Source organism: Streptomyces sp. NPDC002773 (assembly GCF_040295605.1).
GTDB lineage: Bacteria > Actinomycetota > Actinomycetes > Streptomycetales > Streptomycetaceae > Streptomyces.
This window is the reverse complement of record NZ_JBEOVO010000006.1, coordinates 220,835-275,673: the sequence shown is the minus strand read 5'-3', so window position 1 is coordinate 275,673 and position 54,839 is coordinate 220,835. Positions and strand designations below refer to the sequence as shown.

At 72.0% G+C, this 54,839-nt stretch carries 57 protein-coding genes and 1 riboswitch (2 of these 58 running past the window's edge); of the genes, 25 read left to right on the top strand and 32 right to left on the bottom strand.

The genetic code is table 11. The annotated features are described in order from the left end of the window. Nucleotides 1–469: the 3' portion of an alpha/beta hydrolase gene (locus tag ABT034_RS11380; protein ID WP_351213695.1), read on the top strand. It extends 308 nt beyond the left edge of the window; the window shows 469 of its 777 coding nt (coding positions 309–777); its start codon lies off the left edge, out of view; the stop codon is at nt 467–469. On the opposite strand, the gene ABT034_RS11375 is transcribed toward ABT034_RS11380, so the two are convergent. Next, nucleotides 455–1,426 (bottom strand): LysR family transcriptional regulator, encoded by a 972-nt coding sequence (locus tag ABT034_RS11375; RefSeq protein WP_351213693.1) that lies wholly within the window; start codon nt 1,424–1,426, stop codon nt 455–457. The two genes, ABT034_RS11380 and ABT034_RS11375, sit on opposite strands and share 15 nt — an antisense overlap. A 62-nt stretch (nt 1,427–1,488) precedes the next feature. On the opposite strand from ABT034_RS11375, the gene ABT034_RS11370 reads away from it, so the two are divergent. The 3 genes from ABT034_RS11370 to ABT034_RS11360 all read left to right on the top strand — a co-directional run bounded on the left by ABT034_RS11370 (nt 1,489) and on the right by ABT034_RS11360 (nt 4,591). After that, nucleotides 1,489–2,751, top strand: coding sequence for an MFS transporter (locus ABT034_RS11370; protein ID WP_351213691.1), 1,263 nt, complete (start codon nt 1,489–1,491; stop codon nt 2,749–2,751). A gap of 77 nt (nt 2,752–2,828) precedes the next feature. After that, nucleotides 2,829–3,536, top strand: a complete 708-nt coding sequence (locus ABT034_RS11365; RefSeq protein WP_351213689.1) for a L,D-transpeptidase — start codon at nt 2,829–2,831, stop codon at nt 3,534–3,536. An 83-nt stretch (nt 3,537–3,619) separates the two neighbouring features. Further along, complete coding sequence (locus tag ABT034_RS11360; protein WP_351213687.1) at nt 3,620–4,591, top strand: sigma-70 family RNA polymerase sigma factor; 972 nt, start codon at nt 3,620–3,622, stop codon at nt 4,589–4,591. Here ABT034_RS11360 and ABT034_RS11355 read toward each other — a convergent pair. Further along, nucleotides 4,588–4,863: an STAS domain-containing protein gene (locus ABT034_RS11355; protein ID WP_351213685.1), complete on the bottom strand. Its 276-nt coding sequence runs from the start codon at nt 4,861–4,863 to the stop codon at nt 4,588–4,590. The genes ABT034_RS11360 and ABT034_RS11355 overlap by 4 nt on opposite strands. A 62-nt stretch (nt 4,864–4,925) precedes the next feature. Between ABT034_RS11355 and ABT034_RS11350 the strand changes: the two genes are divergently transcribed. Continuing rightward, complete coding sequence (locus ABT034_RS11350) at nt 4,926–5,585, top strand: HAD family hydrolase (RefSeq protein WP_351213683.1); 660 nt, start codon at nt 4,926–4,928, stop codon at nt 5,583–5,585. Here ABT034_RS11350 and ABT034_RS11345 read toward each other — a convergent pair. From ABT034_RS11345 to ABT034_RS11290, 12 genes are all read right to left on the bottom strand, one after another. Next, complete coding sequence (locus tag ABT034_RS11345; protein WP_502972872.1) at nt 5,578–5,760, bottom strand: hypothetical protein; 183 nt, start codon at nt 5,758–5,760, stop codon at nt 5,578–5,580. The genes ABT034_RS11350 and ABT034_RS11345 overlap by 8 nt on opposite strands. 123 nt (nt 5,761–5,883) lie before the next feature. Next, complete coding sequence (locus ABT034_RS11340; RefSeq protein ID WP_351213681.1) at nt 5,884–7,161, bottom strand: thymidine phosphorylase; 1,278 nt, start codon at nt 7,159–7,161, stop codon at nt 5,884–5,886. 83 nt (nt 7,162–7,244) lie between these two features. After that, complete coding sequence (locus tag ABT034_RS11335; protein ID WP_351213679.1) at nt 7,245–7,640, bottom strand: cytidine deaminase; 396 nt, start codon at nt 7,638–7,640, stop codon at nt 7,245–7,247. Beyond that, complete coding sequence (locus tag ABT034_RS11330; RefSeq protein ID WP_351213677.1) at nt 7,637–8,899, bottom strand: ABC transporter permease; 1,263 nt, start codon at nt 8,897–8,899, stop codon at nt 7,637–7,639. The genes ABT034_RS11335 and ABT034_RS11330 overlap by 4 nt, the downstream gene beginning before the upstream one ends. Further along, nucleotides 8,896–10,014, bottom strand: coding sequence for an ABC transporter permease (locus tag ABT034_RS11325; protein ID WP_351213675.1), 1,119 nt, complete (start codon nt 10,012–10,014; stop codon nt 8,896–8,898). The genes ABT034_RS11330 and ABT034_RS11325 overlap by 4 nt, the downstream gene beginning before the upstream one ends. Continuing rightward, the gene (locus ABT034_RS11320) at nt 10,011–11,708 is read right to left on the bottom strand and encodes an ABC transporter ATP-binding protein (protein ID WP_502972878.1); all 1,698 of its coding nucleotides are present in this window, start codon (nt 11,706–11,708) and stop codon (nt 10,011–10,013) included. The genes ABT034_RS11325 and ABT034_RS11320 overlap by 4 nt, the downstream gene beginning before the upstream one ends. 122 nt (nt 11,709–11,830) lie before the next feature. Continuing rightward, entirely contained in the window at nt 11,831–12,883 is a 1,053-nt protein-coding gene (locus tag ABT034_RS11315; protein ID WP_351213673.1) for a BMP family lipoprotein, read from the bottom strand. A gap of 359 nt (nt 12,884–13,242) precedes the next feature. Further along, a complete protein-coding gene (locus ABT034_RS11310) occupies nt 13,243–14,463 on the bottom strand; it encodes an amidohydrolase (protein WP_351213671.1) in 1,221 nt (406 codons plus the stop codon). A 116-nt stretch (nt 14,464–14,579) separates the two neighbouring features. Then, on the bottom strand, nt 14,580–15,803 hold the full coding sequence (locus tag ABT034_RS11305) for a hypothetical protein (RefSeq protein WP_351213669.1): 1,224 nt from the start codon (nt 15,801–15,803) through the stop codon (nt 14,580–14,582). After that, a complete protein-coding gene (locus tag ABT034_RS11300; RefSeq protein ID WP_351213667.1) occupies nt 15,800–16,693 on the bottom strand; it encodes an N-acetylneuraminate synthase family protein in 894 nt (297 codons plus the stop codon). Before ABT034_RS11300 ends, ABT034_RS11305 begins: the two co-directional genes overlap by 4 nt. 12 nt (nt 16,694–16,705) lie before the next feature. Continuing rightward, complete coding sequence (locus tag ABT034_RS11295; RefSeq protein ID WP_351213665.1) at nt 16,706–17,899, bottom strand: cytidylyltransferase domain-containing protein; 1,194 nt, start codon at nt 17,897–17,899, stop codon at nt 16,706–16,708. Further along, nucleotides 17,899–19,188, bottom strand: coding sequence for a DUF6716 putative glycosyltransferase (locus ABT034_RS11290; RefSeq protein WP_351213663.1), 1,290 nt, complete (start codon nt 19,186–19,188; stop codon nt 17,899–17,901). Before ABT034_RS11290 ends, ABT034_RS11295 begins: the two co-directional genes overlap by 1 nt. 219 nt (nt 19,189–19,407) lie before the next feature. Between ABT034_RS11290 and ABT034_RS11285 the strand changes: the two genes are divergently transcribed. Together ABT034_RS11285 and ABT034_RS11280 are read left to right on the top strand one after the other, a co-directional pair. After that, nucleotides 19,408–20,448, top strand: coding sequence for a glycosyltransferase family 2 protein (locus ABT034_RS11285; RefSeq protein ID WP_351213661.1), 1,041 nt, complete (start codon nt 19,408–19,410; stop codon nt 20,446–20,448). Then, nucleotides 20,445–21,779 (top strand): polysialyltransferase family glycosyltransferase, encoded by a 1,335-nt coding sequence (locus tag ABT034_RS11280; RefSeq protein ID WP_351213659.1) that lies wholly within the window; start codon nt 20,445–20,447, stop codon nt 21,777–21,779. Before ABT034_RS11285 ends, ABT034_RS11280 begins: the two co-directional genes overlap by 4 nt. A gap of 66 nt (nt 21,780–21,845) precedes the next feature. Here ABT034_RS11280 and ABT034_RS11275 read toward each other — a convergent pair whose 3' ends face one another. From ABT034_RS11275 to ABT034_RS11265, 3 genes are read right to left on the bottom strand one after another with little or no spacing between them, the layout of a single operon-like run. Continuing rightward, nucleotides 21,846–22,667: a MerR family transcriptional regulator gene (locus ABT034_RS11275; protein WP_351213658.1), complete on the bottom strand. Its 822-nt coding sequence runs from the start codon at nt 22,665–22,667 to the stop codon at nt 21,846–21,848. A gap of 37 nt (nt 22,668–22,704) precedes the next feature. Further along, nucleotides 22,705–23,361, bottom strand: coding sequence for a leucine efflux protein LeuE (gene leuE / locus ABT034_RS11270; RefSeq protein ID WP_351213656.1), 657 nt, complete (start codon nt 23,359–23,361; stop codon nt 22,705–22,707). 59 nt (nt 23,362–23,420) lie between these two features. Then, the gene (locus ABT034_RS11265; protein ID WP_351213654.1) at nt 23,421–25,001 is read right to left on the bottom strand and encodes an acyl-CoA mutase large subunit family protein; all 1,581 of its coding nucleotides are present in this window, start codon (nt 24,999–25,001) and stop codon (nt 23,421–23,423) included. Nucleotides 25,002–25,127: 126 nt separating this feature from the next. Between ABT034_RS11265 and ABT034_RS11260 the strand changes: the two genes are divergently transcribed. Next, complete coding sequence (locus ABT034_RS11260) at nt 25,128–25,982, top strand: L,D-transpeptidase family protein (protein WP_351213653.1); 855 nt, start codon at nt 25,128–25,130, stop codon at nt 25,980–25,982. 156 nt (nt 25,983–26,138) lie between these two features. On the opposite strand, the gene ABT034_RS11255 is transcribed toward ABT034_RS11260, so the two are convergent. Further along, the gene (locus ABT034_RS11255; protein WP_351213651.1) at nt 26,139–27,269 is read right to left on the bottom strand and encodes a hypothetical protein; all 1,131 of its coding nucleotides are present in this window, start codon (nt 27,267–27,269) and stop codon (nt 26,139–26,141) included. Continuing rightward, nucleotides 27,269–27,958, bottom strand: coding sequence for an RNA polymerase sigma factor (locus ABT034_RS11250; protein WP_351213649.1), 690 nt, complete (start codon nt 27,956–27,958; stop codon nt 27,269–27,271). Before ABT034_RS11250 ends, ABT034_RS11255 begins: the two co-directional genes overlap by 1 nt. 434 nt (nt 27,959–28,392) lie before the next feature. Between ABT034_RS11250 and ABT034_RS11245 the strand changes: the two genes are divergently transcribed. Further along, a complete protein-coding gene (locus ABT034_RS11245; protein WP_351213647.1) occupies nt 28,393–29,130 on the top strand; it encodes a Clp protease N-terminal domain-containing protein in 738 nt (245 codons plus the stop codon). A 6-nt stretch (nt 29,131–29,136) separates the two neighbouring features. On the opposite strand, the gene ABT034_RS11240 is transcribed toward ABT034_RS11245, so the two are convergent. The 3 genes from ABT034_RS11240 to ABT034_RS11230 all read right to left on the bottom strand — a co-directional run bounded on the left by ABT034_RS11240 (nt 29,137) and on the right by ABT034_RS11230 (nt 32,137). Then, nucleotides 29,137–29,706: a hypothetical protein gene (locus tag ABT034_RS11240; protein ID WP_351213645.1), complete on the bottom strand. Its 570-nt coding sequence runs from the start codon at nt 29,704–29,706 to the stop codon at nt 29,137–29,139. 66 nt (nt 29,707–29,772) lie between these two features. Next, nucleotides 29,773–30,411 carry a DUF4328 domain-containing protein gene (locus ABT034_RS11235; protein WP_351213643.1) on the bottom strand — a complete coding sequence of 213 codons (639 nt, stop codon included), beginning with the start codon at nt 30,409–30,411 and terminating at the stop codon, nt 29,773–29,775. 94 nt (nt 30,412–30,505) lie between these two features. Beyond that, nucleotides 30,506–32,137: a beta-N-acetylhexosaminidase gene (locus tag ABT034_RS11230; protein WP_351213641.1), complete on the bottom strand. Its 1,632-nt coding sequence runs from the start codon at nt 32,135–32,137 to the stop codon at nt 30,506–30,508. Nucleotides 32,138–32,274: 137 nt separating this feature from the next. Between ABT034_RS11230 and ABT034_RS11225 the strand changes: the two genes are divergently transcribed. From ABT034_RS11225 to ABT034_RS11200, 6 genes are all read left to right on the top strand, one after another. Further along, the gene (locus tag ABT034_RS11225; protein ID WP_351213639.1) at nt 32,275–32,943 is read left to right on the top strand and encodes a 2-oxo-4-hydroxy-4-carboxy-5-ureidoimidazoline decarboxylase; all 669 of its coding nucleotides are present in this window, start codon (nt 32,275–32,277) and stop codon (nt 32,941–32,943) included. A 192-nt stretch (nt 32,944–33,135) separates the two neighbouring features. Further along, entirely contained in the window at nt 33,136–33,516 is a 381-nt protein-coding gene (sdhC, locus tag ABT034_RS11220) for a succinate dehydrogenase, cytochrome b556 subunit (protein WP_078623754.1), read from the top strand. A 5-nt stretch (nt 33,517–33,521) separates the two neighbouring features. Then, nucleotides 33,522–34,001 carry a succinate dehydrogenase hydrophobic membrane anchor subunit gene (locus ABT034_RS11215; protein WP_351213637.1) on the top strand — a complete coding sequence of 160 codons (480 nt, stop codon included), beginning with the start codon at nt 33,522–33,524 and terminating at the stop codon, nt 33,999–34,001. A 25-nt stretch (nt 34,002–34,026) separates the two neighbouring features. Continuing rightward, a complete protein-coding gene (gene sdhA, locus ABT034_RS11210; RefSeq protein WP_351213635.1) occupies nt 34,027–35,781 on the top strand; it encodes a succinate dehydrogenase flavoprotein subunit in 1,755 nt (584 codons plus the stop codon). Beyond that, nucleotides 35,781–36,539: a succinate dehydrogenase iron-sulfur subunit gene (locus ABT034_RS11205; protein WP_351213633.1), complete on the top strand. Its 759-nt coding sequence runs from the start codon at nt 35,781–35,783 to the stop codon at nt 36,537–36,539. The genes sdhA and ABT034_RS11205 overlap by 1 nt, the downstream gene beginning before the upstream one ends. Nucleotides 36,540–36,621: 82 nt before the next feature. Then, nucleotides 36,622–37,128 (top strand): hypothetical protein, encoded by a 507-nt coding sequence (locus tag ABT034_RS11200; RefSeq protein ID WP_351213631.1) that lies wholly within the window; start codon nt 36,622–36,624, stop codon nt 37,126–37,128. A gap of 7 nt (nt 37,129–37,135) precedes the next feature. Here the strand turns inward: ABT034_RS11200 and ABT034_RS11195 are convergent, their stop codons facing one another. Further along, the gene (locus ABT034_RS11195; RefSeq protein ID WP_351213629.1) at nt 37,136–37,732 is read right to left on the bottom strand and encodes a MarR family winged helix-turn-helix transcriptional regulator; all 597 of its coding nucleotides are present in this window, start codon (nt 37,730–37,732) and stop codon (nt 37,136–37,138) included. A gap of 165 nt (nt 37,733–37,897) precedes the next feature. On the opposite strand from ABT034_RS11195, the gene ABT034_RS11190 reads away from it, so the two are divergent. From ABT034_RS11190 to ABT034_RS11180, 3 genes are read left to right on the top strand one after another with little or no spacing between them, the layout of a single operon-like run. Next, entirely contained in the window at nt 37,898–38,332 is a 435-nt protein-coding gene (locus ABT034_RS11190) for a hypothetical protein (RefSeq protein ID WP_351213627.1), read from the top strand. Between the two features lie 6 nt (nt 38,333–38,338). Further along, nucleotides 38,339–38,809 carry a thiol-disulfide oxidoreductase DCC family protein gene (locus ABT034_RS11185; RefSeq protein WP_502972871.1) on the top strand — a complete coding sequence of 157 codons (471 nt, stop codon included), beginning with the start codon at nt 38,339–38,341 and terminating at the stop codon, nt 38,807–38,809. Between the two features lie 10 nt (nt 38,810–38,819). Further along, nucleotides 38,820–39,605: a TetR/AcrR family transcriptional regulator gene (locus ABT034_RS11180; protein ID WP_351213625.1), complete on the top strand. Its 786-nt coding sequence runs from the start codon at nt 38,820–38,822 to the stop codon at nt 39,603–39,605. A gap of 47 nt (nt 39,606–39,652) precedes the next feature. Here ABT034_RS11180 and ABT034_RS11175 read toward each other — a convergent pair whose 3' ends face one another. Together ABT034_RS11175 and ABT034_RS11170 are read right to left on the bottom strand one after the other, a co-directional pair. Further along, complete coding sequence (locus ABT034_RS11175) at nt 39,653–40,957, bottom strand: metallophosphoesterase (RefSeq protein WP_351213623.1); 1,305 nt, start codon at nt 40,955–40,957, stop codon at nt 39,653–39,655. 17 nt (nt 40,958–40,974) lie between these two features. Continuing rightward, nucleotides 40,975–41,220 carry an SCO4848 family membrane protein gene (locus ABT034_RS11170; RefSeq protein ID WP_351213621.1) on the bottom strand — a complete coding sequence of 82 codons (246 nt, stop codon included), beginning with the start codon at nt 41,218–41,220 and terminating at the stop codon, nt 40,975–40,977. Nucleotides 41,221–41,329: 109 nt separating this feature from the next. Here ABT034_RS11170 and ABT034_RS11165 point away from each other — a divergent pair, with 109 nt between their 5' ends. Next, complete coding sequence (locus ABT034_RS11165; protein WP_351213619.1) at nt 41,330–42,601, top strand: D-alanyl-D-alanine carboxypeptidase family protein; 1,272 nt, start codon at nt 41,330–41,332, stop codon at nt 42,599–42,601. On the opposite strand, the gene ABT034_RS11160 is transcribed toward ABT034_RS11165, so the two are convergent. Then, complete coding sequence (locus tag ABT034_RS11160; protein WP_351213617.1) at nt 42,525–43,436, bottom strand: YihY/virulence factor BrkB family protein; 912 nt, start codon at nt 43,434–43,436, stop codon at nt 42,525–42,527. The genes ABT034_RS11165 and ABT034_RS11160 overlap by 77 nt on opposite strands. A gap of 140 nt (nt 43,437–43,576) precedes the next feature. Here ABT034_RS11160 and ABT034_RS11155 point away from each other — a divergent pair, with 140 nt between their 5' ends. Beyond that, on the top strand, nt 43,577–45,010 hold the full coding sequence (locus ABT034_RS11155; protein ID WP_351213615.1) for an FAD-binding oxidoreductase: 1,434 nt from the start codon (nt 43,577–43,579) through the stop codon (nt 45,008–45,010). An 8-nt stretch (nt 45,011–45,018) separates the two neighbouring features. Then, on the top strand, nt 45,019–45,774 hold the full coding sequence (dprE2, locus tag ABT034_RS11150) for a decaprenylphospho-beta-D-erythro-pentofuranosid-2-ulose 2-reductase (RefSeq protein WP_351213613.1): 756 nt from the start codon (nt 45,019–45,021) through the stop codon (nt 45,772–45,774). Between the two features lie 55 nt (nt 45,775–45,829). Here dprE2 and ABT034_RS11145 read toward each other — a convergent pair whose 3' ends face one another. Both ABT034_RS11145 and trpS read right to left on the bottom strand, forming a co-directional pair. Further along, nucleotides 45,830–46,432 (bottom strand): 2'-5' RNA ligase family protein, encoded by a 603-nt coding sequence (locus ABT034_RS11145; RefSeq protein ID WP_351213611.1) that lies wholly within the window; start codon nt 46,430–46,432, stop codon nt 45,830–45,832. Between the two features lie 91 nt (nt 46,433–46,523). Beyond that, a complete protein-coding gene (trpS, locus tag ABT034_RS11140) occupies nt 46,524–47,537 on the bottom strand; it encodes a tryptophan--tRNA ligase (protein WP_351213609.1) in 1,014 nt (337 codons plus the stop codon). Between the two features lie 56 nt (nt 47,538–47,593). Between trpS and ABT034_RS11135 the strand changes: the two genes are divergently transcribed. After that, a complete protein-coding gene (locus ABT034_RS11135) occupies nt 47,594–48,190 on the top strand; it encodes an RNA polymerase sigma factor (protein WP_351213607.1) in 597 nt (198 codons plus the stop codon). After that, nucleotides 48,183–49,001 (top strand): hypothetical protein, encoded by an 819-nt coding sequence (locus ABT034_RS11130; protein WP_351213605.1) that lies wholly within the window; start codon nt 48,183–48,185, stop codon nt 48,999–49,001. Before ABT034_RS11135 ends, ABT034_RS11130 begins: the two co-directional genes overlap by 8 nt. A gap of 55 nt (nt 49,002–49,056) precedes the next feature. Here ABT034_RS11130 and glyA read toward each other — a convergent pair whose 3' ends face one another. Continuing rightward, nucleotides 49,057–50,322: a serine hydroxymethyltransferase gene (gene glyA, locus ABT034_RS11125; RefSeq protein WP_351213603.1), complete on the bottom strand. Its 1,266-nt coding sequence runs from the start codon at nt 50,320–50,322 to the stop codon at nt 49,057–49,059. Nucleotides 50,323–50,395: 73 nt separating this feature from the next. Continuing rightward, nucleotides 50,396–50,486, bottom strand: a riboswitch (ZMP/ZTP riboswitch). 123 nt (nt 50,487–50,609) lie between these two features. Between glyA and rocD the strand changes: the two genes are divergently transcribed. Beyond that, nucleotides 50,610–51,815, top strand: coding sequence for an ornithine--oxo-acid transaminase (gene rocD, locus ABT034_RS11120; RefSeq protein WP_351213601.1), 1,206 nt, complete (start codon nt 50,610–50,612; stop codon nt 51,813–51,815). Nucleotides 51,816–51,871: 56 nt separating this feature from the next. On the opposite strand, the gene ABT034_RS11115 is transcribed toward rocD, so the two are convergent. Both ABT034_RS11115 and ABT034_RS11110 read right to left on the bottom strand, forming a co-directional pair. After that, the gene (locus ABT034_RS11115) at nt 51,872–53,056 is read right to left on the bottom strand and encodes a glutathionylspermidine synthase family protein (RefSeq protein ID WP_351213599.1); all 1,185 of its coding nucleotides are present in this window, start codon (nt 53,054–53,056) and stop codon (nt 51,872–51,874) included. A gap of 13 nt (nt 53,057–53,069) precedes the next feature. Next, entirely contained in the window at nt 53,070–53,366 is a 297-nt protein-coding gene (locus tag ABT034_RS11110; protein WP_351213598.1) for a hypothetical protein, read from the bottom strand. 145 nt (nt 53,367–53,511) lie between these two features. On the opposite strand from ABT034_RS11110, the gene ABT034_RS11105 reads away from it, so the two are divergent. Then, a complete protein-coding gene (locus tag ABT034_RS11105) occupies nt 53,512–54,366 on the top strand; it encodes a hypothetical protein (protein WP_351213762.1) in 855 nt (284 codons plus the stop codon). Nucleotides 54,367–54,373: 7 nt separating this feature from the next. On the opposite strand, the gene pdxR is transcribed toward ABT034_RS11105, so the two are convergent. Beyond that, nucleotides 54,374–54,839: the 3' portion of a MocR-like pyridoxine biosynthesis transcription factor PdxR gene (gene pdxR / locus ABT034_RS11100; RefSeq protein WP_351213596.1), read on the bottom strand. It continues 950 nt past the right edge of the window; 466 of the gene's 1,416 nt are visible here — the last part of the coding sequence; its start codon lies off the right edge, out of view; it ends in the stop codon at nt 54,374–54,376.

Sequence of the window (54,839 nt, the reverse complement as noted above, 5' to 3'; positions counted from 1 at the left end):
ACGGCGGTACGGCGACGTCCCGGTCTGCCTCGTCGGGCACGGGCTCGGCGCCCGGGCGGCGCTGCGGGCGGCCGGCCACGACGCGGTCGGCTCGGTCCTGGGGCTCGCGCCCTGGCTGCCGGAGGACGACGTGGCGGCGGAGCCGGAGGCGGTACGGCAGCTGGTGGGGCGCCGGGTGCTGCTGGTGCACGGCACGAACGACGCCCGTACGGACCCCGAGTTGTCGTTCCGGTTCGCCGCGCGGGCGAAGAAGGCCAACCGGGACACCTGCCGTTTCGAGGTCCACTCGGACGGCCACGCGCTGCGCCAGTACGCGGACGAGGTGCAGGCCCTGGCCGCCGACTTCGTCCTCGGCGCCCTCTTCGCCCGCCCGGTCGCCCGCCCCGTGAAGGACGCGATGGCCGCTCCCCCGCCGCTCGGCCTGCGAATGCCGCTCGCGGCGGGCTTCGGGGGCTCAGCCCGGCGGTGAGGGTTCCTTCGGGAGCAGATGGCCGCGCCTGCTGAGGAGGAACTTCTTGAAGGCGGCCACCGGGGCCGTGTCCGGGTGGCCGTCGAGCCAGGCGACGCCGATCTCGCGGACCGCGCGCGGTGCGGTGACGGTGAGTTCGACGACGCCGGGGCGCGGCACGGCCGGCGGGGGCAGCAGGGCGACACCGAGGCCGGCGGCGACCAGGCCGCGCAGGGTCTCGGTCTCCTCGCCCTCGAAGGCGACCCGGGGCTTGAAGCCGGCCTCGGCGCACAGGTCGTCGGTGATGCGGCGGAGCCCGTACCCCGGTTCCAGGGTCACGAAGGTCTCTTCGGCGGCCTCGGCGAGGCGGACGCGCTTGCGGACCGCGAGCCGGTGGTCGTCGGGGACGACGAGCCGCAGCCGCTGCTCGTCGAGGCGGCGGGCGACCAGGTCGGGGGCGTCCGGTACCGGCGAGGTCAGGCAGAGGTCGAGGTCACCGGCCCGGAGCCGTTCGATCATGGCCTCGCCGTAGTTCTGGACGAGGGTGAAGCGGATCCGGGGATGGTCGACGCGGAAGGCGCGGATGAGGCCGGGGACGGTCTCGGAGCCCATGGTGTGGAGGAAGCCGAAGGCGACGCGCCCCGCGGACGGGTCGGCGTCGGCGCGTACGGTGTCGGCGGCCCGTTCCACCTCGGCGAGGGCCCGCTCGGCGGCGGTGAGGAAACGGCGCCCGGCCGGCGTGAGGGAGACCGTACGGCCGCGGCGGGCGAAGAGGGAGACGCCGAGGTCCTGTTCGAGCCGGACCATCGCCCGGGAGAGCGTCGACTGGGGGACGCCCATCTCGGCCGCCGCGCGGGTCACGTGCTCGTGCCGGGCGACGGCGGCGAAGTACGCGAGCCGGGGCGCGAGCAGCGGTCCCATGTCTTCTTCGTTACTGTTCGGTGACAGGCGAGGCTGTGACCTGTACTCATGCACCATGGGAACGATTACAGCAGTTCCGTGCATTGGACGCATGAAGTGGGTCGCCCTACGTTCGTGACATGCCTTCCGCCAGTACCAAGGCGGCCGCCACCACCGCGTCCGCCGACACCCGCCTCGCCCCCGGCACCCCCGGCTACCGCCGGATGAGCCTCGCGCTCTTCGCCGCCGGCCTCGCCACCTTCGCCCTCCTCTACTCCACGCAGGCCCTGCTCCCGGCCATCTCGGCCGAGTTCGGCGCCACCGCCTCCGCCGCCTCCTGGACGGTCTCGGCCGCGACTGCCGCCCTCGCCCTGTGTGTCCTCCCGATGAGCGCCCTCTCGGAGCGGTTCGGCCGGCGCGCGATGATGACCGCCTCCCTGTCGGTCGCGGTGGCCGTCGCGCTCCTGGTGCCGCTCGCCCCGAACCTGGAGTCCCTGATCGCGCTGCGCGCGGTCCAGGGCGTGGCGCTGGCCGGGCTCCCGGCCTCCGCGATGGCCTTCCTCGCGGAGGAGGTCCGCCCCCGGGCGCTGATCGGCGCGATCGGCCTGTTCGTGGCGGGCAACTCGATCGGTGGCATGAGCGGGCGTCTGGTGACCGGCTGGGTGGCCCAGATGGGGGGCTGGCGCGCGGGACTGGCCGCCGTCGGTCTGACCTCGCTGCTCTGCGCGCTCGCCTTCCGGGCGCTGCTGCCGAAGGCACGGCACTTCACCCCGGGCACGCTCGACCCCAGGGCGCTCGCGCGGACCGTACGGACGCATCTCGCCGACCCGCTGCTGATGCGTCTCTACGTGATCGGCGCCCTGTTCATGACGGTGTTCGGCGCGGTGTACACCGTGATCGGCTACCGCCTGGTGGAGGCCCCGTTCTCGCTGCCGCAGGGCGTGATCGGCTCGATCTTCCTGGTCTACCTGGTCGGTACGGTCTCCTCGGCGGCGGCCGGCGGGCTCGTCGGGCGGCTCGGCCGGCGCGGGGCGCTCTACCTGGCGGTGTCCACCACCGCCCTCGGCCTGCTGCTCTCGCTCGCCGACGCGCTGCCCGCGGTCCTCGCGGGCCTCGTCCTGATCACGGCCGGCTTCTTCGCGGGCCACGCCGTCGCCTCCTCCTCGGTGAGCCGTACGGCGACGACGGGCCGCGCGCAGGCCTCGGCGCTCTACCAGTCCGCGTACTACCTCGGCAGCAGCGCGGGCGGCACGCTCGGCGCGGTCGCCTTCCACGCGGGTGGGTGGGCCGGGACCGTCCTGATCGGTCTCGTCGCGGTCCTCGGCGTCGTGTCGGTCACGCTGTACGGCAGCCACAGCGCCCGCCTGGAGGCGCGGCGGACGCGGATCGCCGCGCCCTGCTGATTCCCACCGATTCCGCCGCAACCGAGTCGCGCCCCCGGACGTCCTGAGTCATAGGACTCAAGGGGGAGTTAGTGATCATGAACAGAATCGCGGGTCGAATAGGGAAGAGAGCGGGCATCGCGGCCGGCCTCACCTCGCTGCTGGTGCCGATGACGATCGCGCTCGGTACGGCTCCGGCGCAGGCGGCGTCCTGCAACGTGACGACGGGCCCGTACCAGAAGCAGGTGGAGAAGTTCCTCGGGCGGACCGTCGACGGCCGCCAGTCGCTCGCCGACTGCCAGGCCATCCAGGCCTTCCAGGCGAAGCACGGCATCACCCCGGCCGCGGGGTACGCCGGGACGGTCACCTGGCGCACGATGAACACGATCCTCCAGCAGCGGGCGGCGGGCACCACGCCCAACCGGGCGGGCGCCTGTCCGACCAACCGGGGCCGGATCGCCTGCGTCGACCTGACCCGCCAGCTGACCTGGATCCAGGACGGCAGCCGCCTCAAGTACGGGCCCGTGCCGGTCCGTACGGGCAAGGACGGCACCGAGACCCGTACCGGCTCGAAGAAGATCTACTGGCGGAACATCAACCACTGGTCGACGCTCTACAACGTCTCCATGCCGTACGCCCAGTTCTTCGACGGCGGCCAGGCCTTCCACTCGACCACCAAGTCCATGTGGAACCCGCCGGGTTCGGGTGGCTGCGTCAACATGACGTCGAGGGACGCCAAGGTGTACTGGAACCTGCTGCGGAACGGCGACGACGTGTTCGTCTACGGACGTAAGCCGGGAACCTGACCCCGACTGTCAGTCCGCTCCGGTAGCTTCCCTCTCACCGGCACCGAACGGGTGCCGGTGAGGGGTGAGTGGGGTTGGGACCGATGAGTGACGCCGCGACCGCGACGACCGACGAACTCGACAAGTACCGCAGGGAGCTGACCGGTTACTGCTACCGGATGCTCGGATCGTCCTTCGAGGCGGAGGACGCGGTGCAGGACACCATGGTGCGGGCCTGGAAGGCCATCGGCTCCTTCGAGGGCCGCTCGTCGCTGCGGTCCTGGCTGTACCGGATCGCCACCAACGTCTGCCTGGACGCGCTGAACGCGGGTAACAAGAGGGCGCGGCCGATGGATCTGACCTCGCCGACGCCGGTCGCCCAGGCGCAGCTCGTCAAGCAGCCCGAGATCACCTGGCTGGAGCCGATCCCCGACGGGCGCGTCCTGCCCTCGGTCGCCGACCCGGCGGAGACGGCCGTCTCCCGGGAGACGGTACGGCTCGCGTTCGTCGCCGCGCTCCAGCACCTGCCGCCCAAGCAGCGGGCGGTGCTCATCCTGCGCGAGGTGCTCGCCTGGAAGGCGAGCGAGGTCGCGGAGCTCCTCGACACCACCGTCGCCTCGGTCAACAGCGCGCTCCAGCGGGCCCGCGCGACCCTGGCCGAGCAGGCGCCGGCCGCCTCCGACACGGCGAACCCGCTCGACGAGGAGCAGAAGGCGCTCCTGGAGCGCTATGTCGCCGCCTTCGAGGGCTACGACATGAAGGCGCTGACCGCGCTCCTCCACGAGGACGCGACCATGTCCATGCCGCCGTACGACCTCTGGCTCCAGGGTCACGACGACATCGTGGGCTGGATGCTGGGCGTCGGCGAGGTCTGCTCCGGCTCGAAGCTGGTGCCGACCGTGGCGAACGGCTCCCCGGCGTTCGCGCAGTACCACCCGGACCCGGCGGGCGGCTACAGCCCGTGGGCGCTCATCGTCCTGGAGCTGCGCGACGGCAAGGTCGCCGGGATGGACTTCTTCCTGGACACCGAGCGCTGGTTCCCGCTCTTCGACCTGCCGGCCCGGCTGGAGGCCTAGGTCTCCAGCGTCCCGTCGAGGCCGGTCAGCAGGAGCAGGGCCCGTAGGTCGGGCCCCGCTCCGTGGAAGCGGATCCGGTGGCCGCGCCGCCCGGCCGCGAGTTTCAGCCGGGCGAGGGCGTCGACGGCGGCGAGGTCGGCGGGCGCGAGGGCGCCGACCTCGCAGACCACGTCACCGGGCGGGGCGGCGGCGAGCTCGGCACAGAGCCGCGCCACCTCGTCCCGGGTGGGGCGGGCGGGCAGGGTCACGACGAGCGGTTGACTGGTGTCCACGTCCGTTGAGACCGCCCCGGGACCTGGAACTCATCGCGGCCCGTGTCGCTAGGCTGCCGATCATGACTCACGAGCCTGTCGAACTGGTGATCTTCGACTGTGACGGTGTCCTGGTGGACAGCGAGCGGATCTACTGCCGGGTGGACCGGGAGGTGTTCGCCACCCTCGGGGCGGAGTTCACCGAGGAGGAGATGGTGGAGCACTTCGTCGGCTCCTCGCACGAACTCCTCACCTCGATCCTGGAGGAGCGGATCGGCCGGCCCCTTGAGCCCGACTGGAACGCGCCTTTCCGGCAGCGGTACGAGGACGCGCTGGACGCGGAGCTGACGGCGGTGGAGGGCGTCACCGAAGTCCTGGACGCGCTGCACGTCCCGTACTGCCTCGCCTCCAACGGCAGCCACGCCAGCATCGGCAAGAACCTCACGCGGGCGGGCCTGCTCGACCGCTTCGAGGGCCGCATGTTCAGCGCCCGCGACGTCGTCCGGGGCAAGCCCGCCCCGGACCTCTTCCTGCACGCGGCGGCCACGATGGGCGTCCCGCCGGAGCGGTGCGCGGTGGTGGAGGACAGCCCGTACGGCGTGCGGGCGGCCCGCGCGGCCGGGATGCGGGCGTTCGGCTACGCGGGCGGCCTGTCCCGGGCGGAGCGGCTCGCGGGGCCCCGGACGGTGGTCTTCGAGCACATGCGGGAGCTGCCGGGGCTCCTCGGCGTGGCGCTCAGCTGACGGGGAACTCGGCGGTGCCGAGGGTGAGGTCGAAGGGGGCGGGGAGGTGGATCTCCTCGCCGAACGGCACCGCGCGCAGCACGCGGTGGACGTCACCCTTCGGCTCCCCGTACAGGGTCACGGTGGGGTCAGCCGGTGACGGTGACACGGTGATGATCCCCTCAATGATCTCCACCTTGCAGCCCTCGGGTGCGTCCGTCTCCTCTATCGGTGCGTCACCGATCCCAGCATGCCGAACGGGACCGGTGGGGGTCCACCGGTCCCGTTCACCCGAAGGTGTCAGAGGAATATGCCCGCGTCAGGCGATGCGGTCCAGGACGATCGGGGTCGGGGTGAAGGCCGTGCCCGGGGCCGCGATGTCCCAGGCCGCGTCCAGCGACTTCAGGGCGTACTCGAACTTCTCCGGCGTGTCCGTGTGGAGGGTCAGCAGCGGCTGGCCCGCCGTGACCGTGTCGCCCGGCTTGGCGTGGAGCTCGACGCCCGCGCCCGCCTGCACCGGGTCCTCCTTGCGGGCGCGGCCCGCGCCCAGGCGCCAGGCGGCGATGCCGATGTCGTAGGCGTCGAGGCGGGTGAGGACACCGTCGGCGGGGGCGGTGACCACGTGCTGCTCGCGGGCGACCGGCAGGGTCGCGTCCGGGTCGCCGCCCTGGGCCGCGATCATCCGGCGCCAGTGGTCCATCGCCGAGCCGTCCGCGAGGGCCTTCGCCGGGTCCGCGTCCTTGATGCCGGCCGCGGCGAGCATCTCGCGGGCCAGCGCGATCGTCAGCTCGACGACGTCCGCCGGGCCGCCGCCCGCGAGGACCTCGACGGACTCGCGGACCTCGAGGGCGTTGCCGGCGGTGAGGCCGAGCGGGGTGGACATGTCGGTGAGCAGGGCCACCGTCTTCACGCCGCTGTCGGTGCCGAGGCCGACCATCGTCGAGGCCAGCTCGCGGGCGTCCTCGATGTTCTTCATGAAGGCGCCGGTGCCGACCTTCACGTCGAGGACCAGGGAGCCGGTGCCCTCGGCGATCTTCTTCGACATGATGGACGAGGCGATCAGCGGGATGGCCTCCACCGTGCCCGTGACGTCACGGAGCGCGTAGAGCTTCTTGTCCGCCGGGGCCAGGCCGTCGCCCGCCGCGCAGATCACCGCGCCGGTGGTGTCGAGGACGTGCAGCATCTCCTCGTTGGAGAGCAGCGCGCGCCAGCCGGGGATGGACTCCAGCTTGTCGAGGGTGCCGCCGGTGTGGCCGAGGCCGCGGCCGGAGAGCTGCGGGACGGCCGCGCCGCAGGCGGCGACGAGCGGGGCGAGCGGGAGGGTGATCTTGTCGCCGACGCCGCCGGTGGAGTGCTTGTCGGCGGTGGGGCGGGAGAGGGAGTCGAAGTTCATGCGCTCGCCGCTGGCGATCATGGCGGCGGTCCAGCGGGCGATCTCCGCGCGGTTCATGCCGTTCAGCAGGATGGCCATGGCCAGGGCGGACATCTGCTCGTCGGCGACCGCACCACGGGTGTACGCGTCGATGACCCAGTCGATCTGCTCCGGGCTCAGCTCGCCCTTGTCCCGCTTCGTGCGGATGACGGAGATGACGTCCATGAGGTGGTTCCTCTTTCTACGCGCATAGAGGGGGAAGGGGGGAGCGACCCTCCCATGGTGCCGGAAGGGTCGCTCCGAGGGTGCTACTTGGTGAGGTGGTCCGGGCCGAACGCCTGCGGCAGCATCTCCGCCAGCGTCAGGAACCCGGCGGGCGTCTCCAGTACGAGTTCGGGGCCCCCGAACTCGTACAGGAGCTGCCGGCACCGGCCGCACGGCACCAGGGGCTCGCCCCGGCCGTCCACGCAGACGAAGTGGGTCAGCCGGCCGCCGCCGGTCGCCTGGAGCTGCGAGACGAGCCCGCACTCGGCGCACAGGCCGAGGCCGAAGGAGGCGTTCTCCACGTTGCAGCCGGAGACCACCCGGCCGTCGTCGGCGAGGGCCGCCGCGCCGACCGGGTAGCCCGAGTACGGGGCGTACGCGTGGGACATGGCCTCGCGGGCCGTCTCCCGGAGGAGGTCCCAGTCGGGCCCGGACGTCACTTGCCCTGGCCCTTCCGGTACGGCAGTCCGTCGGCCTTCGGCATGCGCAGGCGCTGCGCCGACAGGGCGAGCACGAGCAGGGTGGTGATGTACGGGGCGGCGTCGACGAACTGGCTCGGGACCTCGTCGGTCATCACGTACCAGAGGAAGAAGCCGACGGAGAAGGCGGCCGCGATCACACCGGGCACGTACTTCTTCTTGTACAGCTGCCAGGCCGCGGCGAGTACCAGGAGCACGGCGACGAGCAGCAGCAGCGCGTGGACGTTCTCGGCGCCGCCGCGGAGCTTGAGGCTGTCGGTGAAGCCGAAGAGGCCGGCGCCGAGCGCCATGCCGCCGGGCATCCAGTTGCCGAAGATCATCGCGGCGAGACCGATGTAGCCGCGGCCGCCGGTCTGGCCCTCCTGGTAGATGCCGGTGGCGACGATCGCGAGGAACGCGCCGCCGAGGCCGGCGAGGGCGCCGGAGACGGTGACGGCGATGTACTTGTACTTGTAGACGTTCACGCCGAGGGACTCGGCCGCGACCGGGTTCTCACCGCAGGAGCGCAGCCGCAGGCCGAAGGCCGTACGCCACAGCAGCCACCAGGTGCCCGGGATCAGCAGCAGGGCGACGAGGGTGAGCAGCGACAGGTTGGTGACGAGGCCGCCGAGGATGCCGGCCAGGTCGGAGACCAGGAACCAGTGTTTCTGCTGGAGGTCCTGTAGCCAGTCCGACAACCCTGGGATCGTGATCTGGGTGATCTGGTCGATGCGCGGCGACTGCTTGGAGGAGCCGCCCTCGGCCTCGGCGAACGTGAAGTTCGACAGGTACTGGGTGAAGCCGACCGCCAGGATGTTGATCGCCACACCGGAGACGATGTGGTTCACGTTGAACGTGACGGTGATGATCGCGTGCAGCAGTCCGCCGAGCGCGCCGCCGAGGAGACCGAAGAGGACGCCCACCCAGGGGCCCCACTGGTAGCCGGCCCAGGCGCCGAACCAGGTGCCGAGGACCATCATGCCTTCGAGGCCGATGTTGACGACGCCCGCGCGCTCGGCCCACAGGCCGCCGAGTCCGGCGAGGCCGATCGGGACGGCGAGCTGGAGCGCGCCGGAGACCTGGCCCACGGAGGTGAGGTCGTTGGCCCCGGAGACGGCCCGGACGAGCGAGAACAGCAGGAGACCGGCCGCGACGATCAGCATGATCCACGGCAGGGTGAGCTTGCGGCGTCCGCCGCCCTTGGGCGCGGCGCTCGGCTTGGTGACAGTGCCGGTGCTCATGCCGAGACCTCCTTGTCGGTCTTGATGGCGCCGCCGGCGGCGAGTTCCTCGCCGACCTTCTGCTGCTGGCGGCGGAGGCCGTAACGGCGGACGAGCTCGTAGGAGACGACGACCGCGATCACGATGATGCCCTGCATGATCTTGGTGATCTCCTTCGGGTAGCCCGCGGTGTCCAGCGACGAGGAGGCCTTGTCGAGGAACGCGAAGAGCAGGGCAGCGAAGAAGATGCCGACCGGGTGGTTGCGGCCGAGCAGGGCGATGGTGATGGCGGTGAAGCCGACGCCGACGGGGAAGTCGAGGCTGTACGTGTGGGACTCGCCGAGCAGCGTCGGCATGCCGGCGAGGCCGGCGAGCGCGCCCGAGATCAGCATCGAGGTGAGGATCATCTTCTTGGCGTCGACGCCGCTGGCCTGGGCGGCGGACTCGCTGGCGCCGGTGGCGCGCAGGTCGAAGCCGAACCGGGTGCGGTTGAGGGCGAACCAGTAGAGGACGCCGAGGGCGAGCGCGACGAACGTGAAGCCGTAGATGACTCCGTTGCCCTCGCCCATGTCGATGCCGGGGAACCAGCCGGACTCGGAGATCTCACCGGTGGTGAGGTTGTTCGAGCCCTCCGGCTGGAAGCCGAAGTTCTTCGGCAGGATCAGCCAGGCCACCAGCGAGGTCGCGATGGCGTTCAGCATGATCGTCGAGACGACCTCGGAGACACCCCGGGTGGTCTTCAGGATGCCGGCGATACCGGACCAGAAGGCGCCGGTCAGCATCGCGACGAGCACGATGAGCAGGATGTGCAGCGGGCCGGGCAGCTCGACCGAGGCGCCGACGAGGGCCGAGACCATCGCGGCGAGCCGGTACTGGCCGTCGACACCGATGTTGAACAGGTTCATCCGGAAGCCGACGGCCACGGCCAGGGCTGCCAGGTAGTAGATCCCGGTCTGGTTGACGATCAGGACCTGGATGTCGGCGAACCCGGCGTTGTCGATCATCAGCCGGATCGGCTCGATCGGGTCGAGGCCCGTCGCGAGCAGCACCAGCACGGTGAGCACGAAGGCGGAGACGAGCGCGAGCACCGGGCCCGCGGCCCCGATGATCAGCTTGTCCTTGTCGAATTTCATCATCGGGCGTCACCGTCTTCGGGCTGCTCTTCGTTGCCTTCGAGGTGACCGCTGGCCGCGCCGGTCATGGCGGAGCCCAGCTCCTCGGGCGTGATGGTGGCGGGGTCGGCGTCGGCGACGAGCTTGCCGCGGTACATGACCCGGAGGGTGTCGGAGAGACCGATCAGCTCGTCGAGGTCGGCGGAGATCAGCAGCACCGCCAGGCCCTCGCGGCGGGCGTCCCGGATCGCGTCCCAGATCTGCGCCTGCGCGCCGACGTCCACACCACGGGTGGGGTGGGCGGCGATCAGGAACTTGGGGGCGTGGCTCATCTCGCGGCCGACGATCAGCTTCTGCTGGTTGCCGCCGGAGAGGGAAGCCGCGGTCACGTCGATGCCGGGGGTGCGGACGTCGTACTCGCGCACGATCCGCTCGGTGTCCTTGCGGGCCGCCTTCGGGTCGAGGATGCCGCGCTTGGAGTTGGGCGCCTCGGTGACGTGGCCGAGGATGCGGTTCTCCCAGAGCGGGGCCTCCAGGAGCAGGCCGTGGCGGTGGCGGTCCTCGGGGATGTAGCCGATGCCGCCCTCGCGGCGCTTGCGCACCGAGACCTTGGAGATGTCCTTGCCGTCGAGGGAGATGACGCCCGCGTCGGGGGTGGCCATGCCCATGAGGGCCTCGATGAGCTCGGTCTGGCCGTTGCCCTCGACGCCCGCGATGCCGAGGATCTCGCCCTTGTGGATCGTGAGGGAGATGTCGTCGAGGAGCTTGCGGCCCGCCGCGGTCTCCTCGCGGAGGGTGGCGGTGCTCGACGGGTCCGGCGGGGCGGCGGTCGTCAGGGGGGCCGCGCCGCCGCCCTCGACGAGGGTGAGGTTCTCGACCGTGAGCATCGGGACGTCGGTGACCGTCGACTCGCGGGTCTCCGGCGAGGGCAGTTCGCTGCCGACCATCAGCTCGGCGAGCTGCTTGGTGGTGGCGGTCCTCGGGTCGGCGGTGCCGACCGTGGTGCCCCGGCGGATGACGGTGATGTCGTCGGCGACCTTCAGGACCTCGCCCAGCTTGTGCGAGATGAAGATGACGGTCAGGCCCTCGGACTTGAGCTCGCGCAGGTTGTCGAAGAGCGCGTCGACCTCCTGCGGGACGAGCACGGCGGTCGGCTCGTCGAGGATGAGGATCCTGGCGCCGCGGTAGAGGACCTTGAGGATCTCCACGCGCTGGCGGTCGGCGACCCCGAGGTCCTCGACGAGCGCGTCGGGGCGGACCCCGAGGCCGTACGCGTCGGAGATCTCCTGGATCTTCCGCCGCGCCTTGGCGCCGATGCCGTAGAGCTTCTCGCCGCCGAGGACGACGTTCTCCAGGACGGTGAGGTTGTCGGCGAGCATGAAGTGCTGGTGCACCATGCCGATGCCGCGCGCGATGGCGTCACCGGGGCTGGAGAAGGTGACCTGCTCGCCGTCGACGGCGATGGTGCCCTCGTCCGGCTTCTGCATGCCGTAGAGGATCTTCATGAGGGTCGACTTGCCGGCACCGTTCTCGCCGATGAGGGCGTGCACGGTGCCCTTGCGGACCGTGATCGCGATGTCCTTGTTGGCGACGACGCCGGGGAATCGCTTGGTGATGCCGTGCAGTTCTACGGCAGGGGGGCTGGACGCGTTGATGACGCACTCTCCTTGGCCGGAAGGAGTGGGAGCGGGCGGGCAGGCGGGGCGGGGCGAAGTTATCGTGCCAGGGAGATATCTACACGCGTAGCTCTGCCGGAAAGTGAAAACCTGTACGGGAACGGGGCCCGGCTCCGGTGGGGGTCCCACCGTTGCCGGGCCCTGAGGTCGGTGACCTGCTGTCCTTACGGAGCGGTCTTGACCGTGATCTTGCCGTCGACGATGTCCTTCTTCGCCTTCGCCACGGCGTCGGTGACCTCGGTCATCTTCTTGTACGCCGGGTTGGAGTCGGCCAGGCCGACGCCGTCCGTGGCGAGGCCGTAGCGGACCTCACCGGTCTGCGGCTTGCCGTCCTTGACCGACTTGATCAGGTTGAAGACGGAGTCCGACACGTCCTTGGTGACCGAGGTCAGGATGCGCTCCTTGTAGGAGGCGAGACCCGCCTGGTTGTACTGGTCGGAGTCGACGCCGATGGCCCACTTGCCGGCGGTCGCGGCGGCCTCGATCGAGCCGGAACCGGCCAGACCGGCGGCGGCGTAGATCACGTCGGCGCCCTTGTCGAGCTGGCCCTGCGCGGCGGCCTTGCCGAGGTCGGGCTTCGAGAAGCCGTCGAAGTTCGGCGGCTGGGTCAGGTACTGGACGAGCACCTTCGCCTTGGGGTTGGTGTCCTTGACGCCCTGCGCGAAGCCCGCCTCGAACTTCTTGATCAGCGGCACCTCGACGCCGCCGATGAAGCCGACCGTGCCGGTCTTGGACGCCTTGGCGGCGGCGACGCCGGCCAGGTAGGAGCCCTGCTCCTCGTTGAAGACGAGGTTGGCGATGTTCGGGCCGGTCTTCGACGTGTCGTCGATGAGGCCGAAAGTGGTCTTCGGGTAGGCCTTGGCGACCTTCTCGATCGCCGGCGCGTAGGCGAAGCCGACGCCGATGACCGGGTTGTTGCCGGCGCGGGCGAGCGCGGTGAGGCGCTGCACCTTGTCGGCGTCACCCTCACCCTCCGAGGGCTCGGCCTCGGCGCCCTTGACGCCGAGCTCGTCCTCGGCCTTCTTCAGGCCCGCGTAGGCGGCGTCGTTGAACGACTGGTCGCCGCGGCCGCCGATGTCGTACGCGATGGCGGCCTTGGCCGCCTTCGAGTCCGTCCCGGAACCGGAGTCCGTGGAGGACTTGCCGCACGCGGTGGCGGAGAGGGCGAGCGCCGCGGAGGCGATGCCCACGGTCGTGATCCTGGTGATCCGGCGCAAGAGGAGGGTCCCTTCAAGACTGACCGAAAGCGCCTCTTCCGGCGCTGGTTTCGCGGCGATCGTAACGCGCGTAGATGTCAGTTAAAGACCCGTTCATGAGTCGTTATCGGATCGTCGCGAACCGGCCAGTCGAGGCGACCGGGGGCGTTCGGCCCGGTACGGCCGGTTATACCGCCGGGAACGGGCGGCGGGAGGGGCGCGGGGGCGCGCCACGCCGGGCGCTGGGCCGATGGGAGGACGGCGGTCGGCCGGACGGATGAGGGGGCCGTCCGGCCGGGGTCAGGGGGTCGGCGGGTTCGGGCGCGGGGCCCCGGCCGGGGGTCAGGGGGTCGGCGTGGGGCCCCGGGTGGGGAGGGGTGTCAGCTGTTCGGCGTGGCGTCGAGGAGGGCCGCGGCCGTGAAGAGTTCCACCCCGGCCTCGATGCAGTGCTCGTCCACGTCGAAGTCGCCTGCGTGCAGGTCGCGGACGCGGGTGTCGCCGGGGGTGCGGACGCCGAGGCGGGCCATGGCGCCGGGGACGTGCTCCAAGTACCAGGAGAAGTCCTCGCCGCCGAGGCTCTGCTCGGTGTCCTCGATCGCATACGTTCCGCGGCGCGCGGCCATGGCGTCGTGGAGCAGTTCGGTGACGCCCGGGTCGTTCACGACCGGGGGGACGCCCCGGACGTAGTTCACGGTCGACTTGGCGCGGTGCAGGGTCGCGATCTCGTCGATCGCCGCGTGGACCAGGTCGGGTGCTTCGCGCCACGTCGGCAGGTCGAGGCAGCGGACGGTGCCGGAGAGCTCCGCGTGCTGGGGGATGACGTTGGGCGCGTGGCCGGATTCGATACGGCCCCAGGTGACCGAGAGGCCCGAGCGGGCGTCGACACGGCGGGCCAGGACGGCGGGGACGTCGGTGGCGACCCGGGCGGCGGCGGTGACGAGGTCGGTGGTGAGGTGGGGGCGCGCGGTGTGGCCGCCGGGGCCGTCGAGGGTGACTTCGAGGCGGTCGCAGGCGGAGGTGATGGGGCCGGCGCGGAGCCCGATCTTCCCGGCGTCCACCCGGGGGTCGCAGTGGACGGCGATGATCCGGCCGACCCCGTCCAGGACGCCGGCCGCGACGGCGTCGGCGGCGCCGCCGGGGAGGACCTCCTCGGCGGGCTGGAAGATCAGCCGCACGGCGTTGGGCAGCAGGCCCCGGCGGTCGAGTCCGGCGAGGACGAGTCCGGCGCCCAGGACGGTGGTGGTGTGGACGTCGTGTCCGCAGGCGTGGGCGCGGTTGGCCACCGTGGAGCGGTAGGCGACGGTCTTCACGTCGGGGATGGGCAGCGCGTCGAGGTCGGCGCGGATCGCCAACATGGGGCGGCGGTGGTCCGGGGTGCCGATGTCGCAGATGAGTCCGGTGCCGGCCGGCAGGACCTTCGGCGCGAGGCCGGCCGCCTCCAGGCGGGCCTTCAGCGCGGCGGTCGTACGGAACTCCTGGTTCCCGAGCTCCGGGTGCATGTGCACGTCCCTGCGGAAGGCGATCAGCTCGACGCGCAGGGGGTCGGACAGCTTTCCGGGCAGGGTGGCGGAGTCTGGCTCACGGGACTTCAACTGGTTCACCTTTTGAAGGGTAGGCCTTCAGACAGGTCAACTGCCCGTTGATCACGAAAAGTTCAACCCGTTAGGGGAAAGAAACTCCGTTCACCAGGCATGAAGGCTCTTCCATGTGGGTAGGGTCACCCGAATCCGAGCCGGTCGGTGGGGGTCGACACGCGGGTGGTGAGCCGGTCGACCTCGTGGGCCGCGGTGCCCGCCACCCCGGACAGGAAGCCCTGCGCGCGCGGGGAGGCGCTTTCCCGCAGCCACTCCGGGGCGATCTCGCAGACCGCGACCTTCACCCCGGTCCCGGCGAGGGCGAGCGGCAGGGTGTGCACGACCGTGGACGGGAAGCTGACGATCGTACGGCCGACGGGGCCGCGCCGGGCGATCAGCTCGAGCGGCAGTTCGGGCCGGACCACCTGGAGACCCGTCTCGACCGCGATGCGGTGCAGCTTCTCGGCGCTCTCCCTGCGGTGCGCGAAGTAGCGGGTGGCGCCGTGGGCGCGGGCGAGTTCCGCCACCACCCGGTCGTAGTGGCCGGCGTCGACCACCCCCGTCTCCACCAGCGAGGTGCCCACCAGGTCCGCGCCGCCGGTGAGCCGGGGCGGGCCGAACCGGGTGCGGGTCCAGGCGAAGGAGTTCTCGGTCACCTCGATGCCCTCGGGGGCCTCGACGGGCAGCGAGGTGAAGATCTCGACCGTACGGCCCCGGGCCGGGGCGAGGCGCCGCCGGGCGAGGGAGGTCACCGGGGCGAGGACCAGCTCGCGCGGGCCCAGGTTCCCCTTGCGGTGCCAGCGCACCAGGCGCTCGCCCCGGCCGATCTGGTCGGCGAACTCCATGGTCGCCGTGCCGTCGTCGACCACCGTCAGGTGCCGGGGGCCGAACAGGGTCAGGAGCAGCTGGACGTACCGCGAGAACGGGTCCCCGATGATCACCCGCTCCGCCGAGCGCAGCGGCCGGGCGAGCTCCCGCAGGGTGCGGACGAGCGCGCCCCGGCCGCCGCGGGCCTCCTGCCAGTGGACGGTGACGCCCTCGTCGCGGGCCAGCTGGGCCATCCGGCGCAGCTGGCCGCGCGACATGGGGTCGGTCGGCGAGAGGACGACGACCGTGAGGGGCGGGGTGGCGTCCGCCGGACCGGGCGCGCCGGTCGGCGGGGTGGCGTCCGCCGAGCCGGGCGCGCCGGTGGGCGGGGTGGCGTCCGCCGGACCGGGCGCACCGGGCGGCGGGGTGGCGTCCGCCGAGCCGGGCGCGCCCGTGGGCGCGGTGCGGGGTGCGCCCTGGGAGGGCGCCTGCGTGTGCGCCCATTCCAGGACGTTCAGGAGCTGGACCGGGCTCTCGACGAACGCCAGCTGCCCGGTCATGCGGTGACGAGGCCCTGGACCCGGCGGAGCTTCTTCATCGGGCCGAGCTCCGACTCGTAGACCTTCTTGACGCCGTCACCGAGGGCGGCCTCGATGGCGCGGATGTCGCGGACCAGGCGCTGGAGGCCCTGCGGCTCGACGGAGGCGGCCTGGTCGGAGCCCCACATGGCGCGGTCGAGGGTGATGTGGCGCTCGACGAAGGTGGCGCCGAGGGCGACGGCCGCGAGGGTGGTCTGGAGGCCGGTCTCGTGGCCGGAGTAGCCGATCGGGACGTTCGGGTACTCGTCCTGGAGCGTCTGGATGACGCGGAGGTTCAGCTCCTCGGCCTTGGCCGGGTAGGTCGAGGTGGCGTGGCAGAGCAGGATGTTCGCGCTGCCGAGGACCTCGACGGCGTGGCGGATCTGCTCCGGGGTGGACATGCCGGTGGAGAGGATGACCGTACGGCCGGTGGCACGCAGCGCGCGCAGCAGCTCGTCGTCGGTGAGGGAGGCGGAGGCGACCTTGTGGGCCGGGACGTCGAACTTCTCCAGGAAGGCGACGGCCTCGGTGTCCCACGGGGAGGCGAACCAGTCGATGCCGCGCTTCTTGCAGTGCTCGTCGATGGCGCGGTACTGGGTCTCGTCGAACTCGACGCGGTGGCGGTAGTCGATGTACGTCATCCGGCCCCAGGGGGTGTCCCGCTCGATGTCCCACTGGTCGCGCGGGGTGCAGATCTCGGGGGTGCGCTTCTGGAACTTCACGGCGTCGCAGCCGGCCTCGGCGGCGATGTCGATGAGGGCGAAGGCGTTGTCGAGGTCACCGTTGTGGTTGATGCCGATCTCGCCCGTGATGTAGACGGAGTGGCCGGGGCCGGCGGTCTTGTCGCCGAGGGTGCGGAGGCGGCTGTTCATGGTGCTGTTTCCTTACGCGTTGGGGGTGTTGAGCTCGGGTCCGAGGAGCCAGGCGGCGATCTCGCGGATCGCTCCTGAGCCGCCCGGGGTGACGGTGACCGCGCGGGCCGCGGCCCGTACGGAGTCGTGGGCGCTGCTCACCGCGACGGGCCAGCCGACGAGGTGGAAGCAGGGCAGGTCGTTGACGTCGTTTCCGGCGTAGAGCACGCGCTGCGGGTCGATGCCCTCGGCGTCGCACCACTCCTTGAGCGCCCGGTCCTTGCGGTCGATGCCGTGCAGGACGGGGATCTTGAGCTTGCGGGCGCGGGCGGCGACGACGGCGTTCTGCTCGGTGGAGAGGATGAGGACGGGGAGGCCCGCGCGGCGCAGGGCGGCGATGCCGAGGCCGTCGCCGCGGTGCGCGGAGACGAACTCGCGTCCCTCGGCGTCGAGGTGGACCCGGTCGTCGGTCTGGGTGCCGTCGAAGTCGAGGACCACGGCGTCGATGTCGGCGAAGCCGGGGGTGGCCGGCGTGTCGAGGAGCGGCGCGAGGGCGCGGGCGCGGGCCAGGTCGTGCGGGTCGTCGATCTCCAGGACCCGGGCCGGGTCGGTGACGACGAGCGCGGTACGGCCGAAGAAGCGGTGCCTGTGGGTGCGGAACCCGGCCGCGTCCATGGCGTAGACGGCGCCGGTCTCCAGGTACTCGGGCTCCCGGTCCTGGCGGCGGGGGCGGTGCGCCTTGTCGTGGTTGACGCCGGTGGCGCCGCCCTCGGCGTCGTCCGCGGGCGCGGAGCGCCAGAGGAAGCCGTGGGACGGGGCCGCGGTGAAGGCCGTGTCGGCGGCGCCGGAGGTGATGCGCTCGGCGGTCTCGGCGACCTCGGCGGAGGTGAGGAAGGGGCTCGTGCACTGGACGAGGAGGACCACGTCGGCCGGGCGGCCGTGGGTGGCCTCGAAGGCGTCCATGGCGTGCAGGACGGCCGCCTCGCTGGTGGCGGTGTCGCCCGCGATCTCGGCGGGCCGCCGCACCGCCTCGGCTCCGGCGGTGCGGGCGGCGGCCGCGATGCCGGCGTCGTCGGTGGAGACCACGACGTGGGTGACGGGACGGGCGCCGAGGCAGGCCTGGACGGCACGGGACACCAGGGGGACTCCGGCGACCGGGGCGAGGTTCTTGGCGGGGACGCCCTTGGAGCCGCCCCGGGCGGGGATCACGGCGAGCACGGTGGTCATCAGAGTTCTCCCAGGCGGCGGATGACGGGGGCGACGCGTTGCACGCCGTGGCGGTACGCGCCCCGCGCGGCCTCCCGGACGATCCGGCGCAGGCCGCTCTCGCGGGACTCCGGCGCGGTGACGTCCAGGCGGTGGCGGGCGAGGATCCCGGGCAGGTAGCCGGGGGCCGTCTCCGCGGTGTAGTAGGGGGTGATCGGGGGCAGCGCGGGAAGCGCCAGGAGTGCGGCGACCCGGTCGCGGGCCGCGTCGAAGGCCCCCTCGTACGAGCCGTCGGCTGCCACGCCCTGCCGGGCCAGCCACGTCTCGTCGGGTGTCGGGGCGAGCCCCTTGTCGAGCCGGTCAAAGGAGGCGAGCAGGCCCGAGCCCACGAAGTGGTGGTTGCCGAGCGCCTCGCGGACCCCGAGGTCGGTGAGGATCGCGGTGGGGATCCGGCGGTGCAGGGCTTCCAGGGCGGCCGTGGACGAGACGGTGACCAGGAGGTCCGTACGGTCGAGGACCTCGCCCATGTGTCCGTACACCAGCCGGAAGTTGGCGGGCGGGTCGAGCTCGCGGACCAGCTTCTGGAACGGGAACTCCTCCAGGTGCGTGGTGTGCTCGCCCGGCTTGGAGCGGAGCTTGAGGAGCACCTCGCGGCCCGGGCGGAGGCGGGCGTGGGCGATCAGCCTGCGCAGCACGTAGGCGCGTTCGGTCCGGGTGGCCGGCACGGACGGCTGGGCGGCGAAGACCAGGGTGTCGCGGCCGGCCTCGGGGGCGTACGGGGCGCCGCCCAGGAAGGGCAGGGCGGCCTCGACGACCGAGTCGGCTCCGGCGCCCACTCCCTCGTACACCGCGCGGAAACGCTCCGCGTCGTGGCGGGAGTTGGCGAGGACGACATCGGCGCCGTGGCGCAACAGCAGTCCGTCGGTGAGCTTCTCGTAGACGACGCCGACGTAGCCGGTGACGATCACCGGGCGCCGGACCAGGTCCAGATCGGCAAGGCCCTGGAGGACGGCCCGGACGGTGCCGCCGACGAGGGCGAGAACGACGAGGTCGTATCCCTCGCCGCGCTCCTCCGCGTCCCGGACGGCGCGCAGGAACTCCGCGCCCGTCACCTCGCGCGGGGTGGTCGTGGACACCCCTGTCTCGGCGAGTTGGCGCGCGGTGGGCGTCGCCCGTCCGCGCAGGACGAAACCGGTGGGTTCGGCGGTCGCCGTGGTGATGCGGCGCGCCGTGAGGGCGCCCCATTTCCACCGGGTGTCGGAGTCGGCGAGTACGGCGACCCGTACCGCTTCTCTGTTACTTCCTTGCACGCCGAGGACGCTAGAAGGGCATTCCGCTTTCCGGCCCAACTGGGCCACAACAAACGGTGAACAGAGCCTCTCCTCCTGTTGAAGTGGGTCGGGATCCGGTCGCGAGCAGGCCGGATACGCCCACGGGGAAAGGCGGTTAATCGGCCCGCCGCTTGGTGTTCACCGAATAGCTGCCCACCGGTCGGTGGGAATGCCGGGGCGGCGCCTAGCGTCGGCCGCGTGGTCAAGCTCTCCGTCGTCGTGCCGTTCTTCAACGTGCAGACATACGCCCCCGATACCCTCACGAGCCTGCGGGCCAACGCCCGCGAGGACTTCGAGTTCCTCCTTGTCGACGACTGCTCGTCGGACGGGACGCCCGAACTCCTCGAACGGGCCGCGCGCGAGATCCCGGGTGCCGTCCTGATCAGGCACGAGCACAACGAGGGCCTCGCCACGGCCCGGAACACCGGCATCGACGCCGCCCGCGGCGAATACCTCACCTTCCTCGACGGGGACGACTGGCTCGCCCCCGGCTACTACTCCCGCCTGGTCGCGGCGGCCGAGGACCTCGGCTGCGACTTCCTGCGCACCGACCACGTCTCCGTCACCGGCAGGAACCGCGGCATCCGCCGCGCGCCGGTCCCCCTGCGCGGTGAGGTGCTGAACCCTCGGGACGCGATCCTGCCGGCCCACCGGACGACCTCGGTCGACTACCCGTACGCCTGGGCGGGGATCTACCACCGGCGGCTCGTCGACCGCGGCCTCCTGCACTTCACGCACGGTCTGCGGACGGCCGAGGACCGGCCGTGGATCTGGCGACTGCACCGCGAGGCGGAATCGTTCGCCGCGATCGGTGAACTCGGTGTCTTCTACCGGCGCGGCGTCGCGACCTCGCTCACCCAGATCGGTGATGTACGGCAATTGGATTTCATCCGCGCTTTCGACCAGGTGATCGAGGAAACGGCGAAGGACGCGGACGCGGATCTTCTTCTTCCGAAAGCCGTCCGTACGTATTGCGCGGTGATCTCCCATCACATCGGTTCGGTCGAACGATTCGAGCCGGAGGTGGCCCGCCAGTTGAAGGCGATGAGCGCGGGTGCGCTGCGGCGGATGCCGCAGGGGGTTCTCGACGAGGCCCTGACGGCCATGGGCGGGGACCGCGCGACGATGCTGCGCAGACTGCGCCGCCGCCGCCCGGCCCCACCGCCGTCCCCGACCCCCGGCCCGGGGACACGTACGGGCTCCGGCGCCGGCTCGGCCTCCGCGGAGGTGGCCGCGTGAGCGCCCGCAGGACCACCCAGATCTTCTGCGCCTCCACCCTCTACGGGGCGGTGACGCTCGCCGCCGCCGTGGACAGCGGCTGCTTCGGCACCGCCGACCGCCGGATCCTCCTCGTCACCAACAACGCGGCCGTCCCTGAGACCACCCCGGCCCTCGACGAGGCCGAGGGCTTCGACCGGCTGCGCGGCCGCTTCGACTCCGTCCTGTCCTGGAACGAGACGATCTCCCCGCTCCACCCGGGCGGCTGGACCCCGCGCGCGAGCGATCTGCCGCTCCTCCAGCGGCATCTGCGCAAGCTCTGGAACCTCGGTGACGACCGCGTCGAACTCGCCCTGGAATCGCTCCAGGTGACGCCCGCGCTCGCCATCGCCCAGCTGCTGCCCGAGGCGCCGATCACCGTGTACGCGGACGGTCTGATGAGCTACGGGCCGACCCGTAACAAGATCGACCCGATGATCGGCGGTCGCGTCGGCCGGCTGCTCCACCTGGACCTCGTCCCCGGGCTCGCGCCGCTGCTGCTCGCCGAGTTCGGCGCGGTGCCGGAGGCCGTACCGACGGAGGCGTTCACCAAGGTCGTCGAGGAGCTGGCCGGTGGCCCCGCGGCGTCCGAGGACGGGCCCGCGCTGCTCCTCGGCCAGTACCTGGCGGCGCTCAAGCTGCTGACCGCCGCGGAGGAGGAGGAGCTGCACCTGCGGATGGTCCGGGGCGCGATCGCCCGGGGCCACCGGCGGCTCGTCTTCAAGCCGCATCCGACGGCCCCCGACGCCTGGTCGCGGACGCTGGTGCGGGCGGCGGAGGAGCTCGGCGCCGAACTGACCGTCGAGGACCGGCCGGTGCTGGCCGAGGTCCTCTACGGCGAGCTGCGGCCCGCGCTCGTCGTCGGCTGCTTCTCCACGGCGCTGCTGACCGCGGGGACGTTCTACGGGCTGCCCGTCGCCCGGGTCGGCACGGGCGCCCTCCTGGAACGGCTCACCCCGTTCCAGAACAGCAACCGCATCCCGCTCACGGTCGTGGACGCCGTCGTGCCGCCCCTGGAGGACGGCACGGAGGACGGCGGCGCGGTGGTCGGCGACGCGGCCGGTACGGAGCTGCTCAACGACCTGGTCGCGGCGGTCGGCTTCGCGATGCAGCCGAAGATACGGCCGGAGCTGCGGGAGCCCGCGGTACGCCACCTGTCGGGCCCGCTCGCCGAGCGCACCCGGCACCACTTCACCCGCCGCCGCCTCACCGTCCTGAACCTGCCCGGGGGCCTGCCGATCCCCCGCCACCCGAAGGTCCGCCGGCTCGCGCGGCGCGCGCTGCGGCTGCGGAAGGCGCTGAAGAAGAGGTAGCCCCGGGGTACGGCCAGCGGGCCCGGGCCCCGTGCGGGGGACCCGGGCCCGCTGGCGCGTCCGGGCTCAGGCGCGGACCACGGGCTCCTGGATCTCGGTGACCCAGCCGGCCGGGTCCTCCGGGCACTCCAGGTACAGCTCACGGGCGTGGCCGGCGGACCGGTAGTCGTTGGTGTCGATCCAGGCGGCCAGGGTCTGGGCGGTCGGCAGGATCTCGTCCATCGACCCCCGGTGGACGATGGTGGCCGCCTCCTCGATGCCGGGCAGCACCCGCACCTGGACGCCCTCCGCGGCCGTGCCCTCGGGGACGGTCATGGCGGCGTGCACGACGACCGAGCCGTCGCCCTTGCCCGCGTCCTCGTAGTACGCGATCCCCGGGCCGAACCCGGTGACCCCCGCAGCCTCCAGCCGGCCGCACAGCTCGTCGTACATCGGGCCGATGACCGGGCCGATGTCCTGCGGGCCGAAGCTCGCGGCGACGCCGCTCAGCTCGGCGACGCGCACGGCGGGGATCTTCTTCACGACGACGTCCTGGGTGGACATGCGTCCCTCGCTCTCGATGGCTCGGAGCCGCGCGCCGACCTGGGCGAGCCGGGCCCGCGCCTCCGCCAGGGCCGTTTCGAGCTCGGCCCGGCGCAGACGCAGCATGCCCCGCAGCTCGTCCGCGTCGAGCCGCTCGTCGAGGATCGCCCCCACCTGTTCGAGGGTGAAGCCGAGGTCCTTGAGCGCGATGACACGGTTGAGCCGGGCGAGCTGGTCCGCCGTGTAGAAGCGGTAGCCGCTGTGCGGGTCGACCCGGGCCGGGCGCAGCAGCCCGATGGCGTCGTAGTGACGCAGCATCCGGACCGACACCCGCCCGTGCCGGGCGAAGTCTCCGATGGTGAACATGACGCCCCCTACAGAACGACCTCACACGGTGTGAGGGTCAAGCGGCGCTACTGAGGGAGAGCTTCGCGGCGAAGCCGAGGAAGAGGGCGCCCGCGGCGGAGGTCGCGCCCGCCGAGAGGCGTCGGCGGCGGCGGAACGTCGCGGCGAGCCGGGTGCCGCCGAATATCAGCATCGTGAGGTAGAGGAAGCTGCCGATCTCCAGGAGGGTGCCGAGGACCAGGAAGGAGAGCGCCGGGTAGGCGTAGCCGGGGTCGACGAACTGCACGAAGAAGGAGATGAGGAAGAGGATCGCCTTCGGGTTGAAGAGGCTGATGATCAGCGCGCGCCGGTACGGGTTCTCCCCCGCGGCCACCGGGGCCTGGGCGTTCTCCTCGTGACGTACCTCGTCCCGCCCGCGCCACATCGACCAGGCCGCCCGCAGCATCCCGTACGCCATCCAGGCCAGGTATCCCGCGCCCGCGTACTTCACGATCATGAAGAGCAGGGGCGTGGTCTGGAGCAGTGAGGCGGCGCCGAGCGCGGCCAGGGTCATCAGGACGGCGTCGCCGGTGAAGACACCGGCGGCGGCCTTGTACCCGGTCCGGGTGCCCTTGCGGGCGGCGACGGACAGCACGTACAGCGAGTTCGGCCCCGGCAGGAGGATGATGAGGACGAGACCCACGAGGTAGGTCGGAAGATCGGTGACACCCAGCATGAGGCGGAGTGTCGCACGTGGGTACGACACTCCGCCCGTCTGTTTCGTATCGCGGAAGATCAGAAGGCGTCGCTCGGGACGTACGTGCCCCAGACCTCCCGCAGCGCGTTGCAGACCTCGCCGACCGTGGCCCGGGCCCTGAGCGCGTCCTTCATCGGGTACAGGACGTTGTCCGTCCCCTCGGCCGCCTTCTTCAGGGCGGCGAGCGCCGCGTCCACGGCCGCCTCGTCGCGCTCGGCGCGCAGCCGCGCGAGGCGCTCGGCCTGCTGGGCCTCGATCGCCGGGTCGACGCGCAGCGGCTCGTAGGGTTCCTCGGTGTCGACCGTGTAGCGGTTGACGCCGACGACGACCCGCTCGCCGCTGTCGGTCTCCTGGGCGATCCGGTACGCGGAGCGCTCGATCTCGCCCTTCTGGAAGCCGCGCTCGATCGCGTCGACCGCGCCGCCCATGTCCTCCACCCTGTCCATCAGGTCCAGGGCCGCGGCCTCGACGTCGTCGGTCATCTTCTCGACGACGTAGCTGCCGGCGAAGGGGTCGACGGTGGCGGTGACGTCCGTCTCGTACGCGAGGACCTGCTGGGTGCGCAGGGCGAGGCGGGCGGACTTGTCCGTCGGCAGGGCGATGGCCTCGTCGAAGGAGTTGGTGTGCAGCGACTGGGTGCCGCCGAGGACGGCCGCGAGGCCCTGGACGGCGACGCGCACCAGGTTGACCTCGGGCTGCTGGGCGGTGAGCTGGACGCCCGCGGTCTGGGTGTGGAAGCGGAGCATCAGCGACTTGGGGTTCGTCGCGCCGAACTCCTCCCGCATGACCCGGGCCCAGATCCGGCGGGCCGCCCGGAACTTCGCGACCTCCTCCAGGATCGTCGTGCGGGCCACGAAGAAGAAGGAGAGCCGGGGCGCGAAGTCGTCCACGTCCATGCCGGCGGCGACGGCGGTCCGTACGTACTCGATGCCGTCGGCGAGGGTGAACGCGATCTCCTGCGCGGGCGAGGCCCCCGCCTCGGCCATGTGGTAGCCGGAGATCGAGATGGTGTTCCACCTGGGGATCTCGGCCCGGCAGTACTGGAAGATGTCCGCGATCAGCCGCAGCGAGGGCTTCGGCGGGAAGATGTACGTGCCGCGGGCGATGTACTCCTTGAGCACGTCGTTCTGGATGGTGCCGGTCAGCCGGTCGGCCGGCACGCCCTGCTCCTCGCCGACGAGCTGGTAGAGGAGGAGAAGGAGGGCGGCGGGGGCGTTGATCGTCATCGACGTGGAGACCTGGTCGAGCGGGATCCCGTCGAACAGGATCCGCATGTCGTCGATCGAGTCGATCGCGACGCCGACCTTGCCGACCTCGCCCGAGGCGATCGGGGCGTCCGAGTCGTGGCCCATCTGCGTCGGTAGGTCGAAGGCGACGGAGAGGCCGGTCGTGCCGTTGGCGATGAGCTGCTTGTAGCGGGCGTTGGACTCGACGGCGGTGCCGAAGCCCGCGTACTGGCGCATGGTCCAGGGCCGGCCGGTGTACATCGACGGGTACACCCCGCGGGTGAAGGGGTACGCGCCGGGCTCGCCCAGCTTCTCGGCGGGGTCCCACCCGTCCAGGGCGTCCGGTCCGTAGACCGGTTCGATGGGCAGCCCCGACTCCGTCTCGCGCGCCATGCGTGGTGCCTCCCGGTAGATGTGCTCGGACCTTCCTCACAGGATGCGCGGTCCATGGTCCACACGCGCAACCACACGCGCGCGTGGAGCATCCCTACGTACACAGACTCGTCCCGGGGGGCAACGATGAAGCGGTCTTCTTCCGTCATACGCAGAGCGGTACTGGCAGCGGCCTCGGTGGCCCTCGCCACCGGTTGTACGGCCCAGGCGGCCGACACCGGGGGTGGCTCCGGATCCGGCCCCGGGACCGTGTCCGCGAGTCCGTCGAAGGCGCCGACGACCGCCGCCCCCGCGCCGACCACGACGGCCCCGTCCGCCGCGCCGACCACCGCGGAGCCCGGACCCGGGTCCACGGCCCTGATGGGCGACGGGGACGAGAGCGAGCAGGTCCGTGAGCTCCAGGCGCGGCTGCGGCAGCTCGGTCACTTCGACCGGGCCCCCACGGGGTTCTACGGGACGATGACGGCCGCTTCGGTCAAGGCCTTCCAGAAGAAGCAGGGTCTGCCGCGGACGGGGTCGGTCGACGGGGCGACCTGGGAGGAGCTGCTCGGGGCGAGCCGGAAGCCGACCGCCGACGAGCTGAAGCCGGCGACCACCAACCAGCTGGACGCCCCCGACGCGCGGTGCATGACGGGCCGGGTGCTGTGCATCAGCAAGGAGAGCCGGACCCTCGCCTGGATGATCGACGGCAAGGTCGTCTCGGCGATGGACGTCCGGTTCGGCTCGGAGAACACCCCGACCCGGGAGGGCACGTTCACCGTGGAGCGGAAGGTCCGCGAGGACTGGTCCAGGCTGTACCACACGCCGATGCCGCTCTCGATGTACTTCAGCCGCGGCCAGGCCGTGCACTACTCGTCGGACTTCGCGGCCCGCGGCTACGACGGGGGCTCGCACGGCTGCGTCAACGTCCGGGACCGGGCGAAGCTGACGACCCTCTTCGACCAGGTGAAGGTCGGCGACAAGGTCGTCGTCCACTGGTGACCCGGGAGGGGAGAAGAGAGGGCGCGGGTGGGACCGGGGGAACGTGCCCCACCCGCGCCGGGTGCGCGGAGCCGTAGGTACGGGGGGAACCCCGGCTCTCTGCGCGGCCGATGACCAGTCGGCACATTCCATACTGCGCCGTCGCGGCGAGAAGTGTTACACCGCGAGCGCGACGCGTGCGGTGACGGCGATTCCGAGGGGTGCCGACACGGACGAGCGGACGGTGTCGCGAGGGGCTTCGGCGGCGTCCCCGGTACGGCTGTTCCCCGAGCCGCCGCGGTCGTCGCCGCGCGGGTCCCCGGCTTTGCCGTCCTTGGAGCCGTCGTCGGCCTTGTCGTCGGCCTTGTCGTCCTTGGCGTCGCCGGAGGAGTCCTTGGTGTCGTCCTTGGCCTCGCCGCCGGGCGCGGCCGTGCCGCCGCCGAGGATGCGGTCGCAGTAGCGGCGCAGGGTCTCGCCGCCGCGCAGGCTGTTCGTGAGCTGTGTCCGGCCGGTGGCGTCGAGCCTCCCCGACCGGTAGTCCCGGCAGGCCTTGACGGCTTTCGCCAGGGAGGTCGTACCGCCCGGGGCCGCGCTCGTGCCGCCGGGGTCCGTTCCCGTGCCGCCGGAGTCGCCGCCCGTGCCCGCCGTGCTCCTGCCCGGTTCCGGGGAGCCGGGGCCCGGGGCGGTGGTGCCGTGTCCGTCCGGGCTTCCGGTCGGCGGTGCGGTGGTGGTGCCGGCGGAGGGGGACACGCCGGGGGTGGGTTCGCCGTCGGTGCCCGGCCGCGTCGGGGGTGCCTCCGGGTCCTGGCGTATGCCGGGCTCCTTCGACACGAGCGTGTCGGCGGTCTCCCCCGCCGTGACGGAGCTGGCGGGCGCCGGACCCACCAGGGGCAGCACACCTGTTCCAGCGGCGACGGCGACCCCTCCGACGGTGACGGCGGCGACCGCGGCGGCGAATCCGTACCGTACGGACCGTCCCCAGCGGCGCGCCGGCGCGGCGACCGGCGCGAGCCGGACCCGGCCGAGGTCGGCGTGGAGGGTGCGGCCGTGGGCGGCTCCGGCGGTCACGGAGGCGCGGCCGGAGGCACGCTCGGCGGTGGCCTGCCGGAAGGCGGCGAGCGCGGCGGCCTCGCCCGGGAGTTCGCCGCTCCCCGCCGCGGGGAGGGCGTGGACACGGGTCGCGTCGAGGGCGCCGGCGAGACGCTCGGCCCCCGCGCGCGCGTGGTCGCCGACGGCGTCGACCGGCTCGCCGCGGAGCAGCCGCTCGGCGGCCTCCTGGTCGAGCCACTGGTACCGCTCGTCGGCCATCACATGTCCTTCTGCGTACGGGGACGTGATTGCGTCACACCGCGGGGCGGCACGGACCCCGGGAGGCGCCCGCGTTGCGGAGGCACACCGTCCAGCGCGGCGACGGATTCGGCGGTGCCGTCCGCCCCGTCCGTCTCGCCGTCGACGCCGAGGAGTTCGGCGAGCTTCTTCAGGCCGCGGTGGGCGGCGGTGCGTACGGCGCCGGGGCGTTTGCCCAGCGTGTCGGCGGCGCTCTTGGCATCGAGGCCGACGACGACGCGCAGGACGACGGCCTCGGCCTGGTCCTGCGGGAGCTGGGCGATCAGCCGCATGGTGTGTCCGGTGGCGAGGGCCTCCAGGGCTTCGCCCGCGGTGTCGGAGGCGGCGGGCTTGTCGGTGAGTTCGGCCTCGTCGGCGCCGGCCGCGGGCCGCCTGCCGCGCATCCGTATGTGGTCGAGGGCGCGGTTGCGGGCGATCCTGGCGGCCCAGCCGCGGAAGCGGTCCGCGTCGCCGTCGAAACGGTCGAGGTCGCGGGCTATCTGGAGCCAGGACTCCGAGGCGACGTCCTCGGCGTCGGCGTCGCCGACCAGTGTCCGTATGTAGCCGAGCAGCCGTGGATGCACGGCGCGATACACAGTACGGAAGGCGTTCTCGTCCCCGTCCTGTGCAGCGAGCACCGCGGCCGTCAGCTCCGCGTCGTCCCCCAGCACTCCCCAAACCCTGTTCGTCGGTCGCGTCGTCGCGTCGTCGCTCCATCGCGGCCGGTCACCACCGCCACGCCGCCTCGCGCATCTGCACGCTACGTCGTGGCGCGGCATCACGTCCACGCGATCCGGGGTCTTTGTGCAACTTGCAACCTTCGAGCGAGGGCGCCCGGGGAGCGCTCGGGTGGCGCCCGGACGCGGTGCGCGGGCGGTGTGACAGAAAACGCACCTCTGGCGCTGAATGGAGTACGGAGCCGTGCTGCGGCTCCGTGGACGACGACCGGGGCCTCTCCTGTGGGGGGTGGCGGCCTCGGTCGTCTCCCATTTCCGGCCCTCTGGCCTCCCCTTTTCCGCTCTTCTCACCCGCCCGGGGCGCAGTGCGCCCCTCCACTGTCAACTGATGGTTGACAGTGGAGGGGTGTCAACCTAGGGTTGCACTCATGACGAATCCAGTCGGCCCGAAAGTCCCCGTCCGTCTCGACGAGCTCATCGACGCGATCAAGAAGGTCCACCCCGACGCCCTGGAGCAGCTCTCCGGCGCGGTCATCGCGGCGGACCACCTCGGCGACGTCGCCGACCACCTCATCGGCCACTTCGTGGACCAGGCCCGCCGCTCCGGCGCCTCCTGGACCGACATCGGCCGCAGCATGGGCGTGACCCGCCAGGCGGCCCAGAAGCGGTTCGTACCCAAGGAGCCGGACGCGGAGAAGATGGACCCGAACGCCGGGTTCAACCGCTTCACCCCCCGGGCCAGGAACGTGGTCATGGCCTCGCAGAACGAGGCCACGGCCGTCGGCAACGCCGAGATCACCCCCGCCCACCTGGCACTCGGCCTGCTCGCCGAGCCGGAGGGGATCGCCGCGTACTGGATCACCTCCCAGGGCGTGACCCTCGACCAGGTCCGAGAGGCCGCCGCCGCGACCCTGCCGCCGGGCGTAGAGGAGCCGCCCGCCCTCGTCCCGTACGACGCGGCGGCGAAGAAGGTCCTGGAGCTGACGTTCCGCGAGGCCCTGCGCCTCGGCCACAACTACGTCGGCACCGAGCACATCCTGCTCGCCCTCCTGGAGCACGAGGACGGTACGGGCGTGCTCACCGGGCTCGGACTCGACAAGGCCACGGCGGAGCGGCAGATCGCCGAGACCATCGCCTCGGCGATGGTCGAGACGACGGAGACCTGACAGGCCCTAGGTGGTGCGGGCCCGGCGCGAGACGACCGCGCGCAGCACCCGGCCGCCCTCGACGGAGAGTTCACGCGCCCGGCGCAGACCGGTCGGGCCGTGGGCGGCCGATTCGAGGACGGCCTGCTGGCGGCGGAGCTCCCCGGCGAGCAGCGGGCCCGCACCGTCCGCGTCCCCGGCCCGGCAGCGCTCGACGAGGCCGTCGGACACCTCGGCGGCGTCGTAGCGGCCGTGCAGGGCGAGGGCGGCGGCGGAGCAGGCGTGGGCCCAGGCGCGGAGGTCCCCGGCCGCCCAGGCGTCCGGGGCGGCGGCCAGCATCCCGCGTACGGCCCCGGCGCCCTCCGTGCCGTCCGTGCCGTCGGCGTCCAGGTCGACGCGGGCCTTGGCGACGGCCTCGCCCCAGGCGTTCCCCTCGCCGCGCGCGACGGCCGCCCACACGGGGCGCAGGGCGTCACCGCGGTCGCCGGCGAGCAGCGGGAGGCAGCGGTCGAGGCAGGCGAGGCCGGCCGCGGCCAGACCTCGTTCGTCGGCCCCGTCGATCAGTTCCAGCAGGCTCCGGCCGTTCCCCGACGTCATGGACGCCTCCTCGCCACCCGATGCGGACGCAGTACTTCCCCTACTGCGCCGAGGGGCGCTTTTTCGTCACTGCGCGGCCGGAATCATGCCAGTGGCCTTGCGGTGCTGCATAGAGGTCAGACGGCGGACGAAGAGGATCGCCAGGACGGCGGCGACGGTGTCGAGGACGGTCCACGCCACGAGCAGTCCGGCGCCGGCCCTGAACTCGTCGGCCCGGTCGGCGTCGTCGTACACCGCGCTCGCGAACGTCCCGAAGAGCACCGAGAAGATCCAGACCGCCCACCACCAGTTGAGCAGCGCGAGCGGCTCCTCCTTGCCGTCGCCGTACGGATCCCGGCGGCTCGCCCGCCATGTGCCGGCCGCCACGCTCCTCGGCCACCAGAACTGGGCGATCGGCACGAACCAGGCGCCGATGGCCCAGCCGGGGCCGCCGCGGTGCAGGTCGGACGCGAAGACCTCGGCGTTCCGGCGGACCCGGAAGAACCAGATGATGAAGACGATCTGGGTCGGCAGGGACAGCAGCGTCTGACCCCAGGTCGTGACGTCGACGCCCAGGTGCGAGAACCCGGCCATGTTTTTTTCCGTGCCGCCGGCCGTCAGGAACCACACGTCGAGCACCGAGAAGAAGAGAAACACGTCCGACAGGATCATCGACGCGAGCAGCGCCACCACGGCGTACGACAGACCAACGGGATTGCGGAGCATGACGGAGCGGACCCCCAAGGAACGGGCGGCGCCCCTCCCCGAGGCGCCCGGGCGACCGGACGGCCGCCGCGCCGGTGAGCGTACTCCCGCCCGCTCACCGCACCCGCGTCGCCAGCGTCCTGAACTGCTCCCAGGTCATGCTCGGCTTCGCCGGGTCCCAGACCTTCTGGGCCAGGGCCGCCAGGGGCATGCGGATGCCGTTCGCCACCTGCGCCTGCGTCTGCGCGCCCGACAGGTCGCACCAGACCGCGAGCCGGCCGCCCAGGATCTGGGGGTCGTACCGCGCCGGCACCGGGGTCGTGCCGCGCAGGACCAGCGGTGTCCACTGTTCGTAGATGCGGCGGCCCGTGGGGTACGTGAACTGGTTCGGCTCGCCGAGGACGTAGTAGAGGTACTCGTCGTTGAGGTTCACGACCTTGCGGCCCTCGGCCAGGTACTCGGCCGGCGGCCTGGCGCCGATCTCCTTGCCGGTCCAGTACTCGACCTCGATGCCCTCGTCGGCCTGGACGACCCCGCCGCGGAAGAAGCCGTCGTTCCAGGCCTTCGCCACCTTGCCCGTGTCGCGGACCACCGCCGCGCGGTCGTTCAGCCAGCCCTCCGCCAGGTCCTGGACGGCCGCCTGGGGCCCGTACCGCTGGCGGGCCGCCGCGGCCAGCTGCGGATAGGAGGCCGCCGGGGAGCGGACGGTCAGGGCCTGGTACTCGTCGGCGCCGACGTGGAACCAGCCGCCGGGGAAGAGCGCGGCGTACTCGCGCAGCAGCTCGTCCACGATCCGCGCGGAGGCGGGCTTGGAGATGTCGATCGCGCCCTGGCGCGGGGTGCCCTGGACATTGCGGAGTTGCAGGTCCGGGTGGGCGCGCAGGACGGCGCCGAGGTGTCCGGGCGAGTCGATCTCGGGCACGACGGTGATGTGCAGGGTCTGCGCGAGCGCGAGGATCCGGCGCACCTCGGCCTTGGTGAGGTGCTGCTCCGAGACGATCTCGGGGTGGGTGTCCGAGGCGATCCGGAAGCCCTGGTCGTCGGAGAAGTGCAGACCGAACTGGTTGAGCTTGAGGTCGGCCATCTCCCGGAGCCTGGCCTCGATCCACTCCGCGGTGAAGAACTTGCGGGCGATGTCGAGGTTGAGTCCGCGCTGGGGCTTCGCGGGGGTGTCGACGACCGTGCCCTCGGGCATCGCGCCCGAGCCCTTCACCGACTGCTTCAGGGTGCGGGTGCCGTAGAAGACGCCCGCCTGGTCGGGGCCGGTGATCCTGACCCGGTCGTCGCGGGTGGTCAGCGTGTACGACTCGGGGGCGCCCTTGCCGCCGAGGGCCAGCTCGACGTCGCCCGCGCGGGCCGCGACGGCGCCGCGGTACGCGATCTTGAGTTCTCCCGCGAGCAGCCGTGCCTCGTCGGCGAGCCCCTCGCTGCCCGCGGCGACGACGATCCCGGCCGTCGGCGTGGGTTTCCAGCCGGGGCCGCGGGCGGCCTCGTGGTCACGGACGGCGGGGACGGTCCGGGGCGCGGTGGAGAGCGGGTAGGTCCGGCTCGGCGTGGGCGTCGGGCTGGGCTGCGCGCTGGTGGGCACGGCGCTCGCGGACGTGCCGCCGGACGACGTCGGGGGCGAGGGGGGCGTGGGGGCTCCGGTGGGAGCACCGTTGGAGCAGGCCGCCACGGTGACCAGTGCCACCGCGGCCGCTAGGAGTCCGGGGCCCTTGTGGGGCCCCCATATGGAGTACCGCATCATTCGGAATCCTCCCGTACGGCGGGCGGTCCGGCCAATCGGGGGAACGGAACCCGATCATCCGTCACATGTTCCGAAACTCTCCCTTCCGGGTGAAATTCGCGCATCCGTCGGACACTTCCCCCGTCCCGTCGATAACGTTGAGTCACGTCCACCCCACCCGTCCCGGAGTACCGGAGCCCACGCTGACCAGCGACACCCATGTCCCCTGCCGGAAACCGGGTTCCACGGACACGCCCGCCGGCCCGGACACCGCCGCTACGGCCGCCGTCGGGCCTCCCGCCCTGCCCGCGCAGCACCAGGGCCCGGCCGCCCCCGGAGCCCTCCGGGGACTCGCCGGATTCAACGCCGCCGCGCCCGCCGAGGCCGAGGCGCTGCTCCTCTCCTGCTGCCACAGTCACCGTTGGGCCGAACGGGTGGCGGCGCACCGCCCGTACCCGACCGTGGCCGCCCTCCTCGCCGCCGCCGACGAGGCCGGGTACGACCTGTCCCGCACCGATCTCGACGAGGCCCTCGCCGCCGAGTCCTCCGCCCTGCCGCACCCGGACGCCCCGCCGGCGGCCCGGACCGCACTGCGGGCCGCCCACGCCGCGTACGAGAGCAGCTTCGGACACGCGTTCGTCATCAGCCTCGACGGGGTGAGCCCCGGGGAGCGGCTCGACCGGGTACTGGCCGGTATCCGGTCACGTCTCGGCAACGAAGCGGAGGAGGAGCGGGTGATCGCCGCCGACGAACTGCGCCGGCTCGCCCGCGCCCGCCTGGCCTTCCGGCTCTCCGAGGCGCTCACACCCCGACACACCGGGCCGTGATTCCGTCCGGAACGCGGCGATTCCGGCCCGCGCGATAGCCCGTCCGTGCCTGTTTGATCACACCGGTGGACCCCGCGCGAGCGAACCGACAAGTCGTCGCTACGATGACCGGGGCCGGTGGACCGTACCCGGCCGGGTCAGACCGACAGAGAAGCCGGCCGACCCTGATCCCCGCTCCCGGAGGGTTTTTCCGTGCCGGCTGGAACGCTGTACCGCGGCCGGGAAGGAATGTGGAGCTGGGTGGCTCATCGAGTCACCGGCGTCCTCATCTTCTTCTTCCTGTTCGTACACGTGCTGGACACCGCTCTCGTCCGCGTCTCCCCCGAGGCGTACGACGAGGTCGTCGCGACCTACAAGACGCCGATCGTCGCTCTTCTGGAGTACGGCCTCGTCGCAGCCATCCTCTTCCACGCGCTGAACGGCCTCCGGGTCATCGCCGTGGACTTCTGGTCCAAGGGCCCGCGCTACCAGAAGCAGATGCTCTGGACCGTCGTGGGCATCTGGGTCGTGCTGATGGCCTTCTCGCTGTACCCGATCCTCGGGCACGCCGCACGTGAACTGTTCGGGAGCTGACGCATATGTCCGCTGACACCTCCACCACCGCGATCGGCCCCGTCGAGGGCGGCGCCCAGTACGACGTGGACAACCCCGCGCCGTTCATCGAGGCCCCCCGCAAGCGCACGGGCAAGACCCCGCGCGCGACCCGGGGCAACTTCGAGATGGCCGCGTGGCTCTTCATGCGCCTCTCGGGCATCGTCCTGGTCGTCCTGGTCCTCGGCCACCTGCTGATCCAGCTCTTCCTCGACGGCGGCGTCTCCAAGATCGGCTTCGCCTTCGTGGCCGGCCGCTGGGCGTCCCCGTTCTGGCAGGTCTGGGACCTGCTGATGCTCTGGCTGGCCATGCTGCACGGCGCCAACGGCCTCCGTACCGTCATCAACGACTACGCGGAGCGGGCCAACACGCGCCTGTGGCTCAAGGGCCTGCTGTACACCGCCACGGTGTTCACCATCCTTCTGGGCACGCTGGTGATCTTCACCTTCGACCCGAACATCCGCTAGGCACGGGGCTGAGGTAATCCACGTCATGAAGATCCACAAGTACGACACCGTCATCGTCGGCGCCGGTGGCGCCGGCATGCGCGCCGCCATCGAGTCGACGAAGCGCAGCCGCACCGCCGTGCTGACGAAGCTCTACCCCACCCGCTCCCACACGGGCGCCGCGCAGGGCGGCATGGCCGCCGCGCTGGCGAACGTGGAGGAGGACAACTGGGAGTGGCACACCTTCGACACGGTCAAGGGCGGTGACTACCTGGTCGACCAGGACGCCGCCGAGATCCTGGCGAAGGAGGCCATCGACGCCGTCCTCGACCTGGAGAAGATGGGCCTGCCGTTCAACCGGACCCCGAACGGCACCATCGACCAGCGCCGCTTCGGCGGCCACTCCCGCAACCACGGCGAGGCCCCGGTCCGCCGGTCCTGCTACGCCGCGGACCGCACCGGCCACATGATCCTCCAGACGCTGTACCAGAACTGCGTCAAGGAGGGCGTGGAGTTCTTCAACGAGTTCTACGTCCTGGACCAGCTGATCACCGAGGTCGACGGCGTCAAGAAGTCCGCCGGCGTCGTCGCGTACGAGCTGGCCACCGGCGAGATCCACGTCTTCCAGGCGAAGGCCGTGATCTACGCGTCCGGCGGCACCGGCAAGTTCTTCAAGGTGACCTCCAACGCCCACACCCTGACCGGTGACGGCCAGGCCGCCTGCTTCCGCCGCGGCCTGCCCCTGGAGGACATGGAGTTCTTCCAGTTCCACCCGACGGGCATCTGGCGCATGGGCATCCTGCTCACGGAGGGCGCCCGCGGTGAGGGCGGCATCCTCCGCAACAAGGACGGCGAGCGCTTCATGGAGAAGTACGCGCCGGTCATGAAGGACCTCGCGTCCCGTGACGTCGTCTCCCGCTCCATCTACACGGAGATCCGCGAGGGCCGCGGCTGCGGTCCCGAGGGCGACCACGTCTACCTGGACCTGACGCACCTCCCGCCGGAGCAGCTCGACGCCAAGCTCCCGGACATCACCGAGTTCGCCCGTACGTACCTCGGCATCGAGCCGTACACGGACCCGATCCCGATCCAGCCCACCGCGCACTACGCCATGGGCGGCATCCCGACGAACGTCGAGGGTGAGGTCCTCAGCGACAACACCACCGTCGTCCCGGGCCTGTACGCGGCCGGCGAGGTCGCCTGCGTGTCGGTGCACGGCGCCAACCGCCTCGGCACCAACTCGCTGCTCGACATCAACGTCTTCGGCAAGCGCTCCGGCATCGCCGCCGCCGAGTACTCCGCCAAGCACGACTTCGTCGAGCTGCCGGAGAACCCGGAGTCCCTCGTCGTCGCGCAGATCGAGAAGCTGCGCAACTCCACGGGCAGCGAGCGGGTCGCCGACCTGCGCCGCGAGCTCCAGGAGACGATGGACGCCAACGTGATGGTGTTCCGCACGGAGCAGACCATCAAGACGGCCGTCGAGAAGATCGCCGAACTGCGCGAGCGCTACGAGAACGTGTCCATCCAGGACAAGGGCAAGCGCTTCAACACGGACCTCCTTGAGGCCGTCGAGCTGGGCAACCTGCTCGAACTGGCCGAGGTCATGGCCGTCTCGGCCCTGGCGCGCAAGGAGTCCCGCGGCGGTCACTACCGCGAGGACTACCCCAACCGCGACGACGTCAACTTCATGCGCCACACCATGGCGTACCGCGAGGTCGGCGAGGACGGCTCCGAGACCGTCCGTCTCGACTACAAGCCGGTCGTCCAGACCCGCTACCAGCCGATGGAGCGTAAGTACTGATGGCTACCCCCGTACTGGACAAGGTGGAGAAGGACTCCGCCGCCTCCCCGTACATCACGGTCACGATGCGGATCCGCCGCTTCAACCCCGAGGTGTCGGACGCGTCGGTCTGGGAGGACTTCCAGATCGAGATCGACCCGAAGGAGCGTGTGCTCGACGCCCTCCACAAGATCAAGTGGGACGTCGACGGCACGCTGACCTTCCGCCGCTCCTGCGCGCACGGCATCTGCGGCTCGGACGCCATGCGGATCAACGGCAAGAACAGGCTCGCCTGCAAGACGCTGATCAAGGACCTCAACCCCGACAAGCCGATCACGGTCGAGGCCATCAAGGGCCTCACGGTCCTCAAGGACCTCGTGGTCGACATGGAGCCCTTCTTCCAGGCGTACCGGGACGTCATGCCGTTCCTGGTCACCAAGGGCAACGAGCCGACGCGCGAGCGCCTGCAGTCCGCCGAGGACCGCGAGCGCTTCGACGACACCACCAAGTGCATCCTGTGCGCCGCGTGCACGTCGTCCTGCCCGGTCTTCTGGAACGACGGCCAGTACTTCGGTCCGGCCGCGATCGTCAACGCGCACCGCTTCATCTTCGACTCGCGTGACGAGGCGGGCGAGCAGCGCCTGGAGATCCTGAACGACAAGGACGGCGTGTGGCGCTGCCGCACGACGTTCAACTGCACGGACGCCTGCCCGCGTGGCATCGAGGTCACGAAGGCGATCCAGGAAGTCAAGCGCGCGCTGATCACGCGCCGCTTCTGACAACCCGTTCGGTGCTTCGGCCCGCTTCTGTACGCTGCGGCGTGCAGGAGCGGGCCTTTTTTCTCACGGAGGACGGGGACAGATGAGCGATCCGAACCCTTACAAGTCGGAGCCGGAGTACGAGTGGGGCCCCGGGCAGCAGGCGGAGACGCCGGGCTACGGCTACCCGCAGTCGCCGGCGTACCAGCCGACGCTTCCCGAGGGCGTGCCGGTGCCGCAGCAGTACCCTCCGGTGGCCCAGGGCGGGGGCCCGGTCCTCGTCCTCGGTGACATCACCGTCGTCGGGGACCAGATCCTCACGCCGGCCGGCGCCATGCCCCTGAAGGGTGCCGTCTGGAACGCGATGGACATGTCGCGGACCGACGAGAAGATCTCCACGACCGGGATCGTGCTGGCCTGCGTCTTCGTCGTGTTCTGCGGTCTCGGCCTGCTGTTCCTGCTGATGAAGGAGCAGAAGACGTCCGGCTTCGTGCAGGTCACGGTGAGCAGCGGGGGCAAGTACCACTCGGCGATGATCCCCGCGATGCGGCCGGACACCATCCACTGGGTGATGGGCCAGCTCAACTACGCGCGGTCGCTCAGCATGTGAGTGCCGGTCAGCCGTGCCAGGGGCGGCGGGTGGCGGGCTCCGTGGACTCCGCCTCGACCATGACCCGGCGCAGCAGGTCGTTGAGGAGGACGCGCTCCTCGGGCGCGAGGACGCCGAGGAGCCGGTACTCCTCGTGACCGAGGACGTCCATCGCGCCGAGCCAGGTCTCGCGGCCCAGGGCGGTGAGCTCGACGACGACCCGGCGCCGGTCGGCCGCGGACGGGGTACGGCGGACGAGGCCCCGCTTCTCCAGGGCGTCGAGACGCCCCGAGACGGAGGCGGGGACCAGGTCGAGGTCCTGGGCGAGTTCGGAGGGGGCGGCGCTGCCGCCACGCCCGGCGATCTTGTGGAGCGTGTCGAACTCGTGCCGCTCCAGAGCGAAGTCGACGAGGGACTGCTCCCTGACCCGGCGGAGGTGCACGGAGAGCTTCTTCATACGGGTGACGGCACCTTCGACCACGGGGTCGAGGCCGGGCAGGACGGGCTGCAGGCGGGCGACGTGCTCGTCGGTCCAGTCGCGCGGGGTGTGCGGCGCGCTGGGGGTGTGCGGCTCGCTCGGGGTATCCGGCTCGCTCGGGGTACGCGGTTCCTCGGGGTGCGCCATGGGGCGATCGTACGTCGGTAGAGGGTGATCCTCCCGAAATGTACGCCGTGGCCGAATCATCCCTCACGTCCGAGCAGCGGGTTCCCACTGCGACTTGAACACGTTCAAAGAGAGGTCTACAGTCATGACTGCCAGCTTTTGAACGCGTTCAAGGGAGGGTGGGGCATGGACCTCACTGTCATCGCGTACATCGTCTACCTGCTGATCAGCGTGGCCCTGACCGTCTGGGTCGCGCGCACACTCAGCCGCAACGGAAGGATCTTCCTCGCGGACGTCCTGCACGGGAACGAGAAGCTCGCCGAGGCGGTCAACCACCTCCTGGTGGTCGGCTTCTACCTCGTCAACTTCGGCTTCGTCGCCCTATACCTGAGCCAGGACGAGGCCGTCCTCGACGCCCGCGCGCTCTTCGAGGCGCTCTCCGTGAAGCTCGGCGTCGTCCTGCTCGTCCTCGGCGTGATGCACCTCGGCAACGTCTACGTCCTCAACAAGATCCGCCGCCGCGGGGTCATGGAGCGCGAACAGGTGCCGCCGGTCGGCCCGCAGGGCTGGACCACCGCACCGAAGAGCGGCCCCTGGGCCCCGCCCGCACCCCAGGGCTGACCCGCCGTGCCGGCCCCGACCCCGCCCCCCGGCCCGGCCCCGACGCCCGGCCCGGCCCCGGCCCCGTACGCCCCGACGATCCCCGTCGGACGTCTGACCGTCCTGTACGACGCCGACTGCCCGCTCTGCGTGCACCTCAGGCACTGGCTGCTGCGCCAGCGGCAGCTCGTACCGCTCGACCTCGTACCGGCCGGATCGCAGGAGGCCGGGCGCCGCTTCCCGGACCTCGACCACACCTCCACCCTGCGGGAGATCACCGTGGTCGGGGACCGGGGCCAGGTCTACCGGGGGGCCTCCGCGTGGATCGTCTGCCTCTGGGCGCTCGCCGACCACCGGCCCAGGGCCCACTGGCTCGCCACCCCCGCCGGGCAGCCCTTCGCCCGGATGACGGTCCTCGCGGCGGCGAAGTGGCGCGAGGCCCTCAAGGGACCGGCCTGCGAGGACGGGCACTGCGAGGCGCCCGGTCCGCCCGGCTAGGCTCGGCCCCGTGAAGGACGTGAAGGAAGAGAAGAAGGCCGACGACAAACCGGCCGACGACAAGAAGGCCCCGAAGAGCGAGCAGACCCGCACGCTCATCCTGGAGACCGCGCTCCGGCTGTTCAGGGAGCGCGGTTACGACAAGACGACGATGCGGGCCATCGCCCAGGAGGCCGGGGTCTCCGTCGGCAACGCGTACTACTACTTCTCGTCCAAGGAACACCTCGTCCAGGGCTTCTACGACCGGATCGCCGAGGAGCACCAGGCGGCCGTCGAACCCCTCCTGACCGGTGGCGAGAAGGACCTGACGGCCCGGATCCGGGGGGTCTACCTCGGCTGGCTCGACATCGCGGAGCCGTACCACGAGTTCGCCGCCCAGTTCTTCAAGAACGCGGCCGACCCCGACAGCCCCCTCAGCCCCTTCTCACCCGAGTCGGAGAGCCCGCGCGAGGCGGCGATCGAGGTCCACCGGAGGGTCATCTCCGGCGCCTCGGTGAAGGTCGACCCGGAACTGGCCGAGGCGCTCCCGCAGTTGCTGTGGCTCCAGCAGATGGGCCTGGTGCTGTTCTGGGTGTACGACCGCTCGGAGGGCGCGGCCAACAGCCGCCGGCTGGTGGAACGGCTCGCGCCGGTCACCGCCCGGGCGATCTCGCTCTCCCGCTTCCGCATCCTGCGCCCGCTCGTCAAGGAGACGCACGAGCTGCTCTCGGACTTCATGCCGACGGCGGCCGGGATGGCGGCCTCGGGGAAGCCCAAGAAGAGGGCCGCCGAACCGAAGCCGCCGAAGACCTCGTAGGACGGGCCCGGTCAGGGCCGTCCTGGAGCCCGACCAGGACGGCCGGGTCACGCCTGCTTCGATGCGAGCTGGACGAGGGTGATGTCGGACGGCGCACCGACCCGCACCGGGGGTCCCCAGGCGCCCGCGCCCCGGGAGACGTACAGCTGGGTGTCCCCGTACCGTTCGAGCCCCGCGACGGTCGGGTTGGCCAGTTCGGCGAGGTAGTTGCCGGGCCAGAGCTGGCCGCCGTGGGTGTGGCCGGACAGCTGGAGGTCGACGCCGTGGCGTACGGCGTCGTGGACGACGACCGGCTGGTGCGCGAGGAGGACGGCGGCGCGGGCCCGGTCGCGGTCACCGAGGGCGCGTACGAAGTCGGGGCCCTGGCCCTCGCTCTCCCCCGCGATGTCGTCGACGCCCGCGAGGTCGAAGCCGGCCGCGATCTCCACGCGCTCGTTGCGCAGCGGGCGCAGGCCGAGTTCGCGGACGTGGTCGACCCAGGCGTCGGCGCCCGAGAAGTACTCGTGGTTGCCGGTCACGAAGAACGAGCCGTGGCGGGCGCGGAGCCGGGCGAGCGGCTCGGCGGCGGGGCCGAGGTTCTCGACGGTGCCGTCGACGAGGTCGCCGACGACCGCGATCAGATCGGGCTGGGTGGAGTTGATCGCGTCGACGATGCGCTGGGTGTGGGCGCGGCCCAGGATCGGCCCGAGGTGGATGTCGGACACGACGGCGATCCGGTAGCCGTGCGCGGCGCGCGGCACCTTGGCGAGGGGGACGGTGACCCGCTTGATCCGGGGGCCGCGCAGCACGCCGTACGTGCCGTAGCCGACGGTCCCGACGGCAGCCGCGGCTGCGGCGCCACCGACGACCCGGGAGACGAAGAGGCGCCGGGAGACGTCGGTGGGGGCGGCGGGGGCGGTCGGGGGCGCGGGCGCGGGGGCCGGGGAGTCCGTCGCGGGGGGCTCCACGGGCGCGGAGGGCCCCGCGGCGGCGGGTACGGGCTCAGGGACCGGCGCGGGCGCCGCCGCGGTGGCCGGTACCGCCGCCTTCGCGTCCTTGCGGGCGAGCCAGGCGCGCAGGAGCGGGCGTACGGCCTCCCCGACGACCAGGGCCAGGGTCACGTACAGGAGCAGGGCGAGCCACAGGAAGCCCGGCCAGGCGACCACCTGCTGGAGCCGGAAGGGCGCTCCGGCGCGGGCGGAGCCGAGGGCCGCGAACGAGAGCAGGGGCAGCACCACGGCGGCGGCCGTGCCCAGACGGCGCGGCAGGCTGCCGCGCCTCGTGACATCGCGCACCAGGCGCCGCCACACGTACCAGTGGACCGCGCCGAGCAGCGCGAGGACCACGACCATGACCAGTAGGAAGACGACCACGCCCCGAAACCCCTCTTCTAACCGTTCGCACGACGCGCGGCACGCACGCCACGCAACCCGAGCACCCCGATCACCGTCCCCAGGACAAAGGACGTGACGGCAAGCAGCAGATGAACCCAGAAGTAGGCCGTCGGGGCGCCCGCGTCGTCGAAGGCGAGGCCGCTCCCGTCGTTCCAGAGGTTCTTGATGAAGGTGATCCAGATGAACCAGCTCCACACCCCGAACGCGAGCAGGAACCAGGAGACGCGGCGGCTGAGCTTCATGACCCCAGTATCACCGCGTGCCCCGCGGCCCCCGCGTCCGGGTGGACGAGCGGTGGTGGAGAGCCAGCCGGGGTTCGGATCGTCATCGCGTACCTGTACGTTCACGACCGTGTCTGCTTCGAAGAAGGCCGCCTGGGCGGTCGCCGCTGCTGTGCTTCTGCCGCTCGTCACCGCCGTGCCCGCCCACGCGGCCCCGGAGCCCGGGAAGGACAAGCAGCCCAAGCCCCCCGCCGCGATGTCCTCGCTCGGCGGCCCCCTGCTCGGCAACCCCGGCACCCAGGTGAAGCTGGGTCCCGGCGCCCCCGTCCTGCCGAAGGAGCTCTCCGGCCGGTCCTGGATCGTCGCGGACGCGGAGAACGGCGACGTCCTCGCCGCGCACAACGCGCACTGGCCGCTCGCCCCGGCCTCCACCCTCAAGATGCTCTTCGCGGACACGCTCCTTGAGAAGTTCCCCAAGACGCAGAACCACCTCGTCACCACCACCGACCTGGCCGGGATAGGAGCGGGTTCCAGCCTCGTCGGCATCAAGGAGAAGCAGACCTACAGCGTCCACGACCTGTGGCTCGGCGTGTTCCTCCGCTCGGGCAACGACGCCGTGCACGTCCTGACGAACATGAACAACGGGCTCCGCCAGACCGTGAAGGACATGAACGACCACGCGGACGAGCTCCAGGCGCTCGACACCCACGTGGTCTCCCCGGACGGTTACGACGCCCCGGGCCAGGTCTCCTCCGCGTACGACCTGACACTCATCGCCCGCAACGGCATGAAGAAGCCGGCCTTCCGCGAGTACGCGGCCACGCCCCGGGCCGTCTTCCCCGGCGAGCAGAAGCCGGGGAAGAAGCGCGAGACCTTCGAGATCCAGAACACCAACCGGCTGCTCACGGGTGACTTCGGCGTCGCCCCGTACCAGGGCATCGCCGGGGTCAAGAACGGCAGCACCACGCACGCGGGTGCCACCTTCACGGGGGTCGCGGAGCGGGGCGGCAAGGTGCTGCTCGTCACCGTCATGAACCCGTCGTCGAAGGAGCAGCACGCCGTCTACCGCGAGACCGCCCGGCTGCTCGACTGGGGCTTCGCCGCGGCCGGGAAGGTGACCCCGGTCGGTGAACTGGTGCCGCCCCTGTCCGCGAAGACGGGCACGGCCGCCCCGGGCGAGAGTGCGACGGCCGCCCCCGACGGGAACGCCACCGCGCCGGGGGACACCATCCAGGCGGGGGCCACGGAGAAGTCCGGCGGCATCGGGATCGCGCTCGCCGTGGCGGGCGGGGTGTTCCTGTTCCTCGCCGGGGGCATCTTCCTGGTCAACCGCCGCTGGCCGCTGGCTGCTTCGGCGGGGCTGCGTCGGCCTCGGGAGCAGTCTCCCGACGTGAATCCGTAGCGGTCCAGGCGGCGCAGAACAGCAGCAGCTTCGCGGTGAAGTTGATCCAGAGCATCAGGGCGACCGGCACGCCGAACGCCCCGTACATCGACTTCGCCGCGACGCCCCGCATGTAGCCGCCGAGCAGCAGTTTGAGCAGCTCGAAGCCGACCGCCCCCATGAGCGCCGCCATGAGGAGGGCGCGCCGGGGCGGCTGTACGCCGGGCAGCAGGGTGAGGACGTACAGCAGGATCAGGAAGTCGGCGGCGACGGCGACGAGGACGGCCGCTCCCTGGAGGAGGACGCCGCCCGCGCCCTCGCCGGAGACCCCGACCCGGTCGGCGCTCCAGCCGACGGCGGTGGAGCCGAGCCAGGACGCGGCGAGCGAGCCGAGGGCGACGCCGCCGAGGCCGAGCAGGACGAGCGCGTCCTTGCCCTTGAGCAGCACCGGGTTGCCCTCGTCCTCGTCGTCGAGCTTCCACACCGCGCGCAGGCAGTCCCGCATGGAGCCGATCCAGCCGATGCCGGTGACGAGCAGGACGGCGCCGGCGACGAGGCCGACGGTGCCGGCGTTGGCGACGAGCCCGCCGATGTCGAGCTGTTCGGAGATGCCGGGGACCTGGTCGCCGATCTTCTCCTCGATCCGGTCGAGCTGCCGGTCGGAGAGGAGCGCGGCGCCGATCGCGGCGGCCACGGTGATCAGCGGGAAGAGGGCCAGGAAGGAGAGGAAGGTGATCGCGGCGGCGAGCCGGCTCCAGTGGACCTCGTCGAGGGTCTCGTACGCGCGCCAGGCGTGGGTCTTCATGAGGCGGGCGACCCACGGGCCGATGACGGGGAGCTTGGTCAGCCAGTCCATTCCGTACCCCTACCCCCGATTCGCGCGCTCCTGAGGATGCTGCTCGGGGATGTTTTCCCGACTCTCCTTTAATCACCCATTTCGACGAACCGCTCTGCAATACCGGCATAAGCGACAGAGGCGGCTATACGGTCACCTTCATGGCTGTCGAGACCCACGTCCTTGACGACGACTGCGTAGAGCTCAGCGGCTGGGGGCGCACCGCCCCGACCCTCGCGCGCGTGCACCGGCCCCGCGGCGAGGCCGAGGTGGCCGAGGCCGTGCGCGCCTGCGGGGCGCGCGGCTCGATCGCCCGCGGCCTCGGCCGCGCGTACGGGGACGCCGCCCAGAACGCCGGCGGCACCGTCCTCGACATGACCGGCCTCGACCGGATCCTGGGCGTCGACGCCACCGCCGGTGTCGTCGTCTGCGAGGCGGGCGTCAGCCTGCACCGGCTGATGGCGGCGCTGCTGCCGCTGGGCTGGTTCGTGCCGGTGGCCCCCGCGACCCGGTACGTCACCGTCGGCGGCGCCGTCGCGGCCGACGTCCACGGCGCGAACCACCAGGCCGCAGGCTCCTTCGGCCGTCACGTGACCGCGCTCCGGCTCCTCACCCCCGACGGCGGGATCCGGACCGTGCTGCCCGGCACCCCGCTCTTCGACGCCACCACCGGCGGCATGGGCCTGACCGGAGTGATCCTCTCCGTCACCCTGCGGCTGCTGCCCGTCGAGACCTCGCTGATGTACGTGGACACCGAGCGCGCCCGCGACCTCGACGACCTGCTGGACCGGCTCGCCACCGGCGACCACCGGTACCGCTACTCCCTCGCCCGGATCGACCTGCTCGCCCGGGGCGCCGCCACCGGCCGTGCCGTCCTCACGCGCGGCGACCACGCCCCGTACGACGCGCTGCCCCGTCGGCACCGGGCCCGCCGCGCGCCGCTCGCCTTCCGGCCGGTCCGGCTGCCCGCCCCGCCCGCGTACGTCCCCGGCGGGCTGCTCGGCCGTACCGCCGCGGGGCTGCTCAACGAGCTGCGGTACCGCGGGGCGGCCCGGGAGAGCACCGGCCGGCTCCAGCCGCTCAGCGCCTTCTTCTTTCACCCTGTCGACGGCGTCCGGCACGGAAACCGGCTCCACGCGCGCGCGGGCTTCCTCCCGTACCAGGGCGTCGTCCCGTACCGGTGTGTCGTGCCGTACCGGTGTGTCGTGCCGTACCGGTGTGTCGTGCCGTACGGGCAGGAGGAGGCGCTGCGGAGGGTGGTCCGGCGGATCGCGGACCGCGGCTGCCCCTCCTTCCGCGCCGTCCTCAGGCGTTTCGGCGCGGGCGACCCGGGCTGGCTGTCGTTCCCGCTCCCCGGCTGGGGGCTCTCCCTCGACCTGCCCGCCGGGCTCCCCGGGCTCGGGGCCTTCCTCGACGCGCTCGACGAGGAGGTCGCGGGCGCGGGCGGCCGGATCCAGCTCGCCGAGGACTCCCGGGTGCGGCCGGAGACGCTCGCCGCGATGTACCCCCGGCTCGACGAGTTCCGGGCGCTGCGCGCCGCACTCGACCCCCGGTCCGTCCTCACCTCGGACCTCTCCCGCCGCCTCGGTCTCTAGGAGCTTCCATGAAGGACGCCTTCGGTGCCCCGCAGTCCCTGCTCGTCCTCGGCGGCACCTCCGAGATCGGGCTCGCCACCGCCCGCCGGCTGATCGCGCGGCGTACCCGTACCGTCTGGCTCGCCGGCCGCCCCTCCCCCGCCCTGACCGCCGCCGCGGACTCGCTGCGCGCGCTCGGCGCGGACGTGCGGACCGTCCCCTTCGACGCGCTCGACACCGAGTCGCACGAGGAACGGCTCGGGAAGGTCTTCACCGAGGGCGACATCGACATGGTGCTGCTCGCCTTCGGAGTCCTCGGCGACCAGGCGCGGGACGAGTCCGACCCGGTCGCCGCCGTCCGCGTCGCCCAGACCAACTACACCGGCGCGGTCTCGGCCGGTCTGGTGTGCGCGGGCGCGCTCCAGGCGCAGGGACACGGCTCGCTCGTGGTGCTCTCCTCGGTGGCGGGGGAACGGGCCCGCCGCGCCGACTTCATCTACGGCTCGTCGAAGGCCGGCCTCGACGCCTTCGCCCAGGGCCTCGGGGACGCGCTGCACGGCACCGGTGTGCACGTCATGGTCGTACGGCCCGGGTTCGTACGTTCGAAGATGACGGCCGGGCTCGCGGAGGCGCCCCTGGCGACCACGCCGGAGGCGGTCGCGGGCGCGATCGAGCTGGGCCTGCGGCGGCGCTCGGAGACGGTGTGGGTGCCGGGGACGCTGCGGATGGTGATGGCGGCGGTACGGCACGTGCCGAGGCCGCTGTTCCGGCGGCTGCCGGTGTGAGAGGCGGTGCGGCGGGGCGGGTCCGGTGCGCGAGGCCGGGCGGGGCCGGGGCCGGTCAGGCGCTGGGGACCGTCTTGATCGTCGGCGTGTCGATCGGGCTGCCGCACTGCGTCGGGACGGCCGAGACCGGGCGGCCGCTGCCGAACATGTAGTCGTACAGCTTCCGCCAGACCCCGTCCGGGCCCTGCTCGTACAGCGCGAAGGAGCGGCAGGTCCACGCCGCCTCGTATCCGGCGAGCTCCTCGAACGCCCGGTCCATCCCCTCCTCGGAGATGCCGTGCGCCACGGTGACGTGCGGGTGGTACGGGAACTGGAGCTCGCGCACCAGCGGCCCCGTCTCGTCCCGGATCTGGTGCTGGAGCCGGTGGCAGAGGGAGACGCCCTCCTGCACCTTCACGTAGACGACCGGGGAGAGCGGTCGGAAGGTCCCGGTGCCCTTCAGGCGCACCGGGAAGGGCTGGTGGTCGGCGGCGACACCGGCGAGGTGCGCCTCGATCTCCGGCAGCCGCTCCTCCGCGACCTCGGTCGGCGGGACGAGCGTGACGTGCGTGGGGATGCCGTACGCGGCCGGGTCCCCGAAGCCGGCGCGCCGCTCCTGGAGCAGGCTGCCGTAGGGCTCCGGGACCGCGATCGAAACGCCGAGCGTTACGGTCCCCACGTCGTTCTCCTCCGTCATCCGTCGACTTGTGTGCGGTGGTCCAGCCGCCAGTGTGCGGCCTGGACCACCCTTGTGGCCAGGGTCCTCCGCCTCAGTGCTTGGCGGGCAGGAAACCCATCCGCTCGTACGTCTGCGCCAGCGTCTCCGCCGCGACCGCGCGCGCCTTCTCCGCTCCCTTGGCCAGGACAGAGTCCAGCGTCTCGGGGTCGTCCAGATATTCCTGGGTGCGGGCCCGGAAGGGAGTGACGAAGTCCACCATGACCTCGGCGAGATCCGTCTTCAGCGCGCCGTACATCTTGCCCTCGTAGCTCTTCACCAGGTCCTCGACGGACGTGGAGGTGAGCGTGGACATGATCGTGAGCAGGTTGGAGACGCCCGCCTTGTTCTCCGGGTCGAAGCGGATCACCGTGTCGGTGTCGGTGACCGCGCTCTTGACCTTCTTCGCGGTGGCCTTCGGCTCGTCCAGGAGGTTGATGAGGCCCTTCGGCGTGGACGCCGACTTGCTCATCTTGACCGCCGGGTCCTGGAGGTCGTAGATCTTCGCCGTCTCCTTGAGGATGTACGGCTTGGGGATCGTGAAGGTCGCGCCGAAGCGGCCGTTGAAGCGCTCCGCGAGGTCGCGGGTGAGCTCGATGTGCTGGCGCTGGTCCTCGCCGACCGGGACCTCGTTGGCCTGGTAGAGCAGGATGTCCGCGACCTGGAGGATCGGGTACGTGAAGAGTCCGACGGTGGCGCGGTCGGCGCCCTGCTTCGCGGACTTGTCCTTGAACTGGGTCATGCGGGAGGCCTCGCCGAAGCCGGTGAGGCAGTTCATGACCCAGCCGAGCTGTGCGTGCTCGGGGACGTGGCTCTGGACGAAGAGGGTGCAGCGCTCCGGGTCGAGGCCGGCGGCCAGCAGCTGGGCGGCGGCGAGCCGGGTGTTGGCGCGCAGCTCGGCGGGGTCCTGCGGGACCGTGATCGCGTGCAGGTCGACGACCATGTAGAACGCGTCGTGGGTCTCCTGCAGGGCGACCCACTGGCGGACGGCGCCGAGGTAGTTGCCGAGGTGGAACGAGCCTGCGGTGGGCTGGATTCCGGAGAGCACACGGGGACTGTCAGAGGCCATGCACATCATTCTCTCAGGTGTGGGAACCGATCCCGGACTGCCGGTGTATCAAGAGTGTGAGGACGCGGGAGGGGGGCCTGGTCGACGACGAGGCCGCGGTGATCGCTCGGGTACGCGCCGGAGAGCCGGAGGCGTACGCGGCGCTGGTCCGCGCGCACACGGCGGTCGCGCTGAGAGCGGCCGTGGCGTGCGGTGCGGGCGCGGAGGCCGAGGACGTGGTGCAGCAGGCCTTCTTCAAGGCGTACCGCTCCCTCGGGCGGTTCCAGGAGGGAGCGGCTTTCCGGCCGTGGCTGTTGCGGATCGTGGTCAATGAGACCAGGAACACAGTGCGGGCGGCGGGTCGGCAGCGGGCCGTCGCCGACCGGGAGGCGGACCTGCTCGGGGGCGAGCCGCGGATACCGGAGTCGGCGGACCCGGCGGTGGCGGCCGAGGAGCGGGAGCGGAGCCGGCGGCTCCTCGACGCCCTCGACGGGCTCACCGAGGCCCACCGGCAGGTGGTGATCCACCGCTATCTCCTGGAGCTGGACGAGACGGAGACGGCCCAGGCGCTCGGCTGGCCGAAGGGGACGGTGAAGTCCCGGCTGAGCCGGGCGCTGAAGAAGCTGGGACTGGTGCTGGACGGAGACCGGGAAGGAGGTGGGGGGCGTGGCTGACGAGCGGCGGCCGGGTGAACTGCCGGACGAACTACGGGAGCTCGGGCGGCGGCTGCGGGTGCCTGACGTGGACGGCGAGACGATGGCCGAGCGGGTGCTCGCGCAGCTCCTCGCCGAGCGGGTGCCGACGCCGGCGCCCGTGCCCGCGCCCGTTCCGGTACGGAGCCGGTGGGCGTCGGTGCGGGGGTGGGCGCGCGAGCGGTGGCGGGCGCTGGTCGCGGGCCTGACCGGGGTGTTGGTCGTCCTGGTGCTCACCCCGCCGGTTCGGGCGGCGGTGGCGGACTGGTTCGGCTTCGGCGGGGTCACCGTGCGGTACGACCCGGAGGGGCACCCTGCCCCGGCCGGTGGCGCGGTGCCGGGATGCGCGGATCCGGTGCCGTTGGCGGACGCGGGGCGCCAGGCGGGCTTCGAGCCGCTGATACCGAGGGCGCTCGGCGCTCCGGACGCGGTCGCGGTGACGGGGTCGGCCGAGCGGGGCCGGGCGGTGATCAGCCTGTGCTGGCGCGACGGGGGGCGGACGGTCCGGCTCGACGAGTTCCCGGCCCGGCTGGACATCGGCTTCGCCAAGCAGGTCAGGACGCGGCCGGAGTGGGTCGACCTGCCGGACGGCGCGCAGGGCTACTGGTTCGCGGCCCCGCATCTCCTGACGGTCCCGATGACGGACGGGGCGGGCGCGGCCTGGACGCACGAGGTCCGCACGGCGGGCCCCACGCTCCTCTGGACGAGGAGCGGGGGCGCGCTCACCTTCCGGCTCGAAGGCATACCGGACCGCGAGGAGGCCCGCCGGGCGGCGGAGTCGGTGGGCGGATAGGTCCTGGCGGTCAGGTCTGGGCGGTCAGGTCTGGGCGGTCAGGTCCCCGGGGCCGTCAGACGGGGAGGCCCGGGGCCGGGTGGGCGGCCATCAGGTCGGCGACCTCGGCGCGGACCGTGCGGAGGGCGCCCTCGTCGCCCGTGCCGGCCGCCGTGACGCCGCGGTCGATCCAGTCGGCGACCTGGTCCATGTGCTCCGGGGTGAGGCCGCGGGAGGTGAGGGAGGGGGTGCCGATGCGGATGCCGGAGGGGTCGAAGGGCTTCCGGGGGTCGTAGGGGACGGTGTTGTAGTTGACGACGATGCCGGCCCGGTCGAGGGCCTTCGCGGCGATCTTGCCCGGGACCTGCTTGGGGGTCAGGTCCATCAGGATCAGATGGTTGTCGGTGCCGCCGGAGACCAGGTCGAAGCCGCGGGCGAGGAGCGCCTCGGCGAGGGCCCTGGCGTTGGCGACGACGGCGTGGGCGTAGGCGCGGAAGGAGGGCTGGGAGGCCTCGCGGAGGGCGACGGCGATGGCGGCGGTGGTCTGGTTGTGGGGGCCGCCCTGGAGGCCGGGGAAGACGGCCTTGTCGAGCGCCTTGGCGTGCTCCTCGCGGGACATGAGCATGGCGCCGCGCGGGCCGCGCAGGGTCTTGTGGGTGGTCGTGGAGATCACGTCCACGTGCGGGACCGGGGACGGGTGGGCGCCGCCGGCGATGAGGCCGGCGATGTGGGCGACGTCGGCGACGAGCACGGCACCGGCCTCACGGGCGATCTCGCCGAAGGCGGCGAAGTCGATCGTGCGGGGCAGCGCGGTGCCGCCGCAGAAGATCACCTTGGGGCGTTCCTTGAGGGCCAGTTCCCGGACCTGGTCGAAGTCGACGAGGCCGGTGTCCTGGCGGACGCCGTACTGGACGCCGCGGAACCACTTGCCGGTGGCGGAGACGCCCCAGCCGTGGGTGAGGTGGCCGCCCATCGGCAGGGCCATGCCCATGACGGTGTCGCCGGGCTCGGCGAAGGCGAGGTAGACGGCGAGGTTGGCCGGGGAGCCGGAGTAGGGCTGGACGTTGGCGTGCTCGACGCCGAAGACGGCCTTGGCGCGCTCGACGGCGAGGGCCTCGACCTGGTCGATGATCTGCTGGCCCTCGTAGTAGCGGCGGCCGGGGTAGCCCTCGCTGTACTTGTTCTGGAGGACGGTGCCGGAGGCTTCGAGGACGGCGGCGGAGACGTAGTTCTCGCTGGGGATGAGACGCAGGGTCTCGGCCTGGAGCCGTTCCTCGGCGCCGACGAGGTCGGCGAGCTCGGGGTCGGCGGCGGCGAGTGCGGGATGCTGCGGGGTGTTCATGCGGGGATCCTCCGGGCGTCGGTGGGTCCCGGGGCACTGTGCGAGAGGCGCGGCGCCACGCGGGACTTCGGTCCCGTGACGCCCAGGCGGGCGGCGTCCCGTGTGGTCTGCCGCACACGGCTCCCCCGGGGTCGTTTCCCCGTGCGCCAGTCGCCGTGCGTGTTTTCAGAGTAGCGGGCGCGCCGCGCGCGAGGTTTCCCCGCCCATCATCCGAGCGACGATAGAAACAGGGGGCCACACCCCTTCGGCGGGTCCATCCCGCGAGCCGCAGGACGAACGGAGATCCCGTGTCGGGCACACAAGACGCGATCGCTTCGGCGGAGGCGCACAGCGCTCACAACTACCACCCCCTGCCGGTCGTCGTCGCTTCGGCGGACGGCGCCTGGATGACCGATGTCGAGGGGCGCCGCTACCTCGACCTGCTCGCCGGGTACTCGGCGCTCAACTTCGGGCACGGCAACCGGCGTCTGATCGACGCGGCGAAGGCCCAGCTGGAGCGGGTGACGCTGACCTCGCGCGCCTTCCACCACGACCGGTTCGCCGACTTCTGCACCCAACTCGCCGAGTTGTGCGGCAAGGAGGCGGTGCTGCCGATGAACACCGGCGCGGAGGCGGTCGAGACGGCCGTGAAGACCGCCAGGAAGTGGGGGTACGAGGTGAAGGGCGTGCCGGACGGGCACGCGAAGATCGTGGTCGCGGCGAACAACTTCCACGGCAGGACGACGACGATCGTCAGCTTCTCCACGGACCACGAGGCCCGGGACCACTACGGCCCGTACACGCCGGGCTTCGAGATCGTGCCGTACGGGGATCTGACGGCGATGGAGGCGGCGGTCACCGAGAACACGGTGGCCGTGCTGATCGAACCGATCCAGGGCGAGGCGGGGGTCCTGGTCCCGCCGGCCGGCTACCTGGCGGGGGTGCGGGAGCTGACGCGCCGGCGGAACGTGCTGTTCGTGGCGGACGAGATCCAGTCGGGCCTCGGCCGGACGGGGAGGACGTTCGCGTGCGAGCACGAGGGCGTGGTGCCGGACGTGTACGTCTTGGGGAAGGCGCTGGGCGGCGGGGTGGTGCCGGTGTCGGCGGTGGTCGCCGACCGCGACGTGCTGGGCGTGTTCCGGCCGGGTGAGCACGGGTCGACGTTCGGCGGGAACCCGCTGGCGTGCGCGGTGGCCCTCGAGGTGATCGCGATGCTGCGGTCGGGTGAGTACCAGGAGCGGGCGGCGGAGCTGGGCGAGCATCTCCACGCGGAGCTGGGGCTGCTCGTGGGCGGCGGGGCGGTGGAGGCGGTGCGCGGGCGCGGGCTGTGGGCCGGGGTGGACATCACGCCGTCGCGGGGTACGGGCCGGGAGATCTCGGAGAAGCTGATGGAGCGGGGTGTCCTGGTGAAGGACACCCATGGTTCGACGATCCGGATCGCGCCGCCCCTGGTGATCTCGAAGGAGGACCTGGACTGGGGTCTGGAGCAGCTGAGGGGCGTGTTGTCGGACTGAGGCCGGGCCGGGCCCCGAGGACCGCGTCCTGGGGCCGGGCCCCGAGGGCGGGGCGGTCAGAGGATCACGTGCGGGAGGAAGCGGGCGTACTCGTCGGTGACGAGGCCCGACGACTCCCGTATGCCGAGTCCCGCCGCCTCGTTCTCGACGACCCACGCGCCGAGCACCACCCGGTTGCCGTCGAAGTCGGGCAGCGGGGCCAGCTCCTGGTAGCAGCAGGGCTCCCCGTCCCGTACGAACGGCTCCGTGCCGGTCTCGTGGAGGGTGACGCCCGCGCCCTCGCGGCCGAGCAGCGGCTTGGCCACCCAGCCGGTGGTCGAGGCTAGTTCGCGCGGTCCGTCGAGGTAGGCGGGCAGCAGGTTCGGGTGGCCCGGGTACAGCTCCCACAGGATGGCGAGGAGTGCCTTGTTGGAGAGCAGCATCTTCCAGGCGGGCTCGATCCAGCAGGTCGTGCCGGTGCCGCCGCCGTTGTCGAGGGTGTCCAGGACGTGCCGGCCGAAGCGGTCGGTGGTCAGCCACTCCCACGGGTAGAGCTTGAAGCAGCTGCGGATGAAGCGGAGCCGGTCGTCCACGAAGCGGCGCGAGAGCCGGTCCCAGCCGATCCGTTCGACGGAGAGCGCCTCGGTGTCGAGGCCGGCCTGCTGGGCGGTCTCGCGCAGGTACGCGACCGTCATCAGGTCCTCGCCGAGTTCGTCGCCGTCGGAGTGGACGAAGTGGACGGGGCCCGGCGGCAGCAGCGACGCCTGCCGCTTCCAGGCGTCGACGAGCCGTTCGTGGAGGGAGTTCCACTGGTCGGCGCCGGGGAACCGCTCCTCCATCCAGAACCACTGCGGGCTCGCGGCCTCCACGAGCGAGGTGGGGGTGTCCGCGTTGTACTCCAGCATCTTCGCCGGGCCCGTACCGTCGTAGTGCAGGTCGAACCGCCCGTAGAGGGACGGCAGTTCGGCGCGGCGGCGCCAGGACTCGGCGACCCGGGCGACCAGCTTCGGATCGGTGATCCCGAGCTCGGCGAACCGTTCCCGCTCGACGATGTGCGCGGCCGCCGCCAGGCTCATGGCGTGCAGCTCCTCGACGACCTCTTCGAGGGCCTCGACCTCGGGCAGGGTGAAGGAGTAGTACGCGCTCTCGTCCCAGTACGGGCGGAGCGAGCCGTCCGGGTAGCGGGTCAGCGGGTAGACGAGCCCCTGCTCCTCCACCGTCTCCTGCCAGCCGGGCCGGGGTTCGATGGTGTGCCGTTCCATGTGCCGGGCCCTCTCAGCCGCCGCCGGAACCGGAGCAGCCGAAGCCGCCGGTGTCCACGGCCTTCTTGTCGAAGCTGCCGCCGCTCACGCGGTTGTCGCGGAGGGATCCGCCGTAGTAGTACGAGCCCCGGTGGGTCGCGCCGTCGTCGTCATCGCCGCCACCGCCGCTCTCGCACTCGTAGCGGGGCAGCTCCTCCCGGGTCAGCGGGTCCACGCACCGCCGGTCCGGCTCGGAGCCGCACGCGGTGATCGTCGCCGCGAGCACGCCCATCCCGCCGAGCACCACCGTGCTCGACCTCAGCCTGCGCATGTCCGTCGCCCTCCCCTTCGCGGTCGCGACCGCCACGGTCCCGACCTCCACGCTCACGCTTGTCGCGTTCACGTCTGCCGCGACCGCACAGTGTAGGCCGGTGGTTTCCGGCCGCACGCCCTAGAGTCGTTTCGTGCTGCTCGGGATGATTTGCGCGCTCGCCTCGTCCGTCTGTTTCGGCGCGGCCTCGGTCCTCCAGGCAATGGCGGCCCGCGCCGCGACACCGGGGACCGGCGGCGGCGTCGACGTCGCGCTGCTGTGGCGGGCGCTGCGGCAGTGGCGGTACGTCGCCGGTCTCGGCCTCGACGGTCTGGGTTTCGCCCTGGAGGTCGTCGCCCTGCGGACGCTGCCCATCTACGCGGTGGGCGCGGCCCTCGCCGCGAGCCTGGCGGTCACTGCGGTCGTCGCCTCCCGGCTGCTTCCGGTGCGGCTGAGCCGGGTGGAGTGGACGGCCGTGGCCGTGGTCTGCGCCGGGCTCGCCCTGCTCGCCCTCGCCTCGGGCGAGGAGGGCCACCGGGACGGCTCGGAGGCGCTCCGGTGGGCACTGCTCGCGACCGCGTTCGGCGTGCTGCTGCTCGGCGTGGTGGGCGGCCGGCTGCCGGACCGGCCGCGCTCGCTGGTCCTCGGCCTGGGCGCTGGCTTCGGTTTCGGGGTGGTGGAGGTGGGGGTGCGGCTGTTCGACGGCATCGACTTCACCGACCCGGTCCTGTACGCCCTGCTCGTCGGCGGCGGCGCGGCGTTCCTCCTCCTGACCTCGGCGCTCCAGCGGGGCTCGGTGACCACGGCGACGGCGGGCATGGTGCTCGGCGAGACGATCGGACCGGCGGTGGTCGGGGTGGTCTGGCTCGGGGACCGCACGCGGGAAGGATTCGGCTGGCTCGCGGTCGCCGGCTTCGCCGTGGCGGTGGCCGGCTCCCTGGCCCTGGCCCGCTTCGGGGAGGCCCCTGAGGCGGACCTCGGTACGCGTCCCACGGACCCGGCACACCCCGAGGCCTCCTGACAGCACTTCAGGGCAGCACCCGGCAGAGGCTCTGGAGGGCGCCGTTCCAGGCGCTGTCGGGAGGGGTGGCGTAGCCGACGACGAGGCCGTCCAGGGTCGGGGGGACCGTGGGGCGGCGGAACTGGTTGACGCCCTGGACGGCGAGGCCGTGCCAGGCGGCGGACCGCAGGACGGCCTGTTCGGTGCCGGGCGGCAGGGCGAGGACCGCGTGGAGACCGGCCGCGATCCCGCTGACCCTGGTGTCGGGCGAGTGCGCGGCCACCGCCGCCACCAACTGGTCGCGGCGGCGCCGGTAGCGCAGCCGCATCGCCCGTACGTGCCGGTCGTACGCCCCCGAGCGCAGGAACTCCGCGAACGCCAGCTGGTCCGGCGCGCTCGACGTCCAATCCACGGCCCCCTTCGTCGCCGCCACCTCGCCGGCCAGGCTCTCCGGCAGCACCATCCAGGCGAGCCGCAGCCCGGGGGCGAGGGAC

What these genes read in the sequence shown, in the direction of transcription:
- ABT034_RS11375 (WP_351213693.1), bottom strand. Translation starts at nt 1,426, where the DNA reads ATGGTGCATGAGTACAGGTCACAGCCTCGCCTGTCACCGAACAGTAAC.
- ABT034_RS11370 (WP_351213691.1), top strand. Translation starts at nt 1,489, where the DNA reads ATGCCTTCCGCCAGTACCAAGGCGGCCGCCACCACCGCGTCCGCCGAC.
- ABT034_RS11365 (WP_351213689.1), top strand. Translation starts at nt 2,829, where the DNA reads ATGAACAGAATCGCGGGTCGAATAGGGAAGAGAGCGGGCATCGCGGCC.
- ABT034_RS11360 (WP_351213687.1), top strand. Translation starts at nt 3,620, where the DNA reads ATGAGTGACGCCGCGACCGCGACGACCGACGAACTCGACAAGTACCGC.
- ABT034_RS11350 (WP_351213683.1), top strand. Translation starts at nt 4,926, where the DNA reads ATGACTCACGAGCCTGTCGAACTGGTGATCTTCGACTGTGACGGTGTC.
- ABT034_RS11340 (WP_351213681.1), bottom strand. Translation starts at nt 7,161, where the DNA reads ATGGACGTCATCTCCGTCATCCGCACGAAGCGGGACAAGGGCGAGCTG.
- ABT034_RS11330 (WP_351213677.1), bottom strand. Translation starts at nt 8,899, where the DNA reads ATGAGCACCGGCACTGTCACCAAGCCGAGCGCCGCGCCCAAGGGCGGC.
- ABT034_RS11325 (WP_351213675.1), bottom strand. Translation starts at nt 10,014, where the DNA reads ATGATGAAATTCGACAAGGACAAGCTGATCATCGGGGCCGCGGGCCCG.
- ABT034_RS11305 (WP_351213669.1), bottom strand. Translation starts at nt 15,803, where the DNA reads ATGACCGGGCAGCTGGCGTTCGTCGAGAGCCCGGTCCAGCTCCTGAAC.
- ABT034_RS11300 (WP_351213667.1), bottom strand. Translation starts at nt 16,693, where the DNA reads ATGAACAGCCGCCTCCGCACCCTCGGCGACAAGACCGCCGGCCCCGGC.
- ABT034_RS11295 (WP_351213665.1), bottom strand. Translation starts at nt 17,899, where the DNA reads ATGACCACCGTGCTCGCCGTGATCCCCGCCCGGGGCGGCTCCAAGGGC.
- ABT034_RS11275 (WP_351213658.1), bottom strand. Translation starts at nt 22,667, where the DNA reads ATGTTCACCATCGGAGACTTCGCCCGGCACGGGCGGGTGTCGGTCCGG.
- leuE (WP_351213656.1), bottom strand. Translation starts at nt 23,361, where the DNA reads ATGCTGGGTGTCACCGATCTTCCGACCTACCTCGTGGGTCTCGTCCTC.
- ABT034_RS11265 (WP_351213654.1), bottom strand. Translation starts at nt 25,001, where the DNA reads ATGGCGCGCGAGACGGAGTCGGGGCTGCCCATCGAACCGGTCTACGGA.
- ABT034_RS11260 (WP_351213653.1), top strand. Translation starts at nt 25,128, where the DNA reads ATGAAGCGGTCTTCTTCCGTCATACGCAGAGCGGTACTGGCAGCGGCC.
- ABT034_RS11255 (WP_351213651.1), bottom strand. Translation starts at nt 27,269, where the DNA reads ATGGCCGACGAGCGGTACCAGTGGCTCGACCAGGAGGCCGCCGAGCGG.
- ABT034_RS11245 (WP_351213647.1), top strand. Translation starts at nt 28,393, where the DNA reads ATGACGAATCCAGTCGGCCCGAAAGTCCCCGTCCGTCTCGACGAGCTC.
- ABT034_RS11240 (WP_351213645.1), bottom strand. Translation starts at nt 29,706, where the DNA reads ATGACGTCGGGGAACGGCCGGAGCCTGCTGGAACTGATCGACGGGGCC.
- ABT034_RS11235 (WP_351213643.1), bottom strand. Translation starts at nt 30,411, where the DNA reads ATGCTCCGCAATCCCGTTGGTCTGTCGTACGCCGTGGTGGCGCTGCTC.
- ABT034_RS11230 (WP_351213641.1), bottom strand. Translation starts at nt 32,137, where the DNA reads ATGATGCGGTACTCCATATGGGGGCCCCACAAGGGCCCCGGACTCCTA.
- ABT034_RS11215 (WP_351213637.1), top strand. Translation starts at nt 33,522, where the DNA reads ATGTCCGCTGACACCTCCACCACCGCGATCGGCCCCGTCGAGGGCGGC.
- sdhA (WP_351213635.1), top strand. Translation starts at nt 34,027, where the DNA reads ATGAAGATCCACAAGTACGACACCGTCATCGTCGGCGCCGGTGGCGCC.
- ABT034_RS11205 (WP_351213633.1), top strand. Translation starts at nt 35,781, where the DNA reads ATGGCTACCCCCGTACTGGACAAGGTGGAGAAGGACTCCGCCGCCTCC.
- ABT034_RS11200 (WP_351213631.1), top strand. Translation starts at nt 36,622, where the DNA reads ATGAGCGATCCGAACCCTTACAAGTCGGAGCCGGAGTACGAGTGGGGC.
- ABT034_RS11195 (WP_351213629.1), bottom strand. Translation starts at nt 37,732, where the DNA reads ATGGCGCACCCCGAGGAACCGCGTACCCCGAGCGAGCCGGATACCCCG.
- ABT034_RS11190 (WP_351213627.1), top strand. Translation starts at nt 37,898, where the DNA reads ATGGACCTCACTGTCATCGCGTACATCGTCTACCTGCTGATCAGCGTG.
- ABT034_RS11170 (WP_351213621.1), bottom strand. Translation starts at nt 41,220, where the DNA reads ATGAAGCTCAGCCGCCGCGTCTCCTGGTTCCTGCTCGCGTTCGGGGTG.
- ABT034_RS11160 (WP_351213617.1), bottom strand. Translation starts at nt 43,436, where the DNA reads ATGGACTGGCTGACCAAGCTCCCCGTCATCGGCCCGTGGGTCGCCCGC.
- ABT034_RS11155 (WP_351213615.1), top strand. Translation starts at nt 43,577, where the DNA reads ATGGCTGTCGAGACCCACGTCCTTGACGACGACTGCGTAGAGCTCAGC.
- dprE2 (WP_351213613.1), top strand. Translation starts at nt 45,019, where the DNA reads ATGAAGGACGCCTTCGGTGCCCCGCAGTCCCTGCTCGTCCTCGGCGGC.
- trpS (WP_351213609.1), bottom strand. Translation starts at nt 47,537, where the DNA reads ATGGCCTCTGACAGTCCCCGTGTGCTCTCCGGAATCCAGCCCACCGCA.
- glyA (WP_351213603.1), bottom strand. Translation starts at nt 50,322, where the DNA reads ATGAACACCCCGCAGCATCCCGCACTCGCCGCCGCCGACCCCGAGCTC.
- ABT034_RS11115 (WP_351213599.1), bottom strand. Translation starts at nt 53,056, where the DNA reads ATGGAACGGCACACCATCGAACCCCGGCCCGGCTGGCAGGAGACGGTG.
- ABT034_RS11110 (WP_351213598.1), bottom strand. Translation starts at nt 53,366, where the DNA reads ATGCGCAGGCTGAGGTCGAGCACGGTGGTGCTCGGCGGGATGGGCGTG.
- ABT034_RS11105 (WP_351213762.1), top strand. Translation starts at nt 53,512, where the DNA reads ATGATTTGCGCGCTCGCCTCGTCCGTCTGTTTCGGCGCGGCCTCGGTC.